Source organism: Mesorhizobium loti CJ3sym (assembly GCF_000472785.1).
Taxonomy (GTDB): domain Bacteria; phylum Pseudomonadota; class Alphaproteobacteria; order Rhizobiales; family Rhizobiaceae; genus Mesorhizobium; species Mesorhizobium loti_E.
Window position 1 is genome coordinate 1 of record NZ_AXAL01000030.1, and the last position, 53427, is coordinate 53427.

General features: G+C 63.9%; 63 protein-coding genes and 1 tRNA gene (1 of these 64 only partly in view). 27 read left to right on the forward strand and 37 right to left on the reverse strand.

Annotation, left to right across the window (positions count from 1 at the left end; all coding sequences use genetic code 11):
- Window positions 1-238: 238 nt before the first annotated feature.
- The 3 genes from A3A9_RS0130690 to A3A9_RS0130700 form a co-directional block, all read right to left on the reverse strand.
- Window positions 239-865, reverse strand: coding sequence for a CDGSH iron-sulfur domain-containing protein (locus tag A3A9_RS0130690; RefSeq protein ID WP_027062051.1), 627 nt, complete (start codon window positions 863-865; stop codon window positions 239-241).
- Window positions 866-975: 110 nt separating this feature from the next.
- A complete protein-coding gene (locus tag A3A9_RS0130695; protein ID WP_027032197.1) occupies window positions 976-1347 on the reverse strand; it encodes a hypothetical protein in 372 nt (123 codons plus the stop codon).
- 129 nt (window positions 1348-1476) lie between these two features.
- On the reverse strand, window positions 1477-1725 hold the full coding sequence (locus A3A9_RS0130700; protein WP_245279162.1) for a DUF1127 domain-containing protein: 249 nt from the start codon (window positions 1723-1725) through the stop codon (window positions 1477-1479).
- A gap of 226 nt (window positions 1726-1951) precedes the next feature.
- Between A3A9_RS0130700 and A3A9_RS0130705 the strand changes: the two genes are divergently transcribed.
- Window positions 1952-3469, forward strand: a complete 1518-nt coding sequence (locus A3A9_RS0130705; RefSeq protein ID WP_027062053.1) for a winged helix-turn-helix domain-containing tetratricopeptide repeat protein — start codon at window positions 1952-1954, stop codon at window positions 3467-3469.
- Window positions 3470-3476: 7 nt separating this feature from the next.
- Here A3A9_RS0130705 and A3A9_RS0130710 read toward each other — a convergent pair whose 3' ends face one another.
- The 3 genes from A3A9_RS0130710 to A3A9_RS0130720 form a co-directional block, all read right to left on the reverse strand.
- Complete coding sequence (locus A3A9_RS0130710; protein WP_027062054.1) at window positions 3477-3833, reverse strand: hypothetical protein; 357 nt, start codon at window positions 3831-3833, stop codon at window positions 3477-3479.
- A gap of 71 nt (window positions 3834-3904) precedes the next feature.
- On the reverse strand, window positions 3905-5386 hold the full coding sequence (locus A3A9_RS0130715) for a pyridoxal phosphate-dependent decarboxylase family protein (protein ID WP_027062055.1): 1482 nt from the start codon (window positions 5384-5386) through the stop codon (window positions 3905-3907).
- A 12-nt stretch (window positions 5387-5398) separates the two neighbouring features.
- On the reverse strand, window positions 5399-6487 hold the full coding sequence (locus A3A9_RS0130720; protein WP_027062056.1) for a PLP-dependent cysteine synthase family protein: 1089 nt from the start codon (window positions 6485-6487) through the stop codon (window positions 5399-5401).
- A gap of 252 nt (window positions 6488-6739) precedes the next feature.
- Between A3A9_RS0130720 and A3A9_RS0130725 the strand changes: the two genes are divergently transcribed.
- From A3A9_RS0130725 to A3A9_RS45385, 3 genes are all read left to right on the forward strand, one after another.
- Entirely contained in the window at window positions 6740-8734 is a 1995-nt protein-coding gene (locus tag A3A9_RS0130725; RefSeq protein WP_033838904.1) for a transcriptional regulator, read from the forward strand.
- Window positions 8735-8831: 97 nt separating this feature from the next.
- Entirely contained in the window at window positions 8832-9008 is a 177-nt protein-coding gene (locus A3A9_RS45380) for a hypothetical protein (protein ID WP_167334885.1), read from the forward strand.
- Between the two features lie 99 nt (window positions 9009-9107).
- Window positions 9108-9281 (forward strand): hypothetical protein, encoded by a 174-nt coding sequence (locus tag A3A9_RS45385; RefSeq protein ID WP_202596422.1) that lies wholly within the window; start codon window positions 9108-9110, stop codon window positions 9279-9281.
- A 38-nt stretch (window positions 9282-9319) separates the two neighbouring features.
- Here the strand turns inward: A3A9_RS45385 and A3A9_RS0130740 are convergent, their stop codons facing one another.
- The 3 genes from A3A9_RS0130740 to A3A9_RS39835 form a co-directional block, all read right to left on the reverse strand.
- A complete protein-coding gene (locus A3A9_RS0130740) occupies window positions 9320-9862 on the reverse strand; it encodes a cytochrome b (protein WP_027062058.1) in 543 nt (180 codons plus the stop codon).
- A gap of 167 nt (window positions 9863-10029) precedes the next feature.
- Window positions 10030-10338, reverse strand: a complete 309-nt coding sequence (locus A3A9_RS0130745) for a UBP-type zinc finger domain-containing protein (RefSeq protein WP_023777710.1) — start codon at window positions 10336-10338, stop codon at window positions 10030-10032.
- A 14-nt stretch (window positions 10339-10352) separates the two neighbouring features.
- Entirely contained in the window at window positions 10353-12095 is a 1743-nt protein-coding gene (locus tag A3A9_RS39835) for an FAD-dependent oxidoreductase (protein WP_033838905.1), read from the reverse strand.
- Here A3A9_RS39835 and A3A9_RS0130755 point away from each other — a divergent pair.
- The 3 genes from A3A9_RS0130755 to A3A9_RS0130765 are packed head-to-tail and all read left to right on the forward strand — an operon-like array spanning window position 12094 to window position 14105.
- The gene (locus tag A3A9_RS0130755) at window positions 12094-12414 is read left to right on the forward strand and encodes a hypothetical protein (protein WP_027062059.1); all 321 of its coding nucleotides are present in this window, start codon (window positions 12094-12096) and stop codon (window positions 12412-12414) included. The genes A3A9_RS39835 and A3A9_RS0130755 overlap by 2 nt on opposite strands.
- Entirely contained in the window at window positions 12356-13114 is a 759-nt protein-coding gene (locus A3A9_RS0130760; RefSeq protein WP_152536211.1) for a hypothetical protein, read from the forward strand. The genes A3A9_RS0130755 and A3A9_RS0130760 overlap by 59 nt, the downstream gene beginning before the upstream one ends.
- Window positions 13083-14105 (forward strand): hypothetical protein, encoded by a 1023-nt coding sequence (locus A3A9_RS0130765; protein WP_152536212.1) that lies wholly within the window; start codon window positions 13083-13085, stop codon window positions 14103-14105. Before A3A9_RS0130760 ends, A3A9_RS0130765 begins: the two co-directional genes overlap by 32 nt.
- Window positions 14106-14188: 83 nt before the next feature.
- Here A3A9_RS0130765 and A3A9_RS0130770 read toward each other — a convergent pair.
- From A3A9_RS0130770 to A3A9_RS0130810, 9 genes are all read right to left on the reverse strand, one after another.
- Window positions 14189-14273, reverse strand: a tRNA-Leu gene (locus A3A9_RS0130770).
- A gap of 140 nt (window positions 14274-14413) precedes the next feature.
- On the reverse strand, window positions 14414-15034 hold the full coding sequence (locus tag A3A9_RS0130775) for a 2,3-bisphosphoglycerate-dependent phosphoglycerate mutase (protein ID WP_027062062.1): 621 nt from the start codon (window positions 15032-15034) through the stop codon (window positions 14414-14416).
- Between the two features lie 88 nt (window positions 15035-15122).
- Entirely contained in the window at window positions 15123-15944 is an 822-nt protein-coding gene (gene dapB / locus A3A9_RS0130780; protein ID WP_027062063.1) for a 4-hydroxy-tetrahydrodipicolinate reductase, read from the reverse strand.
- On the reverse strand, window positions 15941-17800 hold the full coding sequence (locus tag A3A9_RS0130785; RefSeq protein WP_051371293.1) for an ABC transporter ATP-binding protein: 1860 nt from the start codon (window positions 17798-17800) through the stop codon (window positions 15941-15943). The genes dapB and A3A9_RS0130785 overlap by 4 nt, the downstream gene beginning before the upstream one ends.
- Window positions 17801-17916: 116 nt before the next feature.
- The gene (locus A3A9_RS0130790; RefSeq protein ID WP_027062065.1) at window positions 17917-18942 is read right to left on the reverse strand and encodes a glucokinase; all 1026 of its coding nucleotides are present in this window, start codon (window positions 18940-18942) and stop codon (window positions 17917-17919) included.
- 177 nt (window positions 18943-19119) lie between these two features.
- Window positions 19120-20214 (reverse strand): penicillin-insensitive murein endopeptidase, encoded by a 1095-nt coding sequence (gene mepA, locus A3A9_RS0130795; RefSeq protein WP_027062066.1) that lies wholly within the window; start codon window positions 20212-20214, stop codon window positions 19120-19122.
- A 65-nt stretch (window positions 20215-20279) separates the two neighbouring features.
- Entirely contained in the window at window positions 20280-21179 is a 900-nt protein-coding gene (locus A3A9_RS0130800) for an SDR family oxidoreductase (protein ID WP_027062067.1), read from the reverse strand.
- Window positions 21176-22330 (reverse strand): tRNA epoxyqueuosine(34) reductase QueG, encoded by a 1155-nt coding sequence (gene queG / locus A3A9_RS0130805; RefSeq protein WP_027062068.1) that lies wholly within the window; start codon window positions 22328-22330, stop codon window positions 21176-21178. Before queG ends, A3A9_RS0130800 begins: the two co-directional genes overlap by 4 nt.
- Entirely contained in the window at window positions 22311-23003 is a 693-nt protein-coding gene (locus A3A9_RS0130810) for a glutathione S-transferase family protein (RefSeq protein WP_023814167.1), read from the reverse strand. The genes queG and A3A9_RS0130810 overlap by 20 nt, the downstream gene beginning before the upstream one ends.
- A gap of 161 nt (window positions 23004-23164) precedes the next feature.
- Between A3A9_RS0130810 and A3A9_RS0130815 the strand changes: the two genes are divergently transcribed.
- Entirely contained in the window at window positions 23165-23971 is an 807-nt protein-coding gene (locus tag A3A9_RS0130815; RefSeq protein ID WP_027062069.1) for an undecaprenyl-diphosphate phosphatase, read from the forward strand.
- A 105-nt stretch (window positions 23972-24076) separates the two neighbouring features.
- On the opposite strand, the gene A3A9_RS0130820 is transcribed toward A3A9_RS0130815, so the two are convergent.
- From A3A9_RS0130820 to A3A9_RS0130830, 3 genes are all read right to left on the reverse strand, one after another.
- Window positions 24077-24454, reverse strand: coding sequence for a YraN family protein (locus A3A9_RS0130820; RefSeq protein WP_027062070.1), 378 nt, complete (start codon window positions 24452-24454; stop codon window positions 24077-24079).
- Between the two features lie 87 nt (window positions 24455-24541).
- Complete coding sequence (rsmI, locus tag A3A9_RS0130825) at window positions 24542-25438, reverse strand: 16S rRNA (cytidine(1402)-2'-O)-methyltransferase (protein WP_027062071.1); 897 nt, start codon at window positions 25436-25438, stop codon at window positions 24542-24544.
- 55 nt (window positions 25439-25493) lie between these two features.
- On the reverse strand, window positions 25494-26540 hold the full coding sequence (locus tag A3A9_RS0130830; RefSeq protein ID WP_082222297.1) for a formyltransferase family protein: 1047 nt from the start codon (window positions 26538-26540) through the stop codon (window positions 25494-25496).
- Between the two features lie 489 nt (window positions 26541-27029).
- Between A3A9_RS0130830 and A3A9_RS0130835 the strand changes: the two genes are divergently transcribed.
- Together A3A9_RS0130835 and A3A9_RS0130840 are read left to right on the forward strand one after the other, a co-directional pair.
- The gene (locus A3A9_RS0130835) at window positions 27030-27227 is read left to right on the forward strand and encodes a hypothetical protein (RefSeq protein WP_027062073.1); all 198 of its coding nucleotides are present in this window, start codon (window positions 27030-27032) and stop codon (window positions 27225-27227) included.
- A 7-nt stretch (window positions 27228-27234) separates the two neighbouring features.
- On the forward strand, window positions 27235-27423 hold the full coding sequence (locus tag A3A9_RS0130840; RefSeq protein WP_027032167.1) for a hypothetical protein: 189 nt from the start codon (window positions 27235-27237) through the stop codon (window positions 27421-27423).
- 58 nt (window positions 27424-27481) lie between these two features.
- On the opposite strand, the gene A3A9_RS0130845 is transcribed toward A3A9_RS0130840, so the two are convergent.
- From A3A9_RS0130845 to rph, 5 genes are read right to left on the reverse strand one after another with little or no spacing between them, the layout of a single operon-like run.
- Window positions 27482-27805, reverse strand: coding sequence for a low molecular weight protein tyrosine phosphatase family protein (locus A3A9_RS0130845; protein ID WP_027062074.1), 324 nt, complete (start codon window positions 27803-27805; stop codon window positions 27482-27484).
- Between the two features lie 4 nt (window positions 27806-27809).
- On the reverse strand, window positions 27810-28988 hold the full coding sequence (gene hemW / locus A3A9_RS0130850) for a radical SAM family heme chaperone HemW (protein WP_027062075.1): 1179 nt from the start codon (window positions 28986-28988) through the stop codon (window positions 27810-27812).
- Entirely contained in the window at window positions 28985-29647 is a 663-nt protein-coding gene (rdgB, locus tag A3A9_RS0130855; protein WP_027062076.1) for an RdgB/HAM1 family non-canonical purine NTP pyrophosphatase, read from the reverse strand. Before rdgB ends, hemW begins: the two co-directional genes overlap by 4 nt.
- A complete protein-coding gene (locus tag A3A9_RS0130860; RefSeq protein WP_027062077.1) occupies window positions 29647-30057 on the reverse strand; it encodes a VOC family protein in 411 nt (136 codons plus the stop codon). Before A3A9_RS0130860 ends, rdgB begins: the two co-directional genes overlap by 1 nt.
- Before the next feature lie 15 nt (window positions 30058-30072).
- Window positions 30073-30789: a ribonuclease PH gene (rph, locus tag A3A9_RS0130865; RefSeq protein WP_027062078.1), complete on the reverse strand. Its 717-nt coding sequence runs from the start codon at window positions 30787-30789 to the stop codon at window positions 30073-30075.
- A 176-nt stretch (window positions 30790-30965) separates the two neighbouring features.
- Here rph and hrcA point away from each other — a divergent pair, with 176 nt between their 5' ends.
- The 6 genes from hrcA to A3A9_RS0130895 all read left to right on the forward strand — a co-directional run bounded on the left by hrcA (window position 30966) and on the right by A3A9_RS0130895 (window position 36554).
- Window positions 30966-32048, forward strand: a complete 1083-nt coding sequence (hrcA, locus tag A3A9_RS0130870) for a heat-inducible transcriptional repressor HrcA (protein ID WP_027032161.1) — start codon at window positions 30966-30968, stop codon at window positions 32046-32048.
- A gap of 24 nt (window positions 32049-32072) precedes the next feature.
- A complete protein-coding gene (locus A3A9_RS0130875; RefSeq protein WP_027062079.1) occupies window positions 32073-32270 on the forward strand; it encodes a hypothetical protein in 198 nt (65 codons plus the stop codon).
- A 103-nt stretch (window positions 32271-32373) separates the two neighbouring features.
- The gene (locus tag A3A9_RS0130880; RefSeq protein WP_027062080.1) at window positions 32374-33741 is read left to right on the forward strand and encodes a PQQ-dependent sugar dehydrogenase; all 1368 of its coding nucleotides are present in this window, start codon (window positions 32374-32376) and stop codon (window positions 33739-33741) included.
- 295 nt (window positions 33742-34036) lie between these two features.
- Complete coding sequence (locus A3A9_RS0130885) at window positions 34037-34654, forward strand: LysE family translocator (RefSeq protein ID WP_027062081.1); 618 nt, start codon at window positions 34037-34039, stop codon at window positions 34652-34654.
- Between the two features lie 171 nt (window positions 34655-34825).
- Entirely contained in the window at window positions 34826-35806 is a 981-nt protein-coding gene (gene cysK, locus A3A9_RS0130890; RefSeq protein WP_027062082.1) for a cysteine synthase A, read from the forward strand.
- 121 nt (window positions 35807-35927) lie between these two features.
- Entirely contained in the window at window positions 35928-36554 is a 627-nt protein-coding gene (locus A3A9_RS0130895; RefSeq protein WP_027062083.1) for a glutathione S-transferase family protein, read from the forward strand.
- Window positions 36555-36565: 11 nt separating this feature from the next.
- Here the strand turns inward: A3A9_RS0130895 and A3A9_RS0130900 are convergent, their stop codons facing one another.
- From A3A9_RS0130900 to A3A9_RS45390, 5 genes are all read right to left on the reverse strand, one after another.
- A complete protein-coding gene (locus A3A9_RS0130900) occupies window positions 36566-37810 on the reverse strand; it encodes an RNA polymerase sigma factor (RefSeq protein WP_027062084.1) in 1245 nt (414 codons plus the stop codon).
- 7 nt (window positions 37811-37817) lie between these two features.
- Window positions 37818-38186, reverse strand: coding sequence for a YciI family protein (locus A3A9_RS0130905; RefSeq protein ID WP_027062085.1), 369 nt, complete (start codon window positions 38184-38186; stop codon window positions 37818-37820).
- Between the two features lie 206 nt (window positions 38187-38392).
- Entirely contained in the window at window positions 38393-38827 is a 435-nt protein-coding gene (locus tag A3A9_RS0130910; protein WP_027062086.1) for a thiol-disulfide oxidoreductase DCC family protein, read from the reverse strand.
- A gap of 51 nt (window positions 38828-38878) precedes the next feature.
- Complete coding sequence (locus A3A9_RS46350; RefSeq protein WP_275451217.1) at window positions 38879-39004, reverse strand: hypothetical protein; 126 nt, start codon at window positions 39002-39004, stop codon at window positions 38879-38881.
- 2 nt (window positions 39005-39006) lie between these two features.
- The gene (locus tag A3A9_RS45390; protein ID WP_080680878.1) at window positions 39007-39147 is read right to left on the reverse strand and encodes a hypothetical protein; all 141 of its coding nucleotides are present in this window, start codon (window positions 39145-39147) and stop codon (window positions 39007-39009) included.
- A gap of 376 nt (window positions 39148-39523) precedes the next feature.
- On the opposite strand from A3A9_RS45390, the gene A3A9_RS0130920 reads away from it, so the two are divergent.
- Both A3A9_RS0130920 and ligD read left to right on the forward strand, forming a co-directional pair.
- Entirely contained in the window at window positions 39524-40393 is an 870-nt protein-coding gene (locus tag A3A9_RS0130920) for a Ku protein (RefSeq protein WP_027062087.1), read from the forward strand.
- A gap of 12 nt (window positions 40394-40405) precedes the next feature.
- Window positions 40406-42898, forward strand: a complete 2493-nt coding sequence (gene ligD / locus A3A9_RS0130925; RefSeq protein WP_027062088.1) for a DNA ligase D — start codon at window positions 40406-40408, stop codon at window positions 42896-42898.
- A gap of 196 nt (window positions 42899-43094) precedes the next feature.
- Here the strand turns inward: ligD and A3A9_RS0130930 are convergent, their stop codons facing one another.
- The gene (locus A3A9_RS0130930) at window positions 43095-43769 is read right to left on the reverse strand and encodes an ArsR/SmtB family transcription factor (RefSeq protein WP_027062089.1); all 675 of its coding nucleotides are present in this window, start codon (window positions 43767-43769) and stop codon (window positions 43095-43097) included.
- Between the two features lie 68 nt (window positions 43770-43837).
- On the opposite strand from A3A9_RS0130930, the gene A3A9_RS0130935 reads away from it, so the two are divergent.
- The 3 genes from A3A9_RS0130935 to A3A9_RS0130945 all read left to right on the forward strand — a co-directional run bounded on the left by A3A9_RS0130935 (window position 43838) and on the right by A3A9_RS0130945 (window position 44814).
- Complete coding sequence (locus tag A3A9_RS0130935) at window positions 43838-44047, forward strand: DUF1127 domain-containing protein (RefSeq protein ID WP_027062090.1); 210 nt, start codon at window positions 43838-43840, stop codon at window positions 44045-44047.
- 93 nt (window positions 44048-44140) lie between these two features.
- On the forward strand, window positions 44141-44473 hold the full coding sequence (locus A3A9_RS0130940) for an NIPSNAP family protein (RefSeq protein WP_027032146.1): 333 nt from the start codon (window positions 44141-44143) through the stop codon (window positions 44471-44473).
- Window positions 44470-44814 carry an antibiotic biosynthesis monooxygenase family protein gene (locus A3A9_RS0130945; protein ID WP_027062091.1) on the forward strand — a complete coding sequence of 115 codons (345 nt, stop codon included), beginning with the start codon at window positions 44470-44472 and terminating at the stop codon, window positions 44812-44814. The genes A3A9_RS0130940 and A3A9_RS0130945 overlap by 4 nt, the downstream gene beginning before the upstream one ends.
- 148 nt (window positions 44815-44962) lie before the next feature.
- Here the strand turns inward: A3A9_RS0130945 and mbfA are convergent, their stop codons facing one another.
- Entirely contained in the window at window positions 44963-45946 is a 984-nt protein-coding gene (gene mbfA / locus A3A9_RS0130950; RefSeq protein WP_027062092.1) for an iron exporter MbfA, read from the reverse strand.
- A gap of 170 nt (window positions 45947-46116) precedes the next feature.
- On the opposite strand from mbfA, the gene A3A9_RS0130955 reads away from it, so the two are divergent.
- From A3A9_RS0130955 to A3A9_RS43110, 3 genes are all read left to right on the forward strand, one after another.
- The gene (locus A3A9_RS0130955) at window positions 46117-46440 is read left to right on the forward strand and encodes a hypothetical protein (RefSeq protein ID WP_027062093.1); all 324 of its coding nucleotides are present in this window, start codon (window positions 46117-46119) and stop codon (window positions 46438-46440) included.
- Window positions 46441-46752: 312 nt separating this feature from the next.
- Complete coding sequence (locus A3A9_RS0130960; protein WP_027062094.1) at window positions 46753-47730, forward strand: threonine/serine dehydratase; 978 nt, start codon at window positions 46753-46755, stop codon at window positions 47728-47730.
- Window positions 47731-47941: 211 nt separating this feature from the next.
- Window positions 47942-48037, forward strand: coding sequence for a hypothetical protein (locus A3A9_RS43110; RefSeq protein ID WP_082222299.1), 96 nt, complete (start codon window positions 47942-47944; stop codon window positions 48035-48037).
- Window positions 48038-48107: 70 nt separating this feature from the next.
- Here the strand turns inward: A3A9_RS43110 and A3A9_RS0130965 are convergent, their stop codons facing one another.
- From A3A9_RS0130965 to A3A9_RS0130980, 4 genes are read right to left on the reverse strand one after another with little or no spacing between them, the layout of a single operon-like run.
- On the reverse strand, window positions 48108-49244 hold the full coding sequence (locus A3A9_RS0130965; protein ID WP_027062095.1) for an ABC transporter permease: 1137 nt from the start codon (window positions 49242-49244) through the stop codon (window positions 48108-48110).
- Entirely contained in the window at window positions 49241-50161 is a 921-nt protein-coding gene (locus A3A9_RS0130970) for an ABC transporter ATP-binding protein (RefSeq protein WP_027062096.1), read from the reverse strand. Before A3A9_RS0130970 ends, A3A9_RS0130965 begins: the two co-directional genes overlap by 4 nt.
- Complete coding sequence (locus A3A9_RS0130975) at window positions 50158-51111, reverse strand: HlyD family secretion protein (protein WP_027062097.1); 954 nt, start codon at window positions 51109-51111, stop codon at window positions 50158-50160. Before A3A9_RS0130975 ends, A3A9_RS0130970 begins: the two co-directional genes overlap by 4 nt.
- Complete coding sequence (locus A3A9_RS0130980; RefSeq protein ID WP_027062098.1) at window positions 51108-51836, reverse strand: CerR family C-terminal domain-containing protein; 729 nt, start codon at window positions 51834-51836, stop codon at window positions 51108-51110. Before A3A9_RS0130980 ends, A3A9_RS0130975 begins: the two co-directional genes overlap by 4 nt.
- 90 nt (window positions 51837-51926) lie before the next feature.
- Between A3A9_RS0130980 and A3A9_RS0130985 the strand changes: the two genes are divergently transcribed.
- The 3 genes in view from A3A9_RS0130985 to A3A9_RS0130995 are tightly spaced (at most 45 nt apart) and all read left to right on the forward strand, a layout consistent with a single transcriptional unit that may run on beyond the window.
- Window positions 51927-52400, forward strand: coding sequence for a CYTH domain-containing protein (locus A3A9_RS0130985; RefSeq protein WP_027062099.1), 474 nt, complete (start codon window positions 51927-51929; stop codon window positions 52398-52400).
- Window positions 52397-53341 (forward strand): CHAD domain-containing protein, encoded by a 945-nt coding sequence (locus A3A9_RS0130990; RefSeq protein WP_027062100.1) that lies wholly within the window; start codon window positions 52397-52399, stop codon window positions 53339-53341. Before A3A9_RS0130985 ends, A3A9_RS0130990 begins: the two co-directional genes overlap by 4 nt.
- Before the next feature lie 45 nt (window positions 53342-53386).
- Window positions 53387-53427, forward strand: partial view of a hypothetical protein gene (locus A3A9_RS0130995; protein ID WP_027062101.1) — the start only. Its footprint extends 787 nt past the window's final position; the window shows 41 of its 828 coding nt (coding positions 1-41); its start codon is at window positions 53387-53389; the stop codon falls past the right edge of the window.

Here is a 53427-nt window from a genome sequence, read left to right on the forward strand (position 1 = left end):
GCCTTCGCCGGCAGGACTGTCGCTTTCAGACCGACCGGACAGGACGGTGTCTTCGACGTCTACTTCCGCCACCAGAAAATCCAAACCATCGACCTCAACGCAATCAGCCGATAGCATGGCAAACTGTTCGCGATGTCTTCGCACACCTGTTCGCGATGTCTCCGGTCCAAACACCCCCTTGAGGGGGAGATGCCCGGCAGGGCAGAGAGGGGTGCCTCGCGCCAACTTCTCCGATTGCCTACCCCACAAACCCGACCTTCTTGTGCGACCCATCGCAAAACGGCTTGTTGGCCGAGTGGCCGCAGCGGCAGAGGAAGGTGCGTTGCGTGCGATCGACGGTGTGGCCGGTGCCGGTGACGATCTCGACATTGCCTTCGAGCTTGAGTGCGCCGTTGGTGGTCGGCGTCACTTTCAGCGGGCCATTGCGCGCTTCAAGCGCCGGCGTGTCCTTCAATGGCGGCTCGCCGGTGGCGGTGAAGCCGGCCTTGATATGGCTGTTGTCGCAGAACGGCTTGTTCTGCGAGGCGCCGCAACGGCAGAGCGTGGCGCGATGGAAGGTCTCGTCGCCCAGGACGATCTCGGCGTGCACGGCCAACGGGCCGTTTTCACGGACGCGCACGGTGTTGACCGCCGGCGGCTGTTCCTGCGGCCCGCCATCCTTCCTGATGTAAGTGATGGCGCCCGAGGGGCAATTTTCGGCCAGTGCGACGATCTTTTCGACGCCGGCCGCCTCGGGATGGATCCACTCTCCCGGTGCGTTGGGCACGAAGACATGCGGGTCGCCGAGCACGCAATTGCGTGAGTGGATGCAGCGCTTGCCGGAAAACCCGACGTCGATCTTGTCGCTTTCGACCATGGCGGCCATCGCCGTACTCCTGTTGCCTGGAGCACGTCGCGCCTTCGCAGACCCGTCGTGCCTTGGGTGTTTGGGCAAGCTATGGCTCGAACAGGAAAACCGTCAAGCTGGCAAACCGGTCAGGGGACGAGATTGATCTCCTCGGTCTCGCCGCCGCTGCAGGTGTAGCAGCAATCCTCGCATTTTTCCTTATTGCCGGGGCCGACGCCCCAATAGGTGCCTTCGTCGCCATCGACCCAGGCGCCGTAGCAGATCGATTCGCCCTCGTTGCAGGAGATCGGCAACGACTTGGTCTCGCCATCGTCGAGGTAGAAGTCCTTGCCGTTGCCCGGCCAGACATAGTCGCGGTCCTGGCTGTAGAGCTCGAGGCGCATGGCGTTGGGATGGCTGTTCTTGATGGTAAAGCTGACGTCGCCGGCATGGGCGGCCGGCGCAAACAGGACGGCAAGCGAAAACGCGGCGGCAAGCCGGCGCGCGGATGTGAAAGACATGGAAACCCCCGATGAAGAATCGGCCCCCACGGCCGATGAAGGGATCATGCCATGACGCGGGCCGGCGCTAAAGGGATGATGGCGGCAAATCCCTGATTTAATCGGCCGCCGGATCTCAAGACTTTCACCCTATCGTTGCCAGAAGGGCAGCTTGGCGATTTCTTCTTCGACCTGCCGCATGGTCAGTCCGATATCGTCGATCAGATGCGGATTGGCTTCCGAGATTCGCTTGAGGTCCCAGCGAAAGCGTGCTCGCGCGCGTGAGGCGGCGATGGTGCTTCGCAGGGCCGCAAGGCTATAGCGCCTGGGCGACGCCTGCTCCCCGGGCGCGCATCGCAGCACGGCCTGGCGCGAGGCCAAAGCAAGACAATTGGTCATGACAACCTCCATGTGGTTTGGGGAGCCAGCTCTGCGAACTGGGGACCCCGGATTTGAAAGAGGCTGAATTCTGCAGAATGCGGACAGCGCCGTAATTAAGGCCTGCCAAATAGTTCTCAAAAGTTCCAAACGGGCTCTAACTCTTTGTTTTGGCGCAACTCCTTGGGAAAGCGCGGAGCGCTTTTCGGGAAAACCGCCTCACACTTTTCCCGGGTTTGCTTTATAGATGCGTCCCATGCAGGGATCGCGCTTTGCCTTTGGTCCGTTCGTGCTTGATCCGGGTGCGGGAACGCTGCTTCGGAACGACGATCCCGTTGCCGTCGGCTATCGCGGCCTGAAGCTGCTCGCGGCGCTGGCCGCGCGCCCCGGTGAAATCCTGGGGAAGGCCGAGCTGATGGATGCGGCGTGGCCGGGCACGGCCGTCGAGGAAGGCAACCTCACTGTCCAGATCGCGCAGCTGCGCAAACTGCTTGGTCCGCCTGCCGACGGCGGCGATTGGATATCGACGGTTCCGCGTGTCGGCTACCGCTTCACCGGGACGATCCAACAGCTCGATGGCGCGAAGCGAAAACCCTTGCCGCTGCCCGACAAGCCGTCGATCGCGGTGCTGCCTTTCGTCAACCTCAGCAACGATCCCGAACAGGCCTCATTTGCTGATGGGTTGACCGAAGACCTGATCACCGACCTGTCAAGAATCTCCGGCCTGTTCGTCATCGCCCGCAATTCGACCTTTGCCTACAGGGGCAAGGCAATGGACGTGCGCGAGATCGCAGGCGAGCTCGGCGTGCGCTATCTGCTGGAGGGCAGTGCGCGGCGCGCCGGGGGCCGTGTGCGCATCAACGCCCAGCTGGTCGACGCGGCGAGCGGGGAGCATCTGTGGGCCGAACGCTTCGATCGCAGCCTGGACGATATCTTTGCCGTTCAGGACGAGGTGACGGCCAAGATCGTGGAGGCGTTGCTCGGCAGGCTGCGCGCGCCGCCGCCGCGCAACCGGCCCAAAAACATCGAGGCCTACGATCTCTGCGTGCGGGCGCGCAAGCTGATCGACGATTCGCCGCAGATGGCGCAGGAAGCGCATCTGATGCTGACGCGCGCGGTTGCGCTCGATCCAGACTACGCCGAGCCCTACCGATGGCTTGCCATGAACCACTGGATGGGACGGGTGCATTGGGGCGGACCCACCGAAGCGGATCGCAGCGTTGCCCTGGAAATGGCGCGCAAAGCCGTGTCGATTGATCCCAACGATGCCGGCTGCCGCTGGATCCTGGCCTATCTGCTCACCTATGAGCGCAGCTTCACCGAGGCGGATGCGGAATTCGCCAAGGCGATCGAACTCGATCCGAACGAAGCCGATACCTGGGCATCACTCTCCGACATCACGGTCCTGGCCGGGCGGATCGAGGAGGGCCTTGAGCACATACGCAAGGCATTCCGGCTGAACCCGTTTCCGGCAAGCTGGTACTATCTGACGCTCGGCCAGGCGCAATATGCGGCGCGCCACTACGAGGCCGCCATCGAGACACTGCACCGGGACGAGACCTATCGCACCACCTCGCGCCGCTTCCTGGCGGCAAGCTTGGCCCAGCTCGGCCAGCTCGACGAGGCGCGCGCCGAGGTCGAGCTGTTCCTCGTCGGAAGCCCGCATTTCACGATCCACCACTGGGCCACGACCGAGCCATTCCGCGACGACGCGACGCTCGAGCATTTCGTCGATGGCTTCCGCAAGGCCGGCCTGCCCGAGTGACGGCCAATCAGGGCACCAGGTCGATCGTCTCGGTCGTGTGCTCCACGCAGATGAAGCAGCAGGTGTCGCAGGGCTGGTCGTTGTCGGGCCCGACACCGGCGGAGATGCTGTCATTGCCGTTGACCCAGGCACCGTAGCAGATGCGCTCTCCCGAATTGCAGGACAGCGGCACCGATTTCTGCGAATTCGGATCGATCAGGAACACCTGGTCATTGCCTGGCCAGACCGTCTCGCGGTCGCGGCTGAACAATTCGACGGCGACTGCCTGCTTGCGCAGGTTCTTGACGAAGAACGCCATGTCGGCGGCCTCGGCCGAGCTGGTGCAGACCAAAGCCGCAAGCACGACCATGCGAAACAGCGTCACCGCGAACCCTCCCGAATCATCCCGGCAGAATCGCACGCCTGCCGGGAACTAGGAAGGTGTGGCTCACCAGTCTAGGAAGGTGCGAGGCCAGAGATCTCCCGCCCCAGCCGCACCGTTTCCCGCACCAGAAGGCCGAGATCGTCGCGCCTTGTGCGATGGTTGGCGATCGCCACGCGCAGCCAGTGTTCGCCGTGAAGCGTGGTGTCGGAGAGGGCGGCAATGCCCTGTTCCTGCAGCCGCAGCATGATCTCGGTATTGAGCGCCTTGAGAGCCTCGCCCGTGACGCCGGGCTGGTAGCGGAAGCAGACGATGTTGATGGTTGGCGGTGTCGCCAGCTCCAGCAGCGGCGAGGCCTCGATCAATCCGGCGAGATAGACGGCCTGTGCAATGTTCTGGTCGATCAGGCGGCCGAACTTTTCGACGCCATGCTCTTTCAGTGCCATCCACACTTTCAGCGCGCGAAAACCGCGCGACGTTTGCAGGCCGTAATCGTGCAGCCATTCGCCCGAGGCAAGGCCGCGCGGCATCGATTCCAGATATTCCGGCGTCACCGCGAAGGTGCGGCGATGCGCAATGGCATCCCTGACCAGGGCACAGCCGACCTCGAACGGCGCGTGCAGCCATTTGTGCGGATCGAGCGCGACCGAATCGGCCCATTCGATACCGGCAACGCGATGCGCGTTCTCAGGCGCGATCGCGATCAGCGCGCCGATGCAGCCATCGACATGGAACCACAGGTCTTCCTCATGCGCGAGCTTGGCCAGTGCGCGTAGATCGTCTATCGCGCCGGTGTTCACCGTGCCGGCATTGCCGATGATGCAGGCCGGCTTGAAGCCAGCCGCGCGATCCTCCGAAATCGCCGCGCGCAAGGCCGATATATCGATACGCAGGCCGGCATCCGTCGGAATCCGCCGTAGCGCCTGGTTGCCGAGGCCGAGCGCTTCCATGGCCTTGCGGTGGCAGGAGTGGACTTGGTCCGAGCCATAGAAGCGCAGCGGCTTTTCGATGGCGGCAACGCCGTGCTCGCGCACGTCGATGCCGGCCTTTGTGTTGCGCGCCACGGTCAGGCCGATGATGTTGGCCATCGAGCCGCCGCTGACCAGCGTGCCGGAGGCGGAAGCGGGAAAGCCCAGCATCTCCTTGCACCAGTTCACCACCTGGCCGTCCATCAGCCCGGCGGCGTGGTTGCCGCCACCGAGATTGGAGCCCTGGATCGCCGCCAGGAAATCGCCGAGCGCGCCGGTGAAATTGCTCGACCCCATATACCAGGCCCAGAAGCGCGGATGGATGTTGCCCATTGGATAGGACATCACGGTGCGGGCTACCTCGCTGTAGACAGCGGCCAACGGCGCGGGGAAGCGCGGCAAGGGTGCGGCGAAGGACCCTCTCACATCCGCCGGCATCTCCCGCCAGACCGGACGGTCCCTGATATCGCTGAGATAACCGACGGCATCATCGATGACCTGGTGCGACAGCGCCTGCACAGCGGCCCAGTCGGCAGGGTCGAGCGTTTCCTCGACCACCATGCCGAGGCTTTCCGGTGCGATATCCATGACATCCTCCCGTCAGGCAGCCGGGAACTGGCAGCCGGGCGTCGAGCGCGACAGCGCCATCTCGTCGGCATCCATCTCGGCCTCGATGCCGTCGAACAGCGGCGTCGTCATGTAACGCTCGCCGGTGTCGGGCAGCATGCACAGGATCACCGATCCGGCCGGCGCCTTCTCAGCGACCTGCCGCGCCACGGCGAAGCTGGCGCCGCCGGAAATGCCGGTGAAGATGCCTTCCTTCTGCGCCAGCGCCTTGGCCCATTTGATGCCTTCGGGCCCGGCAATCGGCATCACCTCGTCATAGAGGCTGGCGTCGATCGCTTCCTGCAGCACATTGGGGATGAAGTCCGGTGTCCAGCCCTGGACCGGATGCGGCTCGAAGGCCGGATGGCTGGCTGCAGGGGCGCCATGCGCACCGCGCTGCTGTGCCTTGCCGCTGCCGATCAGCTGGGCATTGGCCGGTTCGCAGAGCACGATGCGGGTCTCCGGCCGTTCGCGGCGCAGCACACGCGCCACGCCGACGACGGTGCCGCCGGTGCCATAGCCGGTGACGAAGCAGTCGAGCCGCGAGCCGGCGAAATCATTGATGATCTCGCGCGCCGTTGTCGCTTCGTGGATGGCCGCATTGGCCGCGGTCTCGAACTGGCGGGCGAGGAACCAGCCATTGGCCTCAGCCAGCTCAACCGCCTTCTTGTACATGCCAAAACCCTTTTCGGCGCGCGGCGTCAGCACCACCTTGGCGCCCAGCATGCGCATCAGCTTGCGGCGCTCGACCGAAAAGCTGTCGGCCATGGTGACGACCAGCGGATAGCCCTTCTGCGCACAGACCATGGCAAGCCCAATGCCGGTGTTGCCGCTGGTTGCCTCGACCACGGTCTGGCCGGGCGTCAGCGCGCCACTGCGCTCACCCTCCTCGATGATGTTGAGCGCCAGCCGGTCCTTCACCGAGGCGGCCGGATTGAAGAACTCGGCCTTGACGTAGATCGTCGCATGGGTCGGCCCGAGATTGTTGATGCGGATCACCGGCGTGTCGCCGACCGTGTCCAGGATGCTGTCGAACAGGCGGCCGCGCCCGGCGGTGGTTCTGATTTTCTGCTGATGCAACATGGAAGAACTCCTCGTCTGTCGTCGTTGTCGTCACAAGCCGGTTACAAGCCGGCGGGTTGGGCGGCGAGGTTTCGAGACCTTGCCGCGCTAGGACTGACATGCCGGCACTGCGGCAATTGTGGTATCCGGCGCGGAAATTCGCCGCCGGATGCGCCGTGTCGTGTTTGGTGATAGAGCAAAGGCCAACAGGCCAGCGTGGGAGCAGGCGTGGAAACGGACGTGGAATCCGCACCATCGAGGCCGGACGGCGACATGCCGCGCCTGTCCGTGCGCCTGCTCGGACCGCTGAAAATCCTGCGTGACGACGTGCCGATTGCGTTGCCGGCATCGCGCAAGCTGCGTGCACTCCTGGCCTATCTGGCGCTGGCGCCGTACGCCGTGGGGCGCAGCCGCCTGTGCGAGCTCTTGTGGGATGTGCCCAACGACCCCCGCGGCGAACTGCGCTGGTGCCTGAGCAAATTGCGCGGCGCCCTCGACACGCCGGACCGGCGCCGTGTCCGCACCCAAGGCGATACGGTCGCACTCGATCTCGACGGCTGCCTTGTCGATGCGCTGGAGATCAGCCGCGCCGCCGCGCAAGGGATCGGCACGCTTGACGTTGAGCGGCTGCGAACGCTGGCAGGGTTTTTTGCCGGCGATCTGCTCGACGGGCTGGTGCTCGAGCGCAGCCCGCTTTTCGACAGCTGGCTGATTGCCCAGCGCCGCCGTTTTCACGCGTGCCACGCCGCCGTGCTGGAACAGCTTGCCGTAAACCATCCGCCGGGCTCGCCCGAAATGTCCACGCATCTCGACAGATGGATCGAGCTGGCGCCATTCGACATGCGCGCGCATCTGGCCTTGCTGTCCAATCTGGCAGCGCACGGTGCCATCGGCGCGGCCGAGACGCATCTGGCTTCCGCGGCACGCCTGTTTCAATCGGAAGCGCTGGATTTCGCCCCGCTCCGCGCGGCCTGGCAGGCAATCCGTGACCAACAATCCGGCACCTCGCTCAAGGCACAACCGGCCTGCCTGTCCGCATTGCCGCAATTGGTGACCACATCGGATGATGCCGGCGCGGTCGAGCCAAGCCAGGCGTCGCTGGCGGTGATGCCGTTTGTCGAGGAAGCCGGCGAAGGCACACGCGGCGGGCTCGCCGACGGCTTCACCCACGACATCATCACTCGTCTTGCCAAGCTCCGCGATTTCTTCGTCATCGCGCGCGGATCGGTGTTTGCGTTGGCGCGGATGAATATCGCACCGGAAGAGGCTGGCCGCAGGCTGAACGTCGACTATGTCGCCACCGGCACGGTGCGCAGCACGGCCGGCCGCCTGATCGTCAGCGTCGAACTGATCGAGGTGCGCACGGCCAGGATCGTCTGGGCCGAGACCTTCGAGCGGAGGCCTGACGACATCTTTGCCGTGCTCGACGATATCGGCAACTCCATCGTCTCGTCGATCTCAGCGGAGATCGAAACGGTGGAGCGCAACCGCGCCATGCTGAAGGCCCCCAATTCGCTCAATGCCTGGGAGGCCTACCATCGCGGCCTCTGGCATATGTACCGCTTCACCCAGGCAGAAAACGAACAGGCGCAGCATTTTTTCGCCACGGCCTTGCGGCTCGACCCGACCTTTGCCCGCGCCTATGCCGGCCTGTCCTTCACCCATTGGCAGAATGCCTTCCAGCGCTGGGGCGACCGCGACCGCGAAAGCGCGCTGGCCTATGAGAGCGCCGGCCACAGCCTGCTGGTCGACGACCACAATCCGGCCGCGCACTGGGCGATGGGCCGGGCGCTGTGGCTGCGCGGCGAGCAGGACGGCTCGCTGCTGGAGCTGGAACGGGCTGTCGATCTCAGCCCGAATTTCGCGCTTGGCCACTATGCGCTGTCCTTCGTCCACTCTCAGTCGGGCGACCCGCAGGCAGCGATAAGCTCCTCAGACCATTCGCGCCATTTGAGCCCCTTCGACCCGCTGCTGTTCGGCATGCTGGGGGCGCGCGCCATGTCGCATGTCCGGCTCGGCCAGTTCGACGAAGCGGCCGACTGGGCGCTGAAGGCGGCGGCACGGCCAAACGCCCACACCATCATCCTGGCGATCGCTGCGCACTGCCTGGCACTGGCCGGCCGGCTCGACGAGGCGCGCGGCTTTGCCGCCGCCATCCGCAAGACATTGCCTGATTATCGCGCCGACGATTTCATCGGCACCTTCCGCTTCGAACCCGATGCCGAGGCGCTGTTCCGGCAAGGCGCCAGGCGGATCGGGTTGGCCTGATTTCGCGCTTAAACTCCAGCGTTAACGAAGTCGGAAGGAGTTGCTTAACGGTTCACCTCTATGTGACGTCCGGGGGGTCCATGGCAAAGTGAGTATGATGAGCGACAGCCCCGACAAGCGCAGCGAATGGCGTGCCATTCTTCATGTACAGGCCCGCGTCGCCGTCCTGTTCGTTCCCGTCGTTGCCAGCCTGCTGATCATCGCAGCACTTGCCGGCAACGACCGCAAATCCGTTCCCGACGTCGACCGGACGGTCACCGGGTCGGTGCGATAAGTCATCAAGACGGCACCCGGCACCAGTGGTCGAGCCTTCACCGGCGGAACTCCGCGCGCAGTCCAACATTGTCTTCCAGGACAGAATCTGGAGGATATGATGACCAGAGCTTTCGACATCAACGACAACAGTAAAGAAAATCCCAAGCGCCCGCCGCAGCCCGAGACCGGCGACGATCTGAAAAAGAAGAAGGTCGATGGCAAAGCCTTCCAGGTGAATAAGAACAGCGTCGACAATCCGACGCCCACGCCAGTGAAACCAAAGCGGGACTGATCGAAAAAGATGGCCTGCGCCCGTCGATTGGCAAGCGCCTAAGAGCCGGTGCTTTCCGGTAGCATGCGCCTGAGCACGTCGTCCTTGCGGATGAAATGATGCCACAGCGCCGCGGCCGCATGCACTCCGGCCAGGATGAGGATCGAATTGGCGCAGAGGCTGTGCAGCTCCCTGATGGTTCTGGCCGTGTCGCGATCCGGCGAAACCGGCGCCGGGATGGTGAAAAGGCCAAAGAAGCTCAAGGCGTCACCCCGGTACCAGGTCAGCAGGATGCCAAGAACCGGAATGGCCACCAGCAGGGCGTAAAGCAAGAGGTGCGCGACCTTGGCCGCCCATCGTTCAAGCTGTGACATTTCCGTCGGCAGCCCGGGTGTGCCCAGCGTCAGGCGAAGGCCGACCCGGATGACGACCAACGTGAACAGCAATAGACCGAACGAAATATGCAGCCACCAGACCAGCGCCCGTCCCGGATCGCCTCGCGGAAAAAGCTCTTCAACGTACGTCAAGCCATAAAGGCCGATGACCAGCAGAAACACCGCCCAATGAAGGGCCTTCTGCGCGCTTGTATAAATGGGGGTCATCCGAGCCATCCTGTTTTGAATGGTTCTAAACTAGCCGCCATCATGTCAAAGCTTTGTTCGGAAACGATCCTTTTTTGAAGCTGACAGTCGGCACCGGAAGGCACCATGCGTCAGCCAAACAGAAGTCCGGACGAACCGGGCTTCTTAATCGGGTCTCCTAGTGCACCTCAATAAAAGCGCGGGATCGGACCGTTCTGCGGCGTGGTGCGGTCGCCGAGGTCGAGAAAAACCTCGTCGACATAGCACCAGCCCCAGCCTTCCGGCGGGTCATAGCCCTCGATGATGGGATGGCTGGTGGCGTGGAAATGTTTTGTCGCGTGGCGGTTGGGCGAGTCGTCGCAGCAGCCGACATGGCCGCAAGTGCGGCAGAGCCGCAGATGCACCCACCACGAGCCGCTCTTCAGGCATTCCTCGCAGCCGAGCGCGCTCGGCGTCACGTCCTTGATCCCAGCCGCGTGTTTGCATTCATCCGCCATCACACTCTCCTGGACTATCTCTTTGTTGAAGTATGATCTTGCCCAGAAAACCGGGGCCCACTTTTCGGGATCATACTTTGAAGCGACGTGGCGTGGCTGCCGTCCTGCGCAAGATAAGCATGCAGTGCCGCGACCACCTGGGCGCCCTCGCCGACGGCCGCCGCAACGCGTTTGACCGAGCCGCAGCGCACGTCGCCGATGGCGAACACGCCGCTGCGGCTGGTTTCCATAAGGCCGTGATCCGCTCCCAGCTCCGACCCGGTGCGCACGAACCCCTTCGCGTCCAGCGCCACATTGCAGTGCGCCAGCCAGTCGGTGTTCGGATCGGCACCGATGAACAGGAAGAGATGGCGGATCGGGCGGGTCGTTTCTTCGCCGCTGACGCGGTTGCGCCAGCGGACCGTGGCAAGATTGCCCTTCTCGCCCTCCAGCGCCTGGATTTCGGTTTGGGTCAGCACCTCTATGTTCGGTTGCGCCCTGATGCGCTCAACGAGGTAGCGCGACATGGTTGCATCGAGGCTGCCGCCGCGCGCCAGCAGCGCCACCTTGCGTGCGTGGCTGGCGAGGTAGACCGCGGCCTGGCCGGCTGAATTGCCGGCGCCGACCAGCGCCACTTCCTGCCCCGCGCAAAGCCGCCCTTCGATGGGCGACGCCCAATAATGCACCGACGTTCCCTCGAACTGCGACAGGTTGGCGACATCGAGACGCCGATAGCGCGCGCCACTGGCGATCACCACGCTGCGCGTGCGCACCGTCTCGCCGTCGCCGACATCGAGCAAGTAGCGGGCGCCTGAATTGTCTGTCGCCGCGCTCAACAGCTTCGCCTCGTCCGGGATCACCATTTCGACGCCGAATTTCTGCGCCTGGTTGTAGGCGCGCGCCATCAGCGCCATGCCGGTAATGCCTGTGGGGAAGCCGAGATAGTTTTCGATACGGGCCGACGCGCCCGCCTGTCCGCCGAAGGCCCGGCAATCGAGCACGATGGTCGACAGCCCTTCCGAGGCCGCATAGACGGCTGCCGCCAGTCCGGCGGGGCCAGCGCCGACAATGGCGACGTCATACAGCGTGTCGGCATCGATCGGCCTGAGCAGGCCGATGCAGCGGGCGAGGTCCTTCTCGCTCGGGTTCATCAGCAGCCTGCCGTTCGGGCACAGCACGACCGGCAGATGGTGAGGATCGACGTCGAAGCGTTCGACCAGGGTTTTCGCGCAAGGGTCGCTGCCGGAATCGAGCACACGGTGCGGCTGGCCGCTGCGGGCCAGAAACCCTTGCAGCCGCAGCACGTCGCCATTGCCTGATGGTCCGATGATGATCGGCCCGCTGGTGGCGCTTTCCAGGAGCCCGACACGGCGCAGGATCAGCGCCCGCATGATGCGCTCGCCGAGATTGGCCTCCTGCACCATCAGGTCGCGCACGCGCTGCGAAGGGATGACGAAGGCCTCGACCGGCTCGGCCGCCTCGGCATTGACCAGCGAGGGTCGAGCCGAAAGCTGCGCCAGTTCACCGACGAAGCTGCCCGGGCCATGGGTGACGATCGTGTCGCGCCGGCCGAGGCCACCATCCTGGGTTATATCCACCGTGCCCGACAGGACGACGATCAGCCCGGGCGCGACATCGCCGGCCTTGATGATGTGCTCGCCGGCGGCATAGGCGCTGGCCTCGCCGAAACGGCGCATGTGGTCGAGGTCTGCTTCGGTCAGCGTCGGAAAGGCCTGGTCGCGACGGGCGCCTAAGATTGCGGTGCTGGATTGAGACATGGTTGCGAGCGTAGCGAAGTGGCCGTCCGGTTTGAAGCGGTTTGTTCAGTGCCTAGCCGCGAGGAGAGGTTGGCGGTGGCAAGGCGGCGGTCCGTTCCTCGCTGCGGCCATCGCTCTTGGAAAAGTCTGGAAAGCTTGGATTGGAGTTGATCTCGTAGACCTGCAGCCGGCCCTGACGGAAGCCGTAATCGACGCGCCCGAAATCGAGGCCGCCGATGCGAAAGACATTGGCAAGGTGGTCGGCATGCGGATTGCGGCGGATGAAATCGAGTTCCTCCTCGGCCTCGGCGGGGCCGATCGCGGCGGAGTTTCTTTTTGACGACCCATTGCTCGCTGCGCATCAAATGCTGCGGCACAATGGCGCCGCCAACATAGAAGGCGCCATATTTGCGATAAAAACCCTTCTCGTCAGGTTCGCCGACATAGCCCACGGCGATCCGTCCCTTCAGGGCCCTGCCATTGCGCCGCATCTGCGCTATCGCGTCGTCAAACTCCGCGTCGGATCGCAGAATGCCTGTCTCGGGTCCGCCATATCCGTCCTCGGCGCGCAGGAAAGCCAGATACTTCGTTGGTTTCGCCCCGGTATCAAGGCGCTGGACGGCGAAGTCGTTGATGCCTTGCATATTGAGCTTGTGGAGCAGCGGGACCCGCTCGAGAGCGTACAGCGGGTGGTTCAAAATGCGGATTTCAGGCGCTTGCGCTTGCAGTCTCAAGGCCACCGTCGATGCGCAGTCCAGTTCATAGCGCGACAGCCGATCGAAGTCGGTTTAGATGTGATGGGCGAGCGGTGTCGCCCGTTCGAAAAACATCTCCTCATAGGTGATGTAGGACAACAGTCCGTTTGCTTCGGCCCCGAGAGCATGGATCAACCGCTGGATTGTCGTGCTGAACCGGGCGGTGACGACATAGACGATCATTCGAAAGCTTCTCTCCTTCGGGACCCTCGACAGAGTATTGTCCTATATAGCCCGACTGGTAGAAATTACGTTGGCGCTGCAGGGCGGTTCGTTGCTAACTGAAACAGGTCCGAGACGTCTTGTAACCGCGCTCTTATGGCGAGTGAAACCCGGCATGCCGCAGTTCAATTTGGCGTTCTACTGCTTCCCAAAGAAGGAAGCCATCGAGGATTTCCGGGCCGCGGCCACGTTGATCGAGGCGCGCGCGAAAGACATCAAGGTCAGTGTCATGTCGACGGCATCGGTGCTGACGACCTTGCGAACGCCAACGATTGCCATCAGGCCGACCCTCTCCATCGAGCTGGATCGGCTTAAATGGCTGAGGCCGCTGCGCGGAACGCGCCTCGTCCATCAACGCATGGGCAAGATCGAGGAAGTATCCGCACTCGAAACCGCGGGGCTTCCTGTGCCCAGGTGGACGGAAATCGTGCCAGGGACAAAACTCGATCCCGCAGCGTGGGGTCCGTACGTGGTTGTAAAACCTTCGCGTGGCAAACGCGGAGCATTCGTGCGCATAACCAAAACCGGGCGGGTGCGCTACACCGCCCCATCCGACTATCCGCAAGATCACCCGGGCAGACGCGCGGCGATGATCGCCCAGCAATACATCCATACCGGTCCATGGCCCACGGCCTATCGAGTGCTCACCTATCTCGGCAAGCCTCTGGCCGCGATCCAGTATGAGGGCAGGCGCGACCTCAATCCATTGAGTGGTTCCGATGGGTTTCGGGCGGCTCCTGGGGCATCGATCATAGCTTCGGCCAAGGGATGCACGATTGCGCTCACGACGGACCAGGACGTGCTTGAGCTTGCCGTTCGCGCGCATGCCGTTTTCCCGACCATTCCGTCACTCGGCGTGGACATCCTGCGCGACGCCGAGACGGGCGAACTTTTCCTTCTCGAACTCAATCCGTCCGGCAACAGCTGGATGCTGTGCGGAACGGCCGGGCGCAACATACAAAAGCAGTTCGGCCTCAACTTCTATGAACAGTTCGGCGCGCTCGATATCATTGCGGAGACGTCGATCGAGGCCACGCGCAGACTGGCTGTCTGACGGCGATTCCTAAAGAAAAAGCCCGGACGAACCGGGCTTTTTTCTTATGCGTCTGAACCATCTAACGGTCCGAAACGGGAATTTGGTGCCCAGAAGAGGACTCGAACCTCCACTCCTTGCGGAACACGGACCTGAACCGTGCGCGTCTACCAATTCCGCCATCTGGGCTGGTGCGGGCTCATGTAAGCGGGCAAGCGATTGCTGTCAACGCGCTTTTTGGACCATAACGCCGAAAGCTAGAATCACAGCTTTGGCAAAAGCGCATGGTCCGGCCGAGCCAACACCTCTGCTTGCCGGCTCAGGAACCGTCAGCCTTCCAGCACTTCCTTCGACGCCACGGTGGAATCGGCGTTGAGCTGGTAGATGACCGGCACGCCGGTGCCGAGTTCGAGCTTGACGATCTCCTCGCCCGACTTGCCGTCCAGCGCCATGATCAGCGCGCGCAGCGAGTTGCCGTGGGCGGCGACCAGCACGGTGCCGCCGCGCAGCACATGCGGCTGCAGATCGTGCAGATAGTAGGGCCAGACGCGGGCGCCGGTGTCCTTCAGGCTTTCGCCGGCGGGCGGCGGCACGTCGTAGGAGCGGCGCCAGACATGGACCTGCTCCTCGCCCCATTTCTGGCGGGCATCGTCCTTGTTGAGGCCGGAGAGGTCGCCATAGTCGCGCTCGTTGAGCGCCTGGTCGCGGATAGTTTTCAGGTCGCTCTGGCCGACCGCGTCGAGAATGTGCTGGCAGGTCTTTTGCGCCCGGATCAGCGCCGAGGTGAAGGCGATGTCGAACTTCAGGCCGCGCGCCTTGAGTTTCTGGCCGGCGGCCTTGGCCTCGGCATGGCCCTGCTCGGTCAGGTCGACATCGCGCCACCCGGTGAACAGGTTTTTCAAATTCCATTCGCTCTGGCCGTGACGCACGAGCACGAGAGTTCTCGACATGTCTGCTCCCTACAAGAGCAATTCCAGGAAAAGTGTGAAGCGGTTTTCCGTCCGGAATTGCGTTAAAACAAAGTGTGGATGGCACGCCTCAGCTCAGGCCGAGCACGTCCCGCATCGAATACAGTCCTGGCTTCTTGCCACGCGCCCACAGTGCCGCCTTGACGGCGCCGCGAGCGAAGATGGCGCGGTCTTCGGCATGGTGGGACAGCGTGATGCGCTCGCCGGTGCCGGCCAGGATCACTGAGTGGTCGCCGACCACCGAGCCACCACGCAGCGTGGCAAAGCCGATCGAGCCGGTCTTTCGCACACCCGTGTGGCCGTCGCGTGAACGCACATCATTGCCGGCCAGCGCGATGCCGCGCCCGGTGGCGGCGGCCTCGCCCAGCAGAAGTGCTGTGCCCGACGGCGCGTCGACCTTGTGCTTGTGGTGCATTTCGAGGATCTCGATGTCGAAATCGTCGGCATCAAGCGCGCGTGCCGCCTGTTCAACCAGCACCGCCAGAAGATTGACGCCAAGGCTCATATTGCCCGACTTGACGATCGTCGCGTGGCGGGCGGCGGCCGCGATCTTCGCATTGTCGTCGGCCGAACAGCCGGTCGTGCCGATGACATGGACGATGCGCGCCTGCGCAGCGTAGCCGGCGAATTCGACCGTCGAGGCCGGCGTAGTGAAGTCGAGCACGCCGTCGGCCTTGGCGAAGACCGGCAGCGGATCACTGCCGATCGCCACGTCGATGCGGCCGACGCCGGCGACTTCGCCTGCATCCTTGCCCAGATGAGGCGAATCCGCGCGCTCGACCGCGCCGATGACACGGGCGCCCGGAATGCTGTGGATGGCGCGGATCAGCGTCTGGCCCATGCGGCCGGCAGCGCCAACCACCACCAGGCCCATATCGCCTGCTTCGCTCATGTGCTCCTCACCGCAATCTTTTTCGCGCGCGTGGCCCGGACCGGAGTTTGGATCGGCTTGCTGTCATCGACAAGCCCCAGCCCCTTCTTGCCCTGGATGCGGTGGAAGCGGGAATAGATGCTGTCCGGGTCGGCCATCAGCGTCGCATGGGTGCCTTCCTCGACCAACCGTCCCTCTTCCAGCACGATGATGTGGTCGGCATTGACCACCGTCGACAGCCGATGCGCTATGACGATGGTGGTGCGGCCTTGCATGACATGGGTCAGCGCCTCCTGGACGCGGGCCTCCGCCTCGTTGTCGAGCGCCGAGGTCGCCTCGTCGAGCAGCAGGATCGGTGCCTGGCGGACGATGGCGCGGGCGATCGAGACACGCTGGCGCTGGCCGCCGGAAAGCGTCGAGCCGCCTTCGCCGACCGGCGTATCGTAACCTTGCGGCTGCTGGCGGATGAACTCGTCGGCTGCCGCCTGTTTCGCCGCCTCATCGATCTCGGCGTCCGTGGCCGACAGCCGGCCGTAGCGGATGTTGTCGCGGATCGTGCCCTCGAACAGATAGGGCGCCTGCGCCACATAGGCGATCGACTGCCGCAGCGAATGCTTGGTCACCTTCGAGATGTCCTGGCCATCGACCTCGATGCTGCCCCGGTCGACGTCGTAGAAGCGCTGCAAGAGCGCCACCAGCGTCGATTTGCCGGCGCCCGACGCACCGACGATCGCCGTCACCTTGCCGGCGGCGGCAGTAAAGCTCAGATCCCTCAGCACCGGCATGTCGGCGCTGTAGCCGAACGTCACATTGTCGAAGCGCACCTCGCCGGTGGTGATCCTGGCCTCGACAGCATCGGGCGCGTCGCCCTGTTTCGGCTCCAGGTCGAGCAACTCGTAGATCATGCGCGCGTTGACCAGGGCACGTTCCATGCCCACCTGTGTGCGCGCCAGGCGTCTTGCGGGGTCGTAGGCCATGATCAGCGCGGTGATGAAGGAAAACACCGCGCCCGGTGGTTGCCCAAGTACCAGCGCCCGGTAGCCCGAATAGGCAAGCACGGAGGTAATGGCGAGACCGCCCAGAATCTCGGAAATCGGCGACAGCCGCTCCGATACGCGGGCAATCTTGTTGTTACGCTGCTCGGCCGTGTCCGCCATGATGCCGATGCGGCGCGCCAGCTCGGCCTCCAAGGTGAAGGCCTTGACGATGGCGATGCCTTGCGTGGCCTCCTGCACGGACCCGTTCAGCCGCGAATTGATCAGCACGGATTCCCGGTTGATACGCCGCAGTCGGCGGGTGATGTAGACGACGGCCCAGATCAGCGGCGGCCCGATCAGCAGCGAGCTGAGCGACAACACCGGATCCTGGTAGATCATGACGCCGACGAGAGCGACCAGCGTGACCGCGTCGCGGCTGATGGAGGTCAGTGTCAGCGACAGCAGATCGCGAACGCCGCCGACATTCTCGCTGACCTGTGCCGCCAGCCGACCGGAACGCGTGTCGTTGAAGAAGTTGACGCCGAGCTTCATCAAATGGTCGAAGGCGCGCTTCTGGTAGCGCGCGACCAGATTGTTGCCGATACTGGCCAACGCGACTGCCTGGCCGTAACCGGCGAAGCCGCGCAGCAGCGAGGCTCCCATGAAACCGGCGCAGATCAACCAGAGCATATCGCCGCGCCGTTCGTAGAAGATCTGGTTGATCATCGGGGCCATGATCCATGCCGTGAAGGCAGTGGTCCCGGAAACAATCAGCAAGCAGATGACGGCAACGACATAGGTCCAGCGATACTCATCGCCGTTTTCAGCGAGGATGCGGCGGAGCACCGCTGTGACCTCGCCGGGCCGGACTTTTGGCTTGTTTGGGACTTGAAGTGTCAAATCGGGAGCGCTTTGTGGTTTTCCGCCTCGTGGGACCGGGCTGCAAATTCGGCACCCCTCTTAACGCCCTGCGGCCGGCTTGCCTATGCCCGCACCTGATTAACTTCGTCGCGGGTTCAAGCCTGCCATCGCCGGCCCGCCGTCTGGACGCCGAACAGCGACGGGTTTCGGGCATAGGCGGCAAGGCCGAGAAGTGCCGCCAGCGGATGGGTGATGACATAGACCGGCATGGTGCGCATCAGCGCGCTGTGCGGCGCCTTGTCCTCGAAGGCGGCGCGGAAATTGCCTTCTTTCAGCGCCGGCACGATCTTTTGCGCGATGCCGCCTGTGAGGAAGACACCGCCACGGCTCATGAACACCAAAGCGAGATCGCCGGCGGTGCGCCCCAGGCATGTAACGAAGGTCTCCAGCGCTTCCTGCGCAACCGGATCGGTCTTGGCCAGTGCCGCACCGGTGATTTCGGCCGGCGTGATGAAGGGCGACGGCTTGCCGTCCGCCTTGGCCACTGCCCGGTAAACGTTGACGAGGCCGCGCCCGCACAGGATCTGCTCGCCGGAAATGCGGCCCTCGAGCTTCTCGATATGCGGGAAAACCTCGAAATCGCGCGGGGTGCGCGGGCCGATGTCCATATGGCCGCCTTCGCCGGGCACCGGTATCCAGTGGCGCAGCGCATAGACCAGCCCGGCGACGCCGAGCCCGGTACCGGGGCCCAGAACGACGCGGCCGGCATTGGGCTCCGGGGTGCCGCCACCGATCTTTTCCATGTGCTCTTCGCCAAGCGCCACCACGGCCAGCGCCTGCGCCTCGAAATCGTTGAGCACGACGATGTCGCTCAAGCCCAGATTGGCGAACATCTGCCTGGGCTTGACGACCCATGGACAGTTGGTGAGCTCGATCTCGTCGCCATCGACCGGCCCGGCCACGGCCAGCACCGCCGAATTGGGGCGCACCGAGGAACGGTCGAGCACGGCCGCCTGGATCGCTTCGTCGATGGTGTTGTAGTTGGCGGTCTGGACGATTGTCGGCTCGCCGGCCTCGGAATTGGCGTCGAGCACGATCGAAAAGCGTGCATTGGTGCCGCCAATGTCGCCGATCAGGATCGGAAACCGCAGCAAAGTGTCGTTATCGCCTGTGCTTGGCATGCTCTCGTCCGTCCCCGATGGCATCTCGCCATTCTTCCGTTGACTAACGCATGGGTTTGAAAAGGGAAACGGTTTTCGAACCCGGTGATGCGCACAGACAGCTTCTGCGGCCAAACGGCCACTATTTCGTAAAAAGCCATTCGTTAAACCGATTGAGTTGGCCGATAATGACTGACTTCAGTTCGTCGGCGGCCGGGGCCGTGGCACCGGCGCACCCATCCTGGGGGTTGCCGTGAAAGCGTTCGCCGCGTTTGGCAGCTCAGCCGCGCCGCTCACGGTGGCGGCGGGCTGCGAAGGGGCCTCGGGCTCGGGTGCCGCCGCCACCACCGGCATGGCACCGCCATGATAGGTCGCGGCCTCGGCCGAGGCCGGCCCCGGTGCGTCGAGCACGGCGCGGCATTCCTTGGGCAGGTTGGCCATGGTCATCAGGTCACGTGCTTTCGGTGCATCCGGGTTCTTGTTGGGGCGCCACGGTTCTTCCGTGAACCACCAGGCCAGCGGCTTGCCGCAACCGTCATCATCCGGCGTCGCTTCCTGCGCCTTGCAATTGGGCGAGCCCGGCTGGCAGCCGATGCGCATGTGGAAATGATAGTCGTGGCCCCAGAACGGCCTGATCTTGCGCAGCCAGGTGCGGTCGCCCTTGACGGTCTCGCATAGCTTTTTCTTGATGCCGGGATTGACCAGGATGCGCTCGACCTGCGGATAGCTCGCCGCCCGTTTGAGCAACGCCGTGTGCTGCGGCGTCCACAGCGCGTCTTTCACCAGATGGGTCTTTTCGTCGACCATCAAGGTGGCGCTCATGCTTTCGCGCTGCGCCCGGGTCATTGTGCGGTCAGGCATCGGCGTCAGCCAGATGTCGGCGTCGAGGCCGATCTGGTGCGAGGCATGGCCCGTCGTCATCGGGCCGCCGCGCGGCTGCGCGATATCGCCAATCAGAAGGCCAGGCCAGCCGTCGGCGACCGCGTCGCGCGACAGCTTTTCGATCAAGGCGATCATGGCCGGATGACCCCAGCGGCGGTTGCGCGAAGGCCGCATCACCTGCCAGGTCGGGCCGTCCATGGGGATGGCGACGCCGCCGGCAAAACAGCCCTTGGAGTAGAAGCCGATCGATTGCGCGGCGGTCGCGGTCGGCAGTGCCTCAGCACCGAACAGGTCCTTTGCCCGTTCCTCGGCAGCCGCCGGCTGCACGGCCAGCGCGGTAAGGGCGAGCATGCCAAGTGCGGTCGCCAACAGTGACGATCTGCCTGGAGATGGACGTATCGCTGAGTTCATGAAACCGGATCCCCACCGCAATCCCAAGGCCGAATCATAGCACGCAACGCAAGATGCTTCGATCGTCAGCGCTTCATCGGGCTGCGCGCCTCGCCATCGCGCCAGTCACCGCTTGCCCACATATGATCGAAGGCGGAGCGGTAGTCCGGAAAGCGAAAGCGATAGCCCGCCGCCTTGATCGCCGCATTGGCGACACGCTTGTTCTCGCCATAGAAGGACCGCGCCATGGGCGAAAGTTGGGCGGTGTCGAAGGGAATTTCGGGCGGCGCCTCGACGCCCATCAGCGACGCGGCATAGGCGACGACATCCTGCGGCGGCGCCGGCTCATCGTCGGTGACGTTGAAGATGCCCCCTGTATTGTGTTCGATCAGCTGCCACAAAGCGCCGGCGATATCGTCGCAATGGATGCGGTTGAACACCTGGCCGGGCTTAACCAACCGCCTCGCCGTGCCGTTCACCAGATTGACCAGCCCATTGCGGCCCGGGCCGTAGATGCCCGACAGGCGCAGGATCGCCACCGGCCGGCCGATCTCCTCACCGAGCTTCAGCCACGCCTGCTCAGCCTCAACCCGCATGACGGAGCGCTTCGACTCAGGCCGGCACGCGGCCGTTTCGTCGACCCAGGCGCCGCCGTGGTCACCATAGACACCGACGGTCGAGAGATAGCCGATCCATTCCAGCGCCGGCATTTGGGCGATCGCTTCCCGGGCGGCATTCAGCACGGGATCCCCCGCTTCTTCCGGAGCTATCGAAATCACAATATGCGTCGTCTTTTTCAATGCATCGCCGATTTCGTCCGTCAACGTGCCGTCAAACAGCAGCGGTGCGATACCGGCCTGGCGCAGCGCGGCGAATTTTTCTTCGGAACGCGTCGTGCCCAGGATTGCACCGGCATCCCTGTTGGCGCGAGCAAAAGCCTTGCCCGAATATCCGGCGCCGAAGATGAAGATCTGCTTTCCGCTCATTCATGTGTCCTGTTTGGCCGCGCCAGGCGCCATTCTTCGCGCACCGCCGCATCGTTCTCGGTCGTCAGGCCGGTGGCGGCCCGCTCGGAATATTCGGCATCCGGCACAAGCCGCGCCAGCGCCCAAATTGCCGCGCCCCGCACTAGTGGCGAAGCGTCGGTCAGCAAGGCTCGTACGGTACCGGCAAGCTCGACATTGTCGGAATTGCCGGCAGCGATCAGCACATTGCGGACGAAACGGTCGCGGCCGATGCGCTTGATCGGCGAGCCGGAGAAGAAGGTGCGGAAAGCCGCCTCGTCCAGTTGCAGCAAGTCGGCGAGCGCCGGCTCGCGCAGATCGTCGCGCGCGGCGAGCTTCGCCTCCGAAGCAGCCTGGGCGAACTTGTTCCACGGACAAGCGGCCAGACAATCGTCGCAGCCATAGATGCGATTGCCGATCTTTTCCCGGAATTCATGCGGGATCGGTCCCTTGTTCTCGATGGTCAGGTACGAAATACAGCGCCGCGCATCGAGCCGGTAGGGCGCCGGGAACGCATCGGTCGGACAGGCGTCGAGGCAGGCACGGCAGGAGCCGCAATGATCGATCTCTTTGCTGTCGGGCTCAAGTTCGGCCGTGGTGAAGATGGTTCCGAGGAACAGCCAGGAACCATGTTCGCGGCTGACCAGATTGGTATGCTTTCCTTGCCAGCCGAGCCCCGCTGCTTCCGCCAGCGGTTTTTCCATGACCGGTGCCGTGTCGACGAAGACCTTCACGTCGCCGCCGGCGCGCGCCACGATCTTGCCGGCGATCTCCTTAAGCCGTCCCTTCATCACCTCGTGATAGTCGCGGTTTCGCGCATAGACCGAGATCGCGCCGCGGTCGCGCCTGGCCAGCAGATCACGCGGATCATGGTCTGGGCCGTAATTCATCGCCAGCACGATGATCGAGCGGACTTCAGGCCAGAGCATGGACGGCTCACTGCGCCGGGCAATCGTCTCGGCGATCCAGTCCATCGAGCCATGAAAACCGTCGGCGACGAATTCGGCAAGGCGCGCCGGCGCCAGCGGGATCGCATCGGGAGAGGTGACGGCAATGGCATCGAAGCCGGCGCGATGCGCCTCCGCGTCGATCAGCGCGCGCAGTTTTGCGGCGTCAGAAGTCGAGGTCCGCATAATGCGACACCGGCGACAGGCCACGCACGCGGTCGGTCAAAAGCGGCCGGAAGGAGGGGCGCGACTTCACCCGCGTGTACCATTCGCGCGCTGCAGGGTGTTCGCGCCAGTCGATCTCGCCGAGATAATCGAGCACCGACAGCGTCGCGGCGGCCGCGAGATCGGCATAGGTGACCCTCGAGCCAGCCAGCCAATGGCGGGTGCCGGCCAGCCAGTTGGTGTATTTCATGTGCTGGCGGATGTTGGCGCGCGCGGCACGGATGGCGCCTGAATCGGGCGAGCCACCGCCCGCCGTTTCCGGCATGACCGGCTTCAGCACGCGCTCGCGCACCAGATGCCTTGTGACTTCGCTCTCGGCCTTGTTCAAATACCAGTCGATCAGCCGGCGGATTTCGGCGCGCTGCATCGGATCCTCGGCGAACAGCCGCTTGTCACGCTTGAGCACACCACGCGTCTCATCGAGATATTCGGAGATGACCGTCGCGCCGACGATCGGCACATCGCCTTCGGCGAGCAGGATGGGCAAGGTGCCGGCCGGGTTCAGCGCCAAAAACTCCTTGCGCCGCGTCCACGGCTTTTCCTCGATCAGCGCCAGCTCCTCGCCATACTCGCCAAAGGCGAGGCGGACGAAGCGGCAGGTGGCGAACATGGGATGATGGAAAAGCGTCAGCATGGTTCCGCGATGATAAAGCGCACTGGCGAATCGCCGGGCGCACCGGTAAGTCTTGGCCGCCCGGTTAGCGGGCCGTCAGGGGTGTTGCGACCTATAGGGGCAGTTCAACGCCATGACAAGCAAGCCGTTCTGTTAGCCGTCGCGCAAAAGCCGAGGTAGCCATGGAAAGCCAGACCATCGTCGAAGCCGTGCTGCTCGGCCTGCTGGAGGGGCTGACCGAGTTCATCCCGGTGTCCTCGACGGGCCATATCCTGCTCGCCGGCCATTTCCTCGGCTTCCATTCGACCGGCAAGGCCTTCGAAATCCTGATCCAGCTCGGCGCCATCCTGGCGATCCTGAGTGTCTATTTCCGCCGCCTGTGGCAGATGCTGCTGGACCTGCCGCATGACCGGCTGACGCGGCATTTCGTCATCGGCATCCTCATCGCCTTCCTGCCGGCGGCGATCATCGGCGCGCTGGCGCATGATTTCATCAAGACGGTGCTGTTCGAATCGCCAAGGCTGATCTGCATCATGCTGATCATCGGCGGCGTCATCCTGCTGGCGGTTGACCGCATGAACCTCAAGCCCGTCTACCGCGACGTCGAGCGCTTCCCGACCAGGCTCTACCTGCAGATCGGGCTTTTCCAGTGCCTGTCGCTGATCCCCGGCACGTCGCGCTCCGGCTCGACCATCGTCGGCGCGCTGCTCTTGGGCGTCGACAAGCGGGCTGCGGCCGAGTTTTCCTTCTTCCTCGCCATCCCGACCATGGTCGGCGCTTTCGCCTTCGACCTGTTCAAGAACCGCAACGTGCTGACATCGGCCGATCTGCCGATCATCGCCATCGGCTTCGTCGCCGCCTTCATCACAGCCTTGGTGGTCGTGCGCTACCTGCTCGATTACGTCTCGCGCAACGGCTACTCGCTGTTCGGCTGGTGGCGGCTGGTGGTGGGGATTGTGGGTCTGGTGGCGTTGATGATTTGGGGGTGAGGAGTGTTCCGCGTCCACCTCGACTTCGTCATCCACGGGCGGAGCAAGGAGCGTAGTGACGCGGCGCAGACCCGAGGATGACGAAACGAGGAGGGGCTGCCCCCTCTAATTCCGCCCATAAAACGCGTTCGGGACATGCACCGGCCAGCGCCAGGGCAGCACCGCGACCATGTCGAAACGCATCGAGAGCTTGCCATAGTCCGGCTGGCGCGACAGCCAGATGTCGGCGGAGGCCTCGATGCGGCGCTCCGATTCATGGCCGATCGCCTCCATGGCCTCCATCAGCGTGCGGCGCGCCTTGACCTCGACGAACAGCACCAGGTCGCCGCGCCGGGCGATCAGGTCGATCTCGCCGAAGCGCGTGCGATGGCGGCGCGCGAGGATTCGGTAGCCCTTGAGCATCAGCGCGGCGGCCGCCAGCCATTCGCCGCGATGACCGCGCCGATAGGCCTTTTGGCGGCTGGCGCTCGGGCGCTCAGCCACCTTCACCTTCTCCTGAGTTTTGTTTGACCATGATCTCTCGACAAACGAAACCGTTTGTCCGGGAAAACCGGTTTCCACTTTTCGGGATCATGGTCTGTCTCTGAGCTCCAGCAGCCGCCGGTAGAGCGCCTGCTTCTGGCCGCCGGTCATTTTCGCTGCTTCCGCCGCCGCCTTGGAGGCCGGCATTTCGGCGGCGAGTGACAACAGCAGCCGGTCGATGTCAGCGGGTTCGTCCGCCTTGGCCTCGGCTGGACCGACGCAGACGACGATCTCGCCCTTCGGCGTGTCGGCCGCCGCATAGTGGTCGGCCAGCGCCTGCAGCGTGCCGATCCGCATTTCCTCGAAGGTCTTGGTCAATTCGCGGCCGATGGCAGCTTTGCGCTCGCCGCCGAGCGCTTCGACCATGGCGCTGAGCGACTCGGCCAGCCGGCGCGGCGATTCAAAGAAGATCAGCGTCGCCGGCACGGCTTTCAGTGCTTCCAGCCGCGTCAGCCGCTGCCCTGTCTTCACCGGCAAAAATCCGGCGAACAGGAAGGCGTCGGACGGCAGGCCGGACGCCGTCAGCGCGGCAAGCGGCGCAGATGGGCCGGGGATCGGCACGACGCGAATGCCGTGGTCAATCGCCTCGCCGACCAGCCGGTAGCCGGGATCGGACACCAGCGGCGTGCCGGCATCGGAAATCAGCGCCACGCTCTGGCCGGCCTGGAGGGCCGATATCAGCTTCGGCCCGGCCTCGCCGGCATTGTGCTCGTGATAGGCCGTGGTGCGGCGGCGAATGCCGTAGCGGTCGAGCAGCACGCGCGACACCCTTGTGTCCTCGCAAGCGACGATGTCGGCCGCCGCCAGCGTTTCCAGCGCACGCAGCGTGATGTCGGCCAGATTGCCGATCGGGGTGGCCACCAGATAGAGCGCCGGTTCGAGCGGCCGCGCCGTTATCTCGGTCTGGCCGACCACATAGCTGCGCTTGCTCGTTTCGCCCGTCACTGATCGAGTCTCCATTCAGCCCTGTTTGGCACGGCTATCGCAGGCTTGCAAAAGCTCACTCCGATTGGCCGAAAAGCCGCATTTCAAGATGCGGTTCTCCAATCTTGGCGGATGCGAGCCTATCGTGCACTTTAATCAGCCGTTTGAGCAGGCGGTTGTAGGTGAGGTGGACGACCCTGCCGTCGGCCAGGTCAAACTCGACGCTTGCCCATCGCTTGATCGGAGCTCGTCCTGTCGGCGGCCCCAGCCTTCGTATCTGGACACCGAGCCTCACGTTGCAATCGGCCATCCGGAGATAAATCCCGGGCACCGTTCCCAAGACGCGCCACAGCCGCGCGACATGCTCCATCGGCATCGAGGACAGGACCATCATATGGGCGGGTTCGAGCTCAGCCCAGATGAAGTCACCCTCCGGCTGCGGCATGCCCGACAGGGTGCCTCGGCAATAGGCCGGCACCGCGCCGCTCACAAGCATCCGGAAAGCGGTTGCGGTGCTGTGCGCCAGGCTCTGCTTCGACGCCCAATCCGCTTCGGAAAACGCCACCTGCGCGAGAATGTCACCCTCGTCGTAACCTACCGACATCCTGTGCAGCGTCACCCCGCCATAAACCGCATGCTGGCCATCAACGACCAGCCGATGCAAGGGGTGCGGACCACGGTAGTTGGGCAGCAACGCCGGATGAAGATTGAGCCCGCCCATGCGAAAGCCGGCAAGCGCATCCTGTGGGACCAACCTCGGAAAGGCATAGGAGATCAGCACATCGGCTTCGATGCCGGACAATTGGCGCCGAAGCACGTCCCAATCATATGGCTTGCCAAATTCGATCAGCCTGGTCGGAATGTTGCCCAGATATCGTTTGAGCAAAAGCCTGCGCTGCAGCCTTCGTCTGATATTGCCGACACTGAAACCCTTTGGCCGGCGTCGGAAGCCAGGCACGACAATAGCGCCTATTCGGTTGCCAGACTGTACCCATCCGGCCAGCAGCGGAGCCGTATATCTATCGATGTTCAGCAAGAAAACGGCCGTAACCGGTCCGTTCTGGCTGACATCACCGTCTGCGTGGACACTGATACCGGTCGACGCAGGGGGAGGCTGCTCCATCCTATCGAGCCCTTCGCCATCGTTGCGCTACGCACAGGAATAGCAGTGCAGCGGTTGCCTCCAGCTGGCAACCGGAAAAGCTTTTCCGTGTCTTCGTGGGCATTCGCCACCGGATACTCCGGCCCGTGGACCCTCTCCTGGCGACTTGACAAGATTAGACGACGCAAGGAATCTCAGTCATCGAGGAAAGCGGGAGTATGCCATGAAGAGAACCTGCGAAAAGCCTGTGCTGGTCAAGAGAGAGCGGCTATCGGCTGTCGTTGCCTTGGGGTCACCTCCGTCCAAGTCGCCGCCTTGATGCGATATCGGCCTGGTGTGATACCGAAAGCCCGCTGGTTCCGTCCGGCGGGCTTTTGTTTGCGGAGCCGAACATCGGTGCCGTGGCGGGAGTGACGGTCGCGATGTGAAATTCCCGCCATTCCTTTGCCACAGTGGGGAACGAAACCGGCATTGGCAGATTTAGCCCCTGATTCCTAAACGGAGGACAGGATGGACAGCCTGACGATACAGGACGCTTTCGAGCCCTATTATGCCGGCCGCAATCGCGTTGCCGCATCCAGGGACAAGCGGCTGACTGCCAGGACCGACGCCAACCTGACTAGGCGGGCCACAAGCGCCCTGTCGACCGCCTTGCCGACGAACGCCAAGCTTTCCGACAACGAACCCGACAGCACGACGGAGCACTGACCGGACGATGCCCAATCGCTTCGATATCTTCATCACCCGTCTTGAAACAAAAACCGCCAGGGAAGGCGTGCCGCCACATGCGATGAACGACCAGCACAGCGTTCGCCGCGAAAAGGCCGATGCCAAACCGGCTCGAAACGGAACGGCACATGCCGAGAAGGATCGCGGCAAGCGCCGTTTCAAGCACGACGCCTGACCCTTCGACGGACTGAGACCGTTCTGCCTTCGTCATCGTGGCGGAGCAGGAACGAAGGTTACCCCAGATACCGTGAAACGCGCGCCTTCAGAAGGCTAATCAATTCCAGGTCCATGAAGTCGTACTCGTCCGGTATGTCGAGACAAATGACGCGCGCCTTTTCCAAGCTCGCCTTGAATTTCTTCTGCAGCTTGGTGCGATGCGCCTTTTCCATGACGAAGATGATGTCGGCCCACGCCACCAGCTGATGGGTCAGCGGCGTATCCGCATCATGATTTGTCCCCGCCGACGCGACTTCGATATCCTGGCGCTTGGAGAACACCTGCTCGGCGGTCGGGCTGCGCAAGCGGTTCTGGCTGCAGACGAAGAGGATTTTCTTCATGAGGTTAGCGCGCCAAATCCGCGACCACGGCGTCGAGCACGATCATGCCGGCCGGCGTGGCGCGCAGCCTTGCGTTGCCGATCGGCGCCACCAGCCCCTCGCCCTGCAGCATCGACAGCCGCGCGCTCGACAGGCCGCGGCCGGAAAACGCCTCGTAGCGCTGGAGGTCAATGCCCTCGGCGAGTCTGAGCCCCATCAGCAGGAATTCGTCGGCCTCTTCCGAGCGCGTCAGGATCTCGCCGCCGGTGATGCCATGGCCCTTGGCCTCGACGAGGTTGGCCCAGGTTTCCGGCATCCGCTCGGCGATCGTCACCGTGCGGCGGCCATTCTCTACGAAGCGGCCATGCGCGCCGGGGCCGACGCCGACATATTCGCCATAGCGCCAATAGGTCAGATTGTGGCGACTTTCAGCACCCGGCCGGGCATGGTTGGAAATCTCATAAGCCGGCAAACCATGTGCCGTTGTGATCTGCTGCGTCAGTGCATAGAGGTCGGCGGCGTGGTCGTTGTCAGGGATGATGAACTTTTTTGCCGAGTGCAGCGCGTGGAACGGCGTGCCTTCCTCGATGGTCAGTTGGTAGAGCGACAGATGATCGGCAGCGTGCCCGATCGCCTGTTCGAGCTCGGAAGCCCAGGCTTCCGGCGTCTGGCCAGGTCGGGCGTAGATCAGGTCGAAGGACAGCCGCGGAAAGATCTCGCGTGCCAGCCCGATCGCGTGCAGCGCTTCCTCGACATTGTGCAGGCGGCCAAGGAAGCGCAAATCCTTGTCATTCAACGCCTGCACGCCAAGCGAGACGCGGTTGACGCCTGCTGCTCTATAACCACGAAACCGTTCGGCCTCGACCGAGGACGGGTTGGCCTCCAGCGTCACCTCGATGCCGTCAGGCACCGTCCAGTTCTTGGCCACCGCGTCCAGGACCCTGGCCACGGTTTCCGGCTTCATCAGCGATGGCGTGCCGCCGCCGAGGAAAACGCTGGTCACCTCGCGCGGGCCGGTGCGCTGGCGCATCGTCGCCAGTTCGGCCTCGAAGGCGGCGGCAAAGCGCTCCTGGTCGACCGGCTGGTGGCGGACATGGCTGTTGAAGTCGCAATACGGGCATTTGGCCGCGCAGAACGGCCAATGGATATAGACGCCGAAGCCGGGGCTGCGATCCAGCGGCATGGTGATGCCGGATCCAGTCATGCCTCGCCCAATCTCGGCAAATTCAACCGCGCTTGGGCGAATTTCTGGAAGGCGCGGGCGCGGTGCGACAGGGCGGTCGCCTGGCCGGGCTTCCAGCCGTGTTTCTCCTCGGCACTCATCTCGCCGAATGTTTTCTCGAAGCCATCGGGCAAAAACACCGGATCGTAGCCGAAACCGAGCTCGCCGCGCGGCGGCCAGACCAGCGTACCTTCGGCCTCGCCGCGATAATATTCTGCCTCGCCGTCGGGGAAAGCGAGGCAGATGACGGCGACAAAGCGGCCCCTGCGCTGTTCGGCCGAGGCGGCGCCGACTTCCTGCAGCGCCACTTCGGTGCGCTGCATGGCCATGGCGAAATCTCTGCTGCCGTCCGGGGTTTCGGCCCAGTTGGCGGCGTAGACGCCGGGCGCCCCGTCGAGAGCGTCGACGCAGAGGCCCGAATCATCCGACAGCGCCGGCAGGCCGGTTGCCTTCGCGGCGGCCAGCGCCTTGATGTAGGCATTCTCCTCGAAGGTGGTGCCGGTTTCGTCCGGCTCGGGCAGGCCATAGTCCTTGGCCGACTTCGCCTCGAAGCCGAACGGCCCCATCAAATCGGCGAATTCGCGCAGCTTGCCGGCATTGTGGCTGGCGACGACGATCTTCTTGCCATCTAGAGAATGCATCAAAGGCCCCAGATCCTTGGCTCGGCGAATTCGATCGAATTGCCCGAGGGGTCGCGTATATAGATCGAACAGCCGCCCTGCGGCCATTCGAATTCGCTTTCGATGGCGATTCTTTTCGCCTCCAGATGCGCTTTCCAGCCGGCGAGCTCTTCAGCGGTTGCCGCAAAGCAGAGATGGCCTTCACCGACCGTGCCATGCGGCGGCACCGGCAGCCGGGCGTCCGGCGCAGGAGGTATTTTGGTCGCCTCGGCGTTGAAGATGAGCAGAACGCCGGGGCCACAGCGAAAGAAGAGATGGCGTCCATCGACCTTGCCGAGGAGGGTAAGGCCGAGGATGTCGACATAAAATTCTTCCGCCGCCGTCAGATCGGTGACGTACAGGGCCGATTCCAGGATGGCGGAGGGTTTCACCAGAAAACCAATGGCCTAAGCCACCGCCATCTGCTGCAAACTCACCAGCCTCTGGATGCCTTTCTTGGCAAGGCCCATCAGTTCCCCGAACTGCCCTTCCGAAAAAGGCTCGCCCTCGGCGGTGCCCTGGATCTCGACGATGCCGCCCTTGCCGGTCATGACGAAATTGGCGTCGGTGCCGGCCGAGGAATCCTCGAGATAGTCGAGGTCGATGACCGGCTGGCCGTCATGAATGCCGCAGGAAATCGCCGCGACATGGTCTTTCAACACCTTGGCGACACTGGCCATCTGGCGGGCTTCCATCCAGCGCAGGCAATCATACAGCGCCACCCAGCCGCCGGTGATCGACGCGGTGCGGGTGCCGCCATCGGCCTGGATGACGTCGCAGTCGACGGTGATCTGCTGTTCGCCCAGCGCCTGCAGATCGACCACGGCGCGCAGCGAGCGACCGATGAGGCGCTGGATCTCCAGCGTGCGGCCGCCCTGCTTGCCGGCGGAGGCCTCGCGGCGCATGCGCTCGCCGGTCGAGCGCGGCAGCATGCCATATTCGGCCGTCACCCAGCCCTTGCCGGAATTGCGCATCCAGCCCGGCACCTTCTCCTCGAGGCTGGCGGTGCACAGGACATGCGTGTCGCCGAACTTCACCAGGCACGAACCTTCGGCATGTTTGGAGACGCTGCGCTCGAAGGAGATGGCGCGCATTTCGTCGAATTGGCGTTTGGAGGGGCGCATTCAGGCTCTTTCCCGTAATTTTTTTGAATCGTGGCCGGCTTGTAGCCCCACCAAGCCCATGGCGCAAAGGAAAATGGCCGGGCGATCCGACACAGACACCGGGTGATCTGACACAGACACCGGGTTGCGCCGGCCGGGCTGAAGTCTATATCCTTGGGGCGGAGGTTTTTGGCCGTATGACCAAGGCAGTCGATCCCAGTTCGCAGTCGCCAGCTCTGCAATCGCTCGACATGCGTTCCCGCGACATCTTCCGGCGCATCGTCGATTCCTATCTCAGGGATGGCGAACCCGTGGGCTCACGCAGTCTGTCGCGCATCCTGCCGTCCTCGCTGTCGCCGGCCACCATCCGCAACGTGATGAGCGACCTAGAGCATCTCGGCCTGATCTACGCGCCGCACATCTCGGCCGGCCGGCTGCCGACGCAGGCCGGGTTGCGCTTCTTCGTCGACGCCTTCATGGAACTTGGCGACCTCTCCGACGAGGAACGCCGCACCATCGAGGCGCAGGTGCGGGCCTCCGGCTCGGGTGCGACGCTGGAGCATATGCTGACCGAGGCCAGCCAGATGCTGTCTGGCATGTCGCGCGGCGCCGGCCTCGTGCTGGCCGCCAAGAACGAGGTGGCGCTGAAGCATATCGAATTCATCCAGCTGGAACCGACCAAGGCACTGGCCGTGCTGGTGTCGCAGAATGGCGACGTCGAGAACCGCGTCGTCGAACTGCCGGCCGGCATCACCGTCTCGCAGCTGCATGAGGCTTCGAACTTCCTCAACGCCCATATCAGGGGCCGCACGCTGGCCGAGGCGCGCATCGAGATCGCCCGCATCAAGGAGGAGACCAGGGCTGCCCTCGACACGCTGTCGCAGGACCTGGTCGAAAAGGGGCTGGCGGTGTGGGCGGGCGCCGACAGCGGCCTGCCGGCACGGCTCATCGTGCGCGGGCGCGCCAATCTGCTGGAAAACGTCACCGCCCAGGCCGATATCGAACTGCTGCGGCATTTGTTCGAGGACATGGAGACGCAGGACGGGCTGATCCAGCTGCTTGATCTGGCCGAAGAGGGATCAGGCGTGCGCATCTTCATCGGCTCGGAAAACAAGCTGTTTTCGCTGTCGGGCTCGTCGCTGGTGGTCGCGCCCTATCGCGACAAGGATGCCCGTGTCGTCGGCGCGCTCGGCGTCATCGGTCCCACCCGGCTGAATTACGCGCGCATCGTGCCGATGGTCGATTACACGGCGCAACTGATTTCCCGCATGCTTCGTTGAGTTGATCTAACCGAGGAGACGACGATGGCATTGGAAGAACTCAAGGCCCGGATCAGCCTGCTGCTGGAGGAAATGGTCAACCAGCCCGAAGACGTGCGCGAGGTGCAGGAGCAACTGCGCGAGAAACTGCGCGAAATGCGCGCCATGGGCCTGCCGTTGCCGGCCGATCTCGTCGAACTGGAAAGCCGCCTCGACAGCGATCTCGACGCCACGGAGGCCTGAGCGGCAACTACTAGTTAGACGTGTAGCGCGGAACAACCGGCGATGCCGGTCGTTGCTCTGGCCACAGCCATATTTCGTTGCTGGACACGCTTGGAGGAATTCCATGATCCGAATTGCCTCGGTAACGGTCATCCCCATCAGCATCTTGATCGCCAGCTGTGCCTTCGCGGCCGACCAGCCGGTGCTGAAGGGTCTGGCCGCCTTCGGCGACTGGCGCGCCGACAAGCCCGGCGTGCGCCGGCTGATCAAGCCGGAAGACCTGCCGAAGCCCTATGTCACCAAATCCGCTTCGAACAGCGCCGGTCTTGCCGACATGCCGGCGGACGCCAAGCCGCAATTGCCGCCTGGCTTCTCGGCCGAGTTGATCGCGTCGGGCATCGACAATCCGCGCGTCGTGCGCGTGGCACCCAATGGCGACCTGTTCGTCGCCGACAGCGAAGCCAACCAGATCCGCGTCTATCGCCTGGCAAACGGCAGCGCGAAACCCGTTGAGAACGGCATCTTTGCCGGCAATCTCAACCAGCCCTATGGCATTGCCTTCTATCCCCAGGGCGACGACCCGCAATGGGTCTATGTCGCCAACAGCGACAGCATCGTGCGCTTTGCCTACCGCAAGGGCGACCTGAAGGCATCAGGCGAGCCGCAAACGATCGTCGACAACATTCCCTCGAACCATCATTGGACGCGCGACATCGTCTTCTCGCCGGATGGCAAGACGCTCTATCTGTCGGTCGGCTCGGGCTCGAACGTCGCCGAGGATATGGGCAAGGCGCCGGATGGCGGCCTCGACGCGTGGGTCAAGTCGAAGCCGCTGGGTGCGACATGGGGCTCCGAGGACGGCCGCGCCGATGTGCTGGCCTTCGATCCGGACGGCAAGAATGGCCGCATCGTCGCCACCGGCCTGCGCAATTGTTCGGGCATGACCGTCCAGCCGGCGACCGGCGCGCTGTGGTGCGTCGTCAACGAGCGCGACGCGCTCGGCGACAATGTGCCGTCCGAATACGCCACGTCGGTCAGGCAAGGCGCTTTCTACGGTTGGCCCTGGTATTATATCGGCGACAATGAGGATCCGCGCCACAAGGGCGAGCGCCCGGATCTCGCCGGCAAGGCAACCATTCCCGACGTGCTGATGCAGGCGCATTCGGCGCCGCTCAACATCGCCTTCTACGACGGCAAGGATTTTCCGGCCAACACGGGTTTTCCCAAGGAATACAAGGGCGATGCCTTTGTCGCCCTGCACGGTTCGTGGAACCGCGGCAACAGGACCGGCTACAAGGTGGTACGTTTGCTGTTCAAGGAAGGCAAGCCGACTGGTGAATACGAGGACTTCATGACCGGCTTCGTCGTCTCCAATGGCGAGGTGTGGGGCCGACCGGTGGGCGTGGCGGTGGCCAATGATGGCGCGCTGATCCTGACCGAGGACGGCAACGGCACCATCTGGCGGGTGACTTATAATGGCGGGCGGTCCTGAGTCGTTCCTAAGGAGTCTTGTCTCGGACGGCGCAGACCCCCTCACCCGGATTGCCGAAACCGAATTGCAGGGCAATTCGGGGCAATCCGACCTCTCCCCGGTGGGGAGAGGAGCCGTTCAGCGCTGACGCCTTCTCTCTTCTCCCCCACGGGGAGAAGGTGGCCGCGAAGCGGCCGGATGAGGGGGCCTCGTAAGGCGAGGCCCCCAATGTCTGGTGCAATAAGATTCCGGCCTTAGGAAATTCAACCGTGGCTCGACCCATGCGATAAAGCGGTCCCATCCGAGACCCCTATCCATGACCCTCACCGGCTTCCTCGCCTACAGTGCCGCCCTCGGCATCGCCGCCGCCATTCCCGGCCCCGGCGTCACCGCGCTGGTCGCGCGGGCGCTCGGCTCCGGCTTCCGCTCGTCGCTGGCCATGTCCTTCGGCCTCATGCTGGGCGATCTCACCTATCTGACCGCCGTGGTGCTTGGCCTTGCCTTCGTCGCGCAGACCTTCGGCATGGTTTTCCTGGCCATCAAATGGGCAGGGGTCGCCTATCTCGCCTTCCTCGGCTGGCGCTTCTGGACCGCCGGCATCACGCCCGAAACCATCGAAGCCTGGAAGGGCAAGGCTGGATTTGTTTCGAGTTTCGTCGCAGGCCTCACCGTCACGCTTGGCAATCCGAAGACGATGATCTTCTATCTCGCCATCACGCCGACCATCGTCGACCTGAAGACGATCACGCTGGCCGACTACGGTATTCTCGTCGCGCTGACGCTGGTCGTGCTGTTCATCGTGCTGGTGCCTTATTTGGCGCTGGCCGCCAAGGCGCGCTGGTTCCTGAAATCGCCGCGCGCGCTGAAGGTGCTGAACCGCACCGCGGCCGGCCTCATGCTTGGCGCAGCGGCAGCGATCGCCGCCCGCCAATAGGGTCCTTTCGGCCAAAATATTCCAGATATCGACCTTCCCGGAAAACCCTTTTCCGGGGCGATGACGTTTTAGACACAGGCCCCACTCGGATATTTCCCGTCGTCGGTCTATCTTGCACGATCGAAGGCCCTATCTTGCCGCCACTTGCCTGAAATCCTGGGAGCGAAACCAATGAACAAGCCCGTCACCTCCGCCCGCGTCCCTGGCCGCGGCCGCATCTACAATTCCATCACCGACACGATCGGCGACACGCCGCTGGTCCGGCTCGACAAGTTCGCCAAGGAGAAGGGGATCGTCGCCAAGCTCGTGGCCAAGCTCGAATTCTTCAATCCGATCGCCTCGGTCAAGGACCGCATCGGCGTGGCGATGATCGAGGCGCTGGAGGCGGCCGGCAAGATTTCGCCCGGCAAGACGACACTGGTCGAGCCGACCTCGGGCAATACCGGCATCGCGCTCGCCTTCGCCGCCGCCGCCAAGGGCTACAAGCTGATCCTGACCATGCCGGAAACGATGTCGGTCGAGCGCCGCAAGATGCTGGCGCTGCTCGGCGCCGAACTGGTGCTGACCGAAGGCCCGAAAGGCATGAAGGGCGCCATCGCCAAGGCCGACGAGCTGGCCGCGACGATCCCCAACGCCATCATCCCGCAGCAATTCGAAAACCCCGCCAATCCGGAAATCCACCGTACGACGACGGCCGAGGAAATCTGGAACGACACGCAGGGTGAGGTCGACATCCTTGTCGCCGGCATCGGCACCGGCGGCACCATCACCGGCGTCGGACAGGTGCTGAAGAAGCGCAAGCCCTCGGTGCAGATCATCGCCGTCGAGCCGGAAGCCTCGCCGGTGCTGTCGGGCGGCCAGCCCGGCCCGCACAAGATCCAGGGCATCGGCGCCGGCTTTGCGCCAAAGATCCTCGACACCACGATCTATGACGAGATCGTCAAAGTCTCGAACGAGGATTCGGTCGCCAATGCGCGTCTCGTCGCCCGCCTCGAAGGCGTGCCGGTCGGCATCTCGTCAGGTGCCGCGCTACAAGCGGCGATCGTCGTCGGCTCGCGGCCGGAGAACAAGGGCAAGACCCTGGTGGTGATCGTCCCCTCCTTCGCCGAGCGTTATCTGTCGACGATCCTGTTTGAAGGGCTCGGCGCGTAGCTCGGCGCTGCTGCTGGCCCTTTGAAAAACCGCCGGTGGCGCCCGCCACCGGCTTGAGCAGCGCATCGCTTCCGGTTCATATCCCTGTCGGCCCGCTCTGTTCGGGCCGGGGGAGAATTTCATGTACAAGCTCTACACCCGTCCGGGCAGCGGCGGCTTCGTCGTCGAAGCGGCGCTGGCGCTGGCGAACGCACCATTCGAGCAGATCGACGTGCCGAAATCCGACCGGCCCGATCCGGCCTTCCTCGACATCAGCCCGCTGAACCAGGTGCCGGTGCTGACCTTGCCGGACGGAAGCTCGATGACCGAATCGGCGGCGATCTGCATCCTGCTTGCCGAGCGCCATCCCGATGCCGGCCTGGCGCCGGCGGTCGACGCGCCGGCCCGTGCCGAGTTCCTGCGCTGGATGGCCTTCATGTCGTCGGTGCTCTACCCGGCGGTGCTGCGGCTGTATTACGCCCATCGCTACACCGCCGACGCCGACGGCACCAAAGCCGTCCAACAGGCGGCAATCGCCGAGATGGACCGTGGCTTCGCCGTTCTCGATACCGCCCTGCAAGGCCGTGACTGGCTGGTGGGCGAGGCAATGTCCCTGGCCGACATCTATCTCGTCATGCTGGTGGCCTGGCATCCCGACATCGATCGCGCACGCCCGGCATGGCCTGATATCGAACGTCTATGGGCCCGGTTGCGCGACCATCCCCTGATGAAGACCCTCAACACGTCGCACGAGATGTGGCCCGGCTGAGCAGGCGAGGCTCAATTTCGCAGCATTGCCCTTTTGCCCTGCAGGAACCGGCGCACCACCGGATCGCGCTCGAGGCCGATCGCGCGGTCATAGGCATCGCTTGCCTGTGGCACCTGGCCCAGCCTGGCCAGGAGACCGGCCCGCGCCGCCCAATAGGGCTGATACTCGTTGAGCCGCTTGTCGTCGCCCAGCACATAAAGCGCCGCCAGCCCCGCCACGGCGCCCTCAGTCTCGGCGAGCGCCACCGCGCGGTTGATCGCCACCACCGGCGATCCGGCGATCGAAAACAGCGCGTCGTAGAGTTCGCGGATCGCAACCCAGTCGGTACGGCCGGTCAGCCGGCGCGCTGCATGGGCCGACTGTACGGCCGCCTCGAGCTGGTAGCGGCCGATGGCGCCGCACGCCGCGGCGTGGGACAGAAGCGCCTCTGCCTCATCGATAAGGGCGCGATCCCACAGCGCGCAATCCTGCTCCGCCAGCGGCACGAAGTCGCCATCGGCGCTGCGCCGGGCGGTGCGGCGCGCCTCGGCAAACAGCATCAGCGCCAGCAGGCCAAGCGCTTCCGGCTCTTGCGGCATCAGCGTGGCCACCAGGCGGCCAAGCCAGATGCCTTCGGTGGCGAGGTTGCGCGCCCTAGTCTCCGTGCCGGCCGGATCCGACCAGCCTTCGGCGAAGGCGGCATAGATCGCCTCCAGCACGGCATCCAGCCGTTCGCCGAGTTCGGCCCGCTCCGGCACGCGGAACGGAATGCCGGTTTCGCGGATACGGGTCTTGGCGCGCACCAGGCGCTGGCCCATCGTTGCCGGTGAGACCAGGAAGGCGGAGGCGATCGTGGCGGCATCGAAGCCCAGCACGGCCTGCAGGATCAGCGGCGCCCGCACACCAGGTTCGATCGCCGGATGCGCGCAGGCAAACATCAGCCGCAACCGTTCGTCGGGCAGGTCTTCGTCGGTCATGCGCGCCTCCATCTCTTCGGCGATCAGCTTGAGATGATCACGGGCCGCCTCCCGGGTGAGCCGCCGGCGAACCGAATCCACACGGCGCCGCCGCGCCACTGCAAACAACCAGGCTTCCGGCTTTTCAGGCACGCCGGTTCGCGGCCAGCGTTCGAGCGCCGCGGCAAAGGCATCGGCCAGCGCATCCTCGGCGGCGACCACGTCACGCGTGCGCGCCGCGAGCCAGGCGACCAGCTTGCCATAACTCTGCCGGGCGGCGGCCTCGGCGGCCGCCCGGGCGATCTCCGGGCGACTGTCCATTACGTCGTCATTTCTGGGGCATGTAGTCGGCCAATTCCCAGATCGGGCGCAGCTCGACAGTGCCGGTGCTGGCCGCCGGACAGCGCGCCGCCCATTCGATGGCGGTGTCGATGTCAGCCGCCTCGATCATGTAGAAGCCGGCAAGCTGCTCCTTGGTGTCGGCATAGGGGCCGTCGATCACATGGGTCTTACCGTCGGCGATCCGCACCGAGGTGGTCGCCTGGGTCGGGCGCAGTCGCTCGCCAGCCAGCCATACGCCGGATTTCTTCAACGCTTCGGTATAGGCGGTATAGGCCGCGCTCATCTGCTGGAGCTGGTCGACCGGCGTTTTCGCCAGCGCGGCTTCGTCGCCATTGATCAAAAGTATGTATCGCATGGGTGTTCTCCCGTGGTTTGGAAGGCCGCGTCCTTGCGGGGCCAGACGTATGTCGCGCGGCAGTGGCCGATTTCGACAGGCCGCGAAAAAATCTTTCAACCTTGATCGGGCATGGTGCAAGCCATCACCGCATGCACATCGACCGTCCGCAAAGAGCCTAAACGGCCACGACTCGATCCAGCCCGCCAAATGCCGGGACCAAACATCTAGCCAAGGAGCCGTCCTCTCAGCGCGGCCGATGGAATGTCGCAACTGTCTTTCCGGCCGAACAAAGCATAGCGATTTTTGGCGATGCGATTGTACAGCCAGTTGCGGAGCGGGCGTGGCAGCAGCAACAGCACCTTGGCCGCGCGCCATGGCCAGCCGAGTTCCGACATGACGGCGACAAAGCTGTCGAGGTGGGTGAAGCCGGTACCGTCGATGAGGACGAGATTGGTTTGGTAGGAGTCCGTGCGCAGTCCATGCTTCCTGAACAGCGCCTCGCCGAGGGGCGATTGCGCGGTGGCGAAGCGGAAGCGGCCTTGGCGGTCGAGCCTGACCACCATGCGCGCGAAGCCGGAGCAGAGCACGCAGACGCCGTCGAAGACAATCAGCGGATGGTTTGCATCGAAGGGTTCAGAGGGACGGTTTGGCTCGGTCACGCGGGCCTCGGCTGCTCATGTCCTGGGACACTAAGCCAGCCGGAGGCGGGATCAAAGACGTGGCGATGTCGCACGCCGCCTGTCGGCGAGCGCGGGGCGCTCGGAACGGTAGGCGGTGGCGCGGGTCTCGGTGCCCGGCCTGCAGATACGGCTGTTGTGGCGGTTCTCGAACGTCATGGTCAGTGCGCACCCAGCGAGGTGCCGCGACGGGCGCAAGCCGGACCCGGGCCGCGCATGTAATAACGCTCCGGCCGATAGGTCGGCGCGATGAATTCGCGGATGGCGGCGGCATAGCCGATGAGGTGCGTAAGGAAGTTCATTTACCCTGTCCCTGTCCCGATTTTCGGATGTCCCTTCCGATTGCGGGCATCATAGCGTCGAGGCGTGAATAGTCGGTGAACACGATGTTAATATCTGGTCGAAAAGGCCGTGGTTCGTGGCCGGAATGCGGCTGATTCGGGGTCTTTCCGTGCAGTTCGTCGGCATTGCGCCCAATGTGACTTTTGCATCACATATGTTTCGTTTGAATGTCGCCTGCGCGCGGTTGTGTTTCAATTTTTGCCTCGCCCGTAAAATTTCCATTCTGGCCGCCGCGACGCGGGAACTTACCTTTGCGTCCCCAACGTCGTGCGATCACGGAACTGGAACGGGGCCTGTCCGTTCTCACCTTCATCTTATGGCCGAAGGGAAATTGCCATGGCGCCGCGTCCTGCCTGGAAGGGCTATCTGAAGCTGTCGCTGGTCACCTGTGCCGTCGAACTGACCAATGTCGTCACCCATACCGAAAAGGTCTCGTTCAGGGTGCTGAACCGCAAGACCGGCAACACGGTCAAGCGCATCTATGTCGATGCCGAGACCGGCAAGCCGCTAGGCGATGGCGACGAGATAAAGGGCTATGAACTCGACGACGGCGATTTCGTCCATATCGATGAAGACGAGATCGAGGCAGTGCAGATCGAATCCTCGCACACGATGAGCCTTGACGGTTTCATCGACAAAGCCTCGATCCAGCAGATCTATCTCGATACGCCCTACTACGTCGCGCCGGCCGACAAGGTGTCGGAGGAGGCTTTCGCCGTCATCCGCGATGCCATGGCCGGCAAGAAGATGGCCGGGCTGGCGCGTATCGTGCTCTACAACCGGGAACGTCCGGTGGTCATCGAGCCGCTCGGCAAGGGCATGGTGCTGACGACGCTGCGCTACGACAACACGGTGCGCCAGCCGGACAGCGTGTTCGGCGAGATCAAAGCGGTGAAGACCGACCAGGAGATGACGGATCTCGCCGAACTGATCATCGACAAGAAGAAAGCGAAATTCGACCCCTCGAAATTCGACGACAAATATGAGGACGCCCTGCTCGAACTGATCCGCGCCAAGAAGGCCGGTCACAAGGTACCGGCGGCCAAGGCGGCGCCGAAGCCCTCCAATGTCGTCAATTTGTTCGACGCGCTGAAGAAGAGCCTGTCGTCGGATTCAGGCTCACCGAAAACGTCGGCCGCGAAAGCCAAGCCGGCAGCCAAACGCGGCAAGTCGAAAGCGGCTGCACCCAAGCGCAAATCGGCTTGAGGACACCACGCCATGGCAAGCCTCGAGCCGTATCACGCCAAGCGCGATTTCAAGAAGACGTCGGAGCCGGCCGGCAAGGTTGTCCGCGGCACGAAAGCCGGCGGCATCTTCGTCATCCAGAAACATGCCGCGACAAGGCTGCACTACGATTTTCGCCTCGAGCATGACGGCGTGCTGTGGAGCTGGGCGGTGACGCGCGGCCCCAGCCTCGATCCGCACGAAAAACGGCTCGCCGTGCATGTCGAGGACCATCCGATCGACTATGCCGCCTTCGAGGGCACGATCCCCAAGGGCGAATATGGCGGCGGTTCAGTGATCGTCTGGGACGAGGGCACATGGATGCCCGAAATTGACCCGGCCAAGGCGATGAAGAAGGGCCATATCAGCTTCGAGCTCAAGGGCCAGAAGCTGCATGGGCTGTGGCACCTGGTGCGGCTGAAGCCGAGGGCGGGCGAGAAACGCGACAACTGGCTGCTGATCAAGTCGGACGATGCCGCCGCACGCCCCGGCGGCGACATTCTGAAGGAGGCGCCGGAATCGGTGAAGTCCGGCCTGACGATCGAGGAGGTCGGCGAGGGCAAGGCGGCCAAGGGCGAGAAGCCAAAGGTCTGGCATTCCAACAAGCCGGCTGCCGCCAAGGCGAAGGATACGAGCCGCAAACTCGGCTTCATCGAACCGCAACTTGCGACGCTGGAGCGGGATGCACCCGGCGGCAAGGATTGGCTGCACGAGGTGAAATTCGATGGCTATCGCATGCAGGCGCAGATCGCCGGCACGGATGTGCGGCTCCTGACCCGCACCGGCCTCGACTGGACGGAGAAATTCGGCGGCGAAATCGCGGCCGAACTGGCAGGGCTGAAATGCAGCGACGCCATCATCGATGGCGAGATCGTCGTGCTGGCCGATAGCGGTGTTTCTTCCTTCGCGTTGCTGCAGCAGGATCTGTCGGCGAAGCGGACTAACCGCTTCATCTACTACGTCTTTGATATCATGCGCCTCGACGGCAAGGATTTGCGCACCGAGCCCCTGGTCGAGCGCAAGCAGACCTTGCAGGAGCTGCTCGGCAAGCAGCCGGACAATCCAGCGGTGCGTTTCTCCGACCACTTTTCCGAACCCGGCAAGATCATGCTGGAACATGCCTGCCGCATGGGGCTGGAAGGCGTCGTCTCCAAACGTGCCGACGCGCCCTATCGCAGCGGGCGCGGCCCGACATGGGTGAAGTCGAAATGCACGGCACGCCAGGAATTCGTCATCGGCGGCTATCTGCTGTCGGACAAGACCGGGCGCGGGCTGCGCTCGCTGCTGGTCGGCTTTCATGAAGACGGCAAACTGCACTACGCCGGCCGCGTCGGCACCGGCTTCTCCACCAAGGGTGCGAATGAGCTGAAGAAGAAGCTAGATGCGCTGAAGGCGCAGGATTCGCCTTTCGACGCGGCCGTGCCGAGGGGCAAGGGACTGGTTTGGGTCAAGCCGGAGCTTGTCGGCGAAGTGGAGTTTCGCAGCTGGACCTCCGACCGTATAATACGCCATGCCTCGTTCCAGGGATTGCGCGAGGACAAGCCGGCGGAGGACGTTGTGCAGGAAAAGCCGAAGGCAGCGACAAGCAAGGCCAAGCCGGCGTCAGGCGGCACCGGCAAATCCGCCGGTGCGATGACGACGGTCAAACTCTCCCACCCCGACAAGCTGCTGTGGCCCGAGGAGAAAATCTCCAAGCAGGGCCTGCTCGACCATTACGAGCAGGTTTGGCCGCGCATGGAGCAGTTCGTCGTCAACCGGCCGCTCAGCCTGGTGCGGGCGCCGGACGGCGTCGGCGGACCGCGCTTTTTCCAGAAACACGCCTCGGCCGGCATGAGCGACAAGATCGCGCGCATGAAGGATCCGACAGATGGCGAGGAGATCCTGTTCATCCGGGATTTCGACGGCGTTGCGGCACTAGTCCAGTACGGCGTGGTCGAGATCCACATCTGGGGCTGCACGATCGACAAGCTGGAGCAGCCGGACCAGATCATCTTCGATCTCGATCCCGACGAAGGCGTCGAGGTGAAAGCAGTGCGCGAGGCGGCGCTCGACATCAGGAGCAAGCTCGACGAACTGTCGCTGCCGAACTTCGTCAAGACATCGGGCGGCAAAGGCTATCATGTGCTGGTGCCGCTTAAGCCGTCGGCGGATTGGGAGGCGGTGAAAACCTTCACCCATGATTTCGCCAAGGCGCTCGAACAAGGTGCCCCTGACCGCTACACGGCGACGCTGTCGAAGAAGGCGCGCACCGGAAAAATCTTCGTCGACTATCTGCGCAATGGCAGGGGCTCGACGACGGTCGCGCCCTATTCGTCTCGCGCCAAGAAGGGCGCGACGGTATCGATGCCGGTTACCTGGGCCGAGATCGAGGCCGGGCTGGCGCCGAATGCTTTTCCAATCGGCGACAAGACGACGCTGGCGAAGTTGGCGGAAGCCGATCCGTGGAAGGGGTTTTTCCACCAGGGGAAGATGTTGAAGCGGGGGTAGTTCACCGCGCCAATTGGCAGCGTTGCGATCCTTCACGCCCCCTCTCTGGGCTGCCGGCCATCTCCCCCTCCAGCGCTTTCGCCAACTATCAACGCTGTAAGGCGAGCGAGACGATGAAGCAGCCAATCTCCCCCTTGAGGGGAGATGCCCGGCAGGGCAGAGAGGGGCGCTGTCCCGCCGACGTCTCCGCAATCCATCAGCCCAAAAACACCCTCTCGAACGCCTGTTTCCCCGGCGGCGAAAACACCACCGCGCGGCTGTCTTTTTCCCGCCTTGCCCATTTCTCCAACAGGATCTTGTCGAGGATGGCGGCGCCCAGCGTGCCGGCGAGGTGCGAACGGCGCACGCTCCAGTCGAGACAGGCGCGGCATACCGGGCGGCGCGGCTTGGCGCCAACATCGATGCCTATGGCCGCGAAATGCGATACCGCCGACGGTCCGAGCCTGATCTCCTTGTCGTCACGCAGCAGGATGTCTTTCTCGACCAGCCGGTCGAGCATCGTCACCGCCTGCTCCCCGGCAAGGTGATCGTAGCAGACGCGGGCGACGCGCATGGCGCCGTCGCGCGGACCCGGCCGCACACGCTTGGGGCCAACGGCTTCCGCGACACCGGTGATGGCCTCGATCATGCCCGCCACCTGGGGTCCGGCGAGGCCGTAGTAGCGATGCCTACCCTGGCTCGCCAGGGTCAGCAGCCCGCCTTCCATCAGCTTCGACAGATGTGAGCTTGCGGTCGGCAGCGAGACTCCGGCTTCCAGCGCCAGTTCGCTTGCCGTCAGCGCCGTGCCGCCCATCAGCGCGTTCAGCATGTTGGCGCGGGCCGGGTCGCCGACCAGGCTGGCGATACGGGCGATGTCAGGTCCTTCACGCATAGTTCGTTCCTCATCGAAGCATTCTTGTCAGATAAGCACTATTCTCCGACCAGATCAAGGAGACGACGATGACCGCACGAACCACCTTCACCCCGTTCCCCGGCCGCCAATCCTTCCCGTTCATTAGCTGGGTCCGCTCGCGACTGCTGGCCCGCTGGTATGACCGTTACCTGCAACGCCGTGACCTCTCGGAGATCGACGACCACCTGCTGCGCGACCTCGGCCTGACACCGGAGGACGTGCGCCGCGAATGCGCAAAGTCCTTCTGGCGGGCATGACCCGCAAGGGAATTGCCTAGCAGATCGGGCGGCACAATGTTTCGACGCCGCTCGAACTATGGACGCGAAATCACACCCTTCAAGGAGACGACCATGACCATCACCTGCTTCATCCGCTATGAGATCGACCCGTTCGGCAAGGCTGCCTTCGAAGAGTATGCCCGCAACTGGGGCCAGGCCATTCCGCGCTGCGGCGCCGATTTGATCGGCTATTATGCGCCGCATGAAGGCTCGGCGACGACAGCCTATGCCGCCTACAACATCGAAAGCCTGGCGGCCTACGAAGCCTATCGGGCCCGGCTTGCCGCCGATCCCGCCGGCAAGGCAAACTATGAGTTCGCCAAGCGTGAACGCTTCATCCTCAAGGAGGACCGCATGTTTCTAAGGCACGTCTCGGGACCACACGCGAAACTGGTGCTGCCGTGATCGCCGTCATCTTCGAGGTGCAGCCCGCGGAGGGCCGGCGCGATGCGTATCTCGGCATCGCCGCCGAGCTGCGGCCGCTGCTCGACGGCATCGACGGGTTCATCTCGATCGAGCGCTTCCAGAGCCTGGCCGACACCAACCGCATCCTGTCGCTGTCATTCTGGCGCGACGAGGAAGCGGTGAAGGCCTGGCGCACCACCGAGGAACACCGGCAAGCGCAGCAAGCCGGTCGCGGCGGTATCTTTGCCGGCTATCGACTGCGCATCGCGCATGTGGTGCGGGATTATGGGCTGACGGAAAGGGATGAGGCGCCGGCGGATAGCCGGGCGGTGAATGGATGACAGCGTGGCGCCAGCCCCCTCATCCGGCCGCTACGCGGCCACCTTCTCCCCGAGGGGAGAAGAGGCTGGCGCTGGCGCTCGTAGTCTCCTCTCCCCTCGGGGAGAGGTCAGCCGAGCGAAGCGGAGGCTGGGTGAGGGGGCTTGGCCCTCAAGCATTCCCGATCAGCACGCCGGCCGCGAACACCAGTGCACCGCCCAGCACCACCTGGAAGGCGGCGCGCAGGAACGGGGTCTGCATGTAGCGGTTCTGGACGAAGGCGATGGCCCATAATTCGAAGAACACCACCACCGCTGCAACACCCGTCGCCGTCCAGAAGCTCGGGATGAGATAGGGCAGCGCGTGGCCGAGGCCGCCCAATGTCGTCATAATGCCGACGGTCAAGCCGCGCTTGATCGGTGAGCCGCGGCCCGACAGTTTGCCATCGTCGGACGCGACTTCGGTGAAGCCCATCGAAATGCCGGCGCCGATCGAGGCGGCGAGACCGACCAGCAGCGTCTGCCAGGTGTCGTGCGTGGCAAAGGCGGCGGCGAAGATCGGCGCCAGCGTCGAGACCGAGCCGTCCATCAATCCGGCGAGACCCGGCTGGACATAAGTGAGGATGAACTGGCGCTGCTCGGCGCTGGCTTCCTCATCCTTGACCGCGCCCGGCACATGCTTCTGCTCCAGCCGCTGCGCCGATGTCTCGTGGCTCTGCTCGGCCGCCGCCAGATCATCAAGAAGCTTCCTGGTCGAGGCATCGGTGGTGCGCTTGGCCGCCTCGACATAGAAGAGATAGGCGCGCCGCTCCATCGCCTCGGCCTGGCGGCGCACATGCTCGATACCGAGCGGCCTCACCAGCCAGTCGGGCTTGCGTTCATAATAACCCTTCACATGTTCACGCCGGATCAGCGGAATGCGCTCGCCGAACCGCTTGCGGAAGAGCTCGATCAGCGCGTCGCGATGGCCGTCCTCTTCCTCGGCCATCTCCTCGAACACTTTTGCCGATTGCGGAAAACTTTCCGCCAGCCCGTCGGCATAGGCGCGGTAGATGCGCCCGTCATCTTCCTCGGATGAAATGGCCAGCGCCAGGATCTCCTGTTCGGAAAGCGTCTCGAAGGGGCGGCGGCCGAAGCCGAAAACACGGGAAAGCATGAGGAAATCACCCTAGTTTAGAATAATTCTAAAGTAGGGATTTGCAGACCTTTGGTCAATTGCGCGCTTGGGTCGCGGTCAAGAATTGTTGAAGCCCAGCGCATTCCGCACCCCTTCATTATCAGTGAAGGTTCACCTATATATTTGTCCAAGCCAAAAGGAACCCAGAGATGACGGCAAAACAGCCCCCGCACCCCTATGACCCCAAGCCCGTTCTCGATCTCATCGCCAGCATCGAGGCTGACCTGCAACGCCTGAAAGGCCTGGTCGAGCAGCAGGTCGAAAAATTCGACCCCGCCAATCCGCACAACAAGGCGCAGGACGGCAAGCTGACGGAGGAAGGTGTCGAGTGCTGCTACCGCATGTTCGACGAGGGCAAGTCGCGCTATTCGGTCGCCCAGCAGATGAAGATCTCCTTTGCCGCCGCCAGCCATCGGTTCAACAACTGGCGCAAGCTGGGCGGGTCGAAGAGGCAAAGGACGTTGCTTGGCTAAATTTGCGATAGGTTAGCGGGACAGCACCCCCCTCTGGCCTGCCGGCCATCTCCCCCGCAAGGGGGAGATCGGACTTCATTTTTTGCCTTCGCCAATCTCTACGCCGCAAGAAAGGCGGCTGCCTCGAAACTGCCAATCTCCCCCCTTGCGGGGGAGATGTTCGGCAGGACAGAGGGGTGTGCCGGCCGCAACGCTAGCGACACTTGGCACCTCATCACAATCGCCAAACTTTGTAACCATCACATCTTTTCGTTGGCATCGCGCAGCCCTTTGCGTGCACCATGGCCGGATCACATCGCCACAGGATCCACCATGACCACCCCTCCCGGCATCGCTGACATCCACGCCGCCGCCGCGCGGCTTTCGGGCCTGATCCTCGAAACTCCCCTGATCGAATCGGCTGAGCTGAACAAGCGTTTCGGCGGGCGCATCCTGTTCAAGCCGGAAACGCTGCAGCGCACCGGCTCGTTCAAGTTCCGTGGTGCCTACAACAAGCTGTCGTCGCTGAGCGAGGCGGAGCGCAGCCGGGGCGTCGTCGCGTTTTCCTCAGGCAATCATGCGCAAGGGGTGGCCGCTTCGGCCGCCATGTTCGGCGTCAAGGCGGTCATCGCCATGCCGGCGGACGCGCCCGCGATGAAGATCGGCAATGTCCGCAAAATGGGCGCCGAGGTGGTGCCGTTCGACCGTTTTCGCGACGACCGCATGACCGTGGTTCGCCCCTACATCGAAAGCGGCATGATATTGGTGCCGCCCTTCGACGATCCGGCCATCATTGCCGGCCAGGGCACGATCGGCCTCGAGCTGATGCGGCAGGCGAAAGCACTCGGCGTCAACCTCGACGCGGTCGTCATTCCCTGCGGCGGCGGCGGCCTGACCAGCGGCATTTCCGTCGCGGTCAAGGATGCCTCGCCAGGCACCGCGGTCTGGGCCGTGGAGCCCGAGCATTTCGACGACACGCGCCGCTCGCTGGCCGCCGGTGCCCGGGTTTCCAACGAACCGGGTTACAGCTCGATCTGCGACGCGATCCTGACCGCCGAGCCGGGCGCCATTACCTTCGAGATCAACCGCAGGAACCTTGCCGGCGCCATCGCCGTGTCCGACCAAGCGACCGCGCAGGCGATGCGCGATGCCATGGCCTATCTGAAGCTGGTGGTCGAGCCGGGCGGCTGCGTCGCGCTTGCGGCGCTGTCATCGGGCGAGATCGAGCTGTCAGGCAGATGCGTCGCCGTGGTGCTGTCGGGCGGCAATGTCGATTTCGGCACCTATGCCGAGATCATGGCGGCTGTGTGATCGCTTGAGACACTCGCGCGCCTCTGGGATGCGCGGGTGACCAGCGAACTACCGGGCGCATCTCCTGGGTTTTGTCTTCTCCGCCATGCCCACTATCGGCGCAGTTCGACAGGGCTGCCATCTGCCGCGCGGGAGATGCGGGCTATTCGGTGCCGTTTTACGATTCGGCTGTCGTCATCGGTGATGATCGTTTGTTGAGACCGGAGACAGCATGAAAAGAACCTACGAAAAGCCAAGGCTGATCAAGCGCGAAAAGCTCTCGGCCGTGACGGCGGGGTGCACGCCCTCCAACCCGTGTGAGCCGTAGACGCGGGCTGCTGTAGCGCGGCTTTCCTGCCGTGCCAGAGGTTTCTTGAACCGGCTCCGCGCGGCGCCGGTCAGTCGAGTGTTCGCCTGAAGCGCACCAGCGCAACCCCGGCAAACAGCGCCACGAACACCACCAGCCAGCCGATCTCGGTTGCAACTGCCGGCAACTCCGCGCCCTTCAGCATGACAGCGCGGGTGATGCGCAGGAAATGCGTCAGCGGGAAGATTTCGCCGAAGGTCTGGGCCCAATCCGGCATGCCGCGATAGGGGAACATGAAGCCCGACAGCATGATCGACGGCAGGAAGAAGAAGAAGGTCAGCTGCAAAGCCTGCATCTGCGTCCGCGCGATCGTCGATATCGTATAGCCGAGCAGCACCAATGACAGCACGAACACCAGCACCGCCGACAAGAGCAGCGACATCGACCCGGTGAAGGGGATGGCGAACAGAAGTTTCGACGCCGCCAGCACCACCACCACCTGCACGGCGCCGACCGCCAGATAGGGCAGCACCTTGCCCATCATGATCTCGAGCGGGCTCGACGGCATGGCGAGCAGGTTCTCCATCGTGCCGCGCTCGGTCTCGCGCGTCAGCGCGATCGAGGTCATCATCACCATGGTCATCTGCAGGATGACGCCGAGCAGGCCAGGGACGATGTTGTATTGCGAGATGCCTTCGGGATTGTAGCGCCGATGCACCACGACATCGAGCTGGCCCCTGGCCGCCTCGGCCGCCGCCTCCTGCATGCCCTGGGCCCTGAGCAGCGCCTGGCTGGCGACGGTGCCGAGCGTGGAGATGGCACCGCTGGCCACCGCCGGATCGGTGGCGTCGGCCTCGATCAGGATCTGCGGATTTTCGCCGCTCTCCACCCGCCTGGCGAAATCGGCGGGGATGGTGACGACGAAGGCGACGTCGCCGCGCGATATCAGGAACTCGGCCTCGGCGGCACTTTGCGCGACATGGTCGAAGCGGTAATAGCCGGTGGTCTGCAGCGCCGCGACAATGGCGCGGGTGTAGGGATCGCTGCTGGTCGCCACCAGCGCCGCCGGCAGGCTCTTCGGATCGTTGTTGATGGCGTAGCCGAACAGCACCAGCTGGATCAGCGGCACGCCCAGCATCATGGCGAAGGTGATGCGGTCGCGCCGCATCTGGATGAATTCCTTGATCAGCAGCGCGCCGAGCCTGGCGAAAGAAAAGATGCCGTTCATGCCATATTGTCCTTCGAACCCGACATGAACTGGATGAAGACGTCCTCCAGGCTGGTTTCGCCCGGCGCCACCGTGACGCCCTTGTGCTCCTTCTCGACGTCGGCAAGGGCTGCTTCGAGCTTCTTCCTGTCGGAACCGACGACATGCAGCGTCGCGCCGAACGGCGCCACCTGGTCGACGCCGGGGCGGCCCTGCAGCTCTTCGGCCACCTTGGCGAGTTGCGGACCCTGCAGCACGAAGGTGGTCAGGCCGGCATTCTTCACCACCTCGGCGACGGTGCCGGTGGCCAGCATCTTGCCGTAGGAGATGTAGCTGATGCGGTGGCAGCGCTCGGCTTCGTCCATGTAGTGGGTGGAGACCAGCACGGTCAGCCCGCCGCTGGCGAGACGGTGGATCTCGTCCCAGAATTCGCGCCGCGCCTTCGGATCGACACCGGCTGTCGGCTCGTCGAGCAGCAGCAGTTTCGGCTTGTGCATGATGCATGCGGCGAGCGCCAGCCGCTGCTTCCAGCCACCCGACAATGTGCCGGCCAACTGGTTGCGGCGTGACGTCAGGCCGAGTTCATCGAGCGTCCTGGCGACATACTCCTCGACCGGTTTCAGCCGGTAGAGCCGCGCCACGAATTGCAGGTTCTCGCCAATCGTCAGATCCTCGTAGAACGAGAATTTCTGCGTCATGTAGCCGACTTCGCGCTTGATCATCAGCGAGTCGGTGCGGATGTTGAAGCCCAGCACCGTGCCTTCGCCCTCGTCCGGGGTCAGCAGGCCGCACATGATGCGGATGGTGGTGGTCTTGCCCGAACCGTTGGGGCCAAGGAAGCCAACGATCTCGCCTTCGGCGACCGACATCGTCACGTGGTCGACGACCGTCTTGTCGCCGAACCGCTTGACCAGGCCATGAACGTCGATGGCGTTCATTTTGCCGTTTCCGCAAGATCGACGTCGACGATCTGGCCGGGCTGCAATGGGCCGGCGTCGCCCTCCGGCCGCGCCTCGACGAGATAGACCAGCTTCTGCCGGTTCTCCAGGGAATAGATCACCGGCGGGGTGAATTCCGGGTCGGGCGAGACATAGCTGACGCGCGCTTTCACGTCAGGGCCGCAACCATCGCAATGGACGCTGAGCAGGCTGCCGACCTTGACCGAGGAGAAGGCGGCCTCGGGTATGTAGACGCTGAGCTTCACCGCGCCGTCGGGCAGCATCGAGATGACCGGCGCGGTCGGGCCGGCGGTGTCGCCGGGATTGCGGATGACGTCGTTGACGCGGCCGGGCGAGGGTGCCGCCAGCACCCGTTTCGACAATCGCCATTGCGCTTGCTCCAGTGTGGACTGCGCCTGCTTGACCTGGTTGTCGGCGGCCTTGATCGTCTCGGGTCGCGCCGGCAGGCCGCCGACGGCGAGATTGGCCTCGGCCTGGCCGACCTGGGCTTCTGCCGTCTCCAGCGTTGCCGAGGCGGTGTCGTAGTCGGCCTGCGTGCCGGCGCCACGCTTGAACAGATCGGCGGCGCGGTCGTATTTGCGCTTGGCGTCGGCGGCCTGGGCTCTCGCCATGTCGACCTCGGCCTTCAGCACCGCGATCTCTTCCGGCCGCTTGCCGACCTGCAGGTCGGCAAGCTGCGCCTGCGCCTGTGCAAGACCGGCTTCGGCTTGCGCCACCGCGATCCTGGCATCGGCATTTTCCAGCGTCACCACGGTCGTGCCCGGCGTAACGCGGTCGCCGCGCTTCACGGTGACCGTCTCGACCTGCGCCACCTCGATGGGCGCCAGCAGCACATAGTCGCCCTCGACATAGCCGACAGCCAGGGGAGACGCGGGGGCGCAGGCGCCGAAGAGTTGAGCGGCAAGCGGCAAGGCGCAGAGGAAACTCATTGTTTTGATCCGATTCGGGGTTTTGATCCCATCCGGGAGGCCAGTATGGCGCTGAGGTTGTCTGATACAGCGGACACCACCTTGGCCGCCTCGGCGGCGCCGATGTCGTGCCAGCCCATGCGGCGCATCACCGCCTCGCGGCCGATGCGGAAGTAGATGACCTGGCCGATCAGCGTGAATACGGTGAGCCGGGTTCGTTCGCTTTCGGCCGGCTCGCCGGTCGCCTGTTCCCAGATCTGGCAAAGCCGGCGATGCGTCGGCTCGAAGACGCCGTCATAGATGCGGTCGAGCGCCGCCGTCGGATGCGACAGTTCGCGCAATACGAATTGCACGATCTCGCCAGCCTGCGGGCTGGCCACGACGAAGCTGACCATCCGCTCCAGCACCGCGAAGAGTTGCGCTCGTGCCGCCTCCGGGCTCCCCGATTCCGCAGGAGCTTGGACTTTGCCGAACGCCTGGCCGGCGCCAAATGCTTGGCCAGCGATTGTCTGGATGGTCTCGACGATAAAGTCGGCGGCAGCAGCGCGGAGGCCTTCCTTGCCGCCGAAATGATAGGCGATCGAGCCGATATTGGCTTGCGCTTCGGCCGCGATCTGGCGGGTCGAGGTGCCGTCGAAACCCTGCCGGCCGAACAGTTTCAGGGCCGCGCGCACAAGGGCCGCGCGGGTCAGGTCGGCGGGAGATGATTCGCGACGTGACGCTTCAGGGGTGGTTGGCTTGATCATTTCAGACTTTTAATCAAACGATTGATTAAAGTCAACTTGTGCGCCGAGCCGCCTTGCCATCTCGGGCGCCAACCGCTTTAGTGCGCGGCCATGGGCAAGGAAGTCGAGCGCAAGTTCCTGGTTTCCAGCACCGCTTGGCGGGATCTGGTCGAGGCGGATATCCGCATTCTCCAGTTCTATCTCGCCACCGCACCCGGCCGAACCGTCCGCATCCGCATCAGCGACGGCGCTTCCGCCAAGCTGACACTCAAGTTCGGCAGCAGCGCGCGAGAGCGTGACGAATTCGAATACCCGATCCCCTTGGCGGAGGCCGTGGAGATGCTGGATTTCGCCATTGGGCGTGTCATCGAGAAGACACGTCATCATGTTAGGCATCGCGGCTATCTCTACGAAGTCGACGTCTTTGGCGGTGCGCTCGCGGGACTTGTGGTGGCCGAACTCGAGACGCCGGACGACGTGCCGGAGGAAATGCTTCCAGACTGGCTCGGCCGGGAAGTGACCGGCGAGCAGAAATTCTACAACGCGTCGCTCGCCCTCGGGGGGATTCCGGAGATCGCCGCATGAGCTTTCGCATCGACCCGCGCCTGCCGCTGACCGGCGAGGTCAGGCGCATCCTTGCCGAGGAAATCGGCAGGGCGCTGCTGCATCTGGATGCGGCGCGCGGTCGGCCGGACCAGGGGCTGCACAAATGCCGCAAGCGGCTGAAAAGCGCGCGTGCCTTGCTGCGGCTGGTTCATTCCGGTGACGAAACATTCTGCACGACGGAAAATCAGTGCTATCGCAACGTGGCGGCGCTGCTTGCCGGCCCCCGCGAAGCGACGGCGCTGATCGAGACCATCGACCGGCTCGCGGCCGACTTTCCCAAGGAGAGCGCCGATGGCGGGCTCGATGCCGTGCGCGACAGGCTGATCGCTCGCCAGCACGACCTGCATGAAGGCGCCGGCCTCCAAGCCGCGATCGGCGCGGCGGTCGCCGCTTGCGAAGACGGCATGAAGCGGATCGAAAGCCTGGCCTTGCCCGACCAGCCGGAACAGGCCGCCGACGTGCTTGCCGAAGGCGCCCGCGTCACTCTGCGCCGTGCCAAAAAGGCGCTGGACAGAGCCAGTACACGCGGCGAAGCCGACGATTTCCACGATTTGCGCAAGGCGGCCAAGACGCATGGCATGCACCTGTCGCTGCTGGGCAGGCTGTGGCCGACGCCGATCAAGGCGCGGCGCAAGGCGGTCGATGCATTGGGCGAGCGGCTTGGCGAATTGCATGATCTGTTCGTCCTGCGCGCCCTGGTCGAGGCTGACGGCGAGCCGCTTGGGCCGCGCGAGGACACAAAGCTTCTCGGCAAGCTGCTCAAACGCTCGGAAAAGAGCTTGCGGAAATCCTGCCTTGCCGAAGCCGCCGAGCTGTTCGGCGACAGCCCCAAGCACTCGACGAAGAAGCTCGCCCGCAAGGCGCGCGACGATCTTGCCGGCGCTCCGCCGCTGGAGGACACGAGCGCCGCGGCCAGCTGACGCGTCTGGCGCCCTGGCGCCTGTATATGGTAATCGCCAGATGGCATGACCCAGCCCGGCGACACGCTCCTGGACCGACTTGGCCG

What these genes read in the sequence shown, in the direction of transcription:
- A3A9_RS0130755 (WP_027062059.1), top strand. Translation starts at nt 12,094, where the DNA reads ATGGTTGCGAGCGTAGCGAAGTGGCCGTCCGGTTTGAAGCGGTTTGTT.
- A3A9_RS0130885 (WP_027062081.1), top strand. Translation starts at nt 34,037, where the DNA reads ATGACCCTCACCGGCTTCCTCGCCTACAGTGCCGCCCTCGGCATCGCC.
- A3A9_RS45385 (WP_202596422.1), top strand. Translation starts at nt 9,108, where the DNA reads ATGACCAGAGCTTTCGACATCAACGACAACAGTAAAGAAAATCCCAAG.
- A3A9_RS46350 (WP_275451217.1), bottom strand. Translation starts at nt 39,004, where the DNA reads ATGACGTTCGAGAACCGCCACAACAGCCGTATCTGCAGGCCGGGCACC.
- A3A9_RS0130990 (WP_027062100.1), top strand. Translation starts at nt 52,397, where the DNA reads ATGAGCTTTCGCATCGACCCGCGCCTGCCGCTGACCGGCGAGGTCAGG.
- A3A9_RS0130920 (WP_027062087.1), top strand. Translation starts at nt 39,524, where the DNA reads ATGGCGCCGCGTCCTGCCTGGAAGGGCTATCTGAAGCTGTCGCTGGTC.
- rdgB (WP_027062076.1), bottom strand. Translation starts at nt 29,647, where the DNA reads ATGCATTCTCTAGATGGCAAGAAGATCGTCGTCGCCAGCCACAATGCC.
- A3A9_RS0130700 (WP_245279162.1), bottom strand. Translation starts at nt 1,725, where the DNA reads ATGACCAATTGTCTTGCTTTGGCCTCGCGCCAGGCCGTGCTGCGATGC.
- A3A9_RS45390 (WP_080680878.1), bottom strand. Translation starts at nt 39,147, where the DNA reads ATGAACTTCCTTACGCACCTCATCGGCTATGCCGCCGCCATCCGCGAA.
- A3A9_RS0130930 (WP_027062089.1), bottom strand. Translation starts at nt 43,769, where the DNA reads ATGCGTGAAGGACCTGACATCGCCCGTATCGCCAGCCTGGTCGGCGAC.
- A3A9_RS0130790 (WP_027062065.1), bottom strand. Translation starts at nt 18,942, where the DNA reads ATGCCAAGCACAGGCGATAACGACACTTTGCTGCGGTTTCCGATCCTG.
- mepA (WP_027062066.1), bottom strand. Translation starts at nt 20,214, where the DNA reads ATGAACTCAGCGATACGTCCATCTCCAGGCAGATCGTCACTGTTGGCG.
- A3A9_RS0130815 (WP_027062069.1), top strand. Translation starts at nt 23,165, where the DNA reads ATGGAAAGCCAGACCATCGTCGAAGCCGTGCTGCTCGGCCTGCTGGAG.
- hemW (WP_027062075.1), bottom strand. Translation starts at nt 28,988, where the DNA reads ATGACTGGATCCGGCATCACCATGCCGCTGGATCGCAGCCCCGGCTTC.
- A3A9_RS0130900 (WP_027062084.1), bottom strand. Translation starts at nt 37,810, where the DNA reads ATGGACAGTCGCCCGGAGATCGCCCGGGCGGCCGCCGAGGCCGCCGCC.
- A3A9_RS0130840 (WP_027032167.1), top strand. Translation starts at nt 27,235, where the DNA reads ATGCCCAATCGCTTCGATATCTTCATCACCCGTCTTGAAACAAAAACC.
- A3A9_RS0130760 (WP_152536211.1), top strand. Translation starts at nt 12,356, where the DNA reads ATGAAATCGAGTTCCTCCTCGGCCTCGGCGGGGCCGATCGCGGCGGAG.
- queG (WP_027062068.1), bottom strand. Translation starts at nt 22,330, where the DNA reads ATGCGGACCTCGACTTCTGACGCCGCAAAACTGCGCGCGCTGATCGAC.
- A3A9_RS0130705 (WP_027062053.1), top strand. Translation starts at nt 1,952, where the DNA reads ATGCGTCCCATGCAGGGATCGCGCTTTGCCTTTGGTCCGTTCGTGCTT.
- A3A9_RS0130955 (WP_027062093.1), top strand. Translation starts at nt 46,117, where the DNA reads ATGACGGCAAAACAGCCCCCGCACCCCTATGACCCCAAGCCCGTTCTC.
- dapB (WP_027062063.1), bottom strand. Translation starts at nt 15,944, where the DNA reads ATGAGCGAAGCAGGCGATATGGGCCTGGTGGTGGTTGGCGCTGCCGGC.
- A3A9_RS0130940 (WP_027032146.1), top strand. Translation starts at nt 44,141, where the DNA reads ATGACCATCACCTGCTTCATCCGCTATGAGATCGACCCGTTCGGCAAG.
- A3A9_RS0130975 (WP_027062097.1), bottom strand. Translation starts at nt 51,111, where the DNA reads ATGAGTTTCCTCTGCGCCTTGCCGCTTGCCGCTCAACTCTTCGGCGCC.
- rph (WP_027062078.1), bottom strand. Translation starts at nt 30,789, where the DNA reads ATGCGCCCCTCCAAACGCCAATTCGACGAAATGCGCGCCATCTCCTTC.
- A3A9_RS43110 (WP_082222299.1), top strand. Translation starts at nt 47,942, where the DNA reads ATGAAAAGAACCTACGAAAAGCCAAGGCTGATCAAGCGCGAAAAGCTC.
- A3A9_RS0130980 (WP_027062098.1), bottom strand. Translation starts at nt 51,836, where the DNA reads ATGATCAAGCCAACCACCCCTGAAGCGTCACGTCGCGAATCATCTCCC.
- A3A9_RS0130720 (WP_027062056.1), bottom strand. Translation starts at nt 6,487, where the DNA reads ATGTTGCATCAGCAGAAAATCAGAACCACCGCCGGGCGCGGCCGCCTG.
- A3A9_RS0130905 (WP_027062085.1), bottom strand. Translation starts at nt 38,186, where the DNA reads ATGCGATACATACTTTTGATCAATGGCGACGAAGCCGCGCTGGCGAAA.
- A3A9_RS0130810 (WP_023814167.1), bottom strand. Translation starts at nt 23,003, where the DNA reads ATGCTGACGCTTTTCCATCATCCCATGTTCGCCACCTGCCGCTTCGTC.
- cysK (WP_027062082.1), top strand. Translation starts at nt 34,826, where the DNA reads ATGAACAAGCCCGTCACCTCCGCCCGCGTCCCTGGCCGCGGCCGCATC.
- A3A9_RS0130835 (WP_027062073.1), top strand. Translation starts at nt 27,030, where the DNA reads ATGGACAGCCTGACGATACAGGACGCTTTCGAGCCCTATTATGCCGGC.
- A3A9_RS0130715 (WP_027062055.1), bottom strand. Translation starts at nt 5,386, where the DNA reads ATGGATATCGCACCGGAAAGCCTCGGCATGGTGGTCGAGGAAACGCTC.
- A3A9_RS39835 (WP_033838905.1), bottom strand. Translation starts at nt 12,095, where the DNA reads ATGTCTCAATCCAGCACCGCAATCTTAGGCGCCCGTCGCGACCAGGCC.
- A3A9_RS0130880 (WP_027062080.1), top strand. Translation starts at nt 32,374, where the DNA reads ATGATCCGAATTGCCTCGGTAACGGTCATCCCCATCAGCATCTTGATC.
- A3A9_RS0130775 (WP_027062062.1), bottom strand. Translation starts at nt 15,034, where the DNA reads ATGTCGAGAACTCTCGTGCTCGTGCGTCACGGCCAGAGCGAATGGAAT.
- ligD (WP_027062088.1), top strand. Translation starts at nt 40,406, where the DNA reads ATGGCAAGCCTCGAGCCGTATCACGCCAAGCGCGATTTCAAGAAGACG.
- A3A9_RS0130985 (WP_027062099.1), top strand. Translation starts at nt 51,927, where the DNA reads ATGGGCAAGGAAGTCGAGCGCAAGTTCCTGGTTTCCAGCACCGCTTGG.
- A3A9_RS0130725 (WP_033838904.1), top strand. Translation starts at nt 6,740, where the DNA reads ATGCCGCGCCTGTCCGTGCGCCTGCTCGGACCGCTGAAAATCCTGCGT.
- A3A9_RS0130965 (WP_027062095.1), bottom strand. Translation starts at nt 49,244, where the DNA reads ATGAACGGCATCTTTTCTTTCGCCAGGCTCGGCGCGCTGCTGATCAAG.
- A3A9_RS0130845 (WP_027062074.1), bottom strand. Translation starts at nt 27,805, where the DNA reads ATGAAGAAAATCCTCTTCGTCTGCAGCCAGAACCGCTTGCGCAGCCCG.
- mbfA (WP_027062092.1), bottom strand. Translation starts at nt 45,946, where the DNA reads ATGCTTTCCCGTGTTTTCGGCTTCGGCCGCCGCCCCTTCGAGACGCTT.
- A3A9_RS0130800 (WP_027062067.1), bottom strand. Translation starts at nt 21,179, where the DNA reads ATGAGCGGAAAGCAGATCTTCATCTTCGGCGCCGGATATTCGGGCAAG.
- A3A9_RS0130745 (WP_023777710.1), bottom strand. Translation starts at nt 10,338, where the DNA reads ATGGCGGATGAATGCAAACACGCGGCTGGGATCAAGGACGTGACGCCG.
- A3A9_RS45380 (WP_167334885.1), top strand. Translation starts at nt 8,832, where the DNA reads ATGAGCGACAGCCCCGACAAGCGCAGCGAATGGCGTGCCATTCTTCAT.
- A3A9_RS0130740 (WP_027062058.1), bottom strand. Translation starts at nt 9,862, where the DNA reads ATGACCCCCATTTATACAAGCGCGCAGAAGGCCCTTCATTGGGCGGTG.
- A3A9_RS0130875 (WP_027062079.1), top strand. Translation starts at nt 32,073, where the DNA reads ATGGCATTGGAAGAACTCAAGGCCCGGATCAGCCTGCTGCTGGAGGAA.
- A3A9_RS0130960 (WP_027062094.1), top strand. Translation starts at nt 46,753, where the DNA reads ATGACCACCCCTCCCGGCATCGCTGACATCCACGCCGCCGCCGCGCGG.
- A3A9_RS0130895 (WP_027062083.1), top strand. Translation starts at nt 35,928, where the DNA reads ATGTACAAGCTCTACACCCGTCCGGGCAGCGGCGGCTTCGTCGTCGAA.
- A3A9_RS0130935 (WP_027062090.1), top strand. Translation starts at nt 43,838, where the DNA reads ATGACCGCACGAACCACCTTCACCCCGTTCCCCGGCCGCCAATCCTTC.
- A3A9_RS0130690 (WP_027062051.1), bottom strand. Translation starts at nt 865, where the DNA reads ATGGCCGCCATGGTCGAAAGCGACAAGATCGACGTCGGGTTTTCCGGC.
- A3A9_RS0130830 (WP_082222297.1), bottom strand. Translation starts at nt 26,540, where the DNA reads ATGGAGCAGCCTCCCCCTGCGTCGACCGGTATCAGTGTCCACGCAGAC.
- A3A9_RS0130970 (WP_027062096.1), bottom strand. Translation starts at nt 50,161, where the DNA reads ATGAACGCCATCGACGTTCATGGCCTGGTCAAGCGGTTCGGCGACAAG.
- hrcA (WP_027032161.1), top strand. Translation starts at nt 30,966, where the DNA reads ATGACCAAGGCAGTCGATCCCAGTTCGCAGTCGCCAGCTCTGCAATCG.
- A3A9_RS0130695 (WP_027032197.1), bottom strand. Translation starts at nt 1,347, where the DNA reads ATGTCTTTCACATCCGCGCGCCGGCTTGCCGCCGCGTTTTCGCTTGCC.